Origin of the sequence: Pseudomonas brassicae (assembly GCF_010671725.1) — a bacterium.
GTDB lineage: Bacteria > Pseudomonadota > Gammaproteobacteria > Pseudomonadales > Pseudomonadaceae > Aquipseudomonas > Aquipseudomonas brassicae.
This window is the reverse complement of the sequence record NZ_JAAHBU010000128.1, coordinates 1-49849: the sequence shown is the minus strand read 5'-3', so window position 1 is coordinate 49849 and position 49849 is coordinate 1. Positions and strand designations below refer to the sequence as shown.

General features: G+C 61.8%; 42 protein-coding genes and 6 pseudogenes. 42 read left to right on the top strand and 6 right to left on the bottom strand.

The genetic code is table 11. The annotated features are described in order from the left end of the window. The 9 genes and pseudogenes from G3436_RS10700 to G3436_RS10660 all read left to right on the top strand — a co-directional run. The coding region (locus G3436_RS10700; protein ID WP_178116404.1) for a flagellar basal body P-ring protein FlgI at positions 1-435 on the top strand (435 nt) is incomplete at its 5' end. A 10-nt stretch (positions 436-445) separates the two neighbouring features. Further along, positions 446-1650, top strand: a pseudogene (gene flgJ, locus G3436_RS10695) (flagellar assembly peptidoglycan hydrolase FlgJ). 10 nt (positions 1651-1660) lie between these two features. Beyond that, positions 1661-3699: pseudogene (gene flgK, locus G3436_RS10690) on the top strand (flagellar hook-associated protein FlgK). A 13-nt stretch (positions 3700-3712) separates the two neighbouring features. Continuing rightward, a complete protein-coding gene (locus G3436_RS10685) occupies positions 3713-5281 on the top strand; it encodes a flagellar hook-associated protein 3 (protein ID WP_163944574.1) in 1569 nt (522 codons plus the stop codon). Positions 5282-5366: 85 nt separating this feature from the next. Next, positions 5367-8933, top strand: coding sequence for a glycosyltransferase (locus tag G3436_RS10680; protein ID WP_163944571.1), 3567 nt, complete (start codon positions 5367-5369; stop codon positions 8931-8933). Next, positions 8827-10452 carry a TIGR00180 family glycosyltransferase gene (locus tag G3436_RS10675; RefSeq protein ID WP_338001238.1) on the top strand — a complete coding sequence of 542 codons (1626 nt, stop codon included), beginning with the start codon at positions 8827-8829 and terminating at the stop codon, positions 10450-10452. The genes G3436_RS10680 and G3436_RS10675 overlap by 107 nt, the downstream gene beginning before the upstream one ends. Then, positions 10413-11534, top strand: coding sequence for a glycosyltransferase family 2 protein (locus tag G3436_RS10670; protein WP_243667099.1), 1122 nt, complete (start codon positions 10413-10415; stop codon positions 11532-11534). The genes G3436_RS10675 and G3436_RS10670 overlap by 40 nt, the downstream gene beginning before the upstream one ends. Further along, entirely contained in the window at positions 11521-12012 is a 492-nt protein-coding gene (locus G3436_RS10665; RefSeq protein WP_163944562.1) for a glycosyltransferase family 2 protein, read from the top strand. The genes G3436_RS10670 and G3436_RS10665 overlap by 14 nt, the downstream gene beginning before the upstream one ends. Positions 12013-12272: 260 nt before the next feature. Further along, the gene (locus G3436_RS10660) at positions 12273-13205 is read left to right on the top strand and encodes a ketoacyl-ACP synthase III (RefSeq protein WP_163944559.1); all 933 of its coding nucleotides are present in this window, start codon (positions 12273-12275) and stop codon (positions 13203-13205) included. A 60-nt stretch (positions 13206-13265) separates the two neighbouring features. Here the strand turns inward: G3436_RS10660 and G3436_RS10655 are convergent, their stop codons facing one another. The 5 genes and pseudogenes from G3436_RS10655 to G3436_RS10635 form a co-directional block, all read right to left on the bottom strand. Next, positions 13266-14540: an efflux RND transporter periplasmic adaptor subunit gene (locus tag G3436_RS10655; RefSeq protein ID WP_163944555.1), complete on the bottom strand. Its 1275-nt coding sequence runs from the start codon at positions 14538-14540 to the stop codon at positions 13266-13268. Then, on the bottom strand, positions 14533-16017 hold the full coding sequence (locus G3436_RS10650) for a TolC family protein (RefSeq protein ID WP_163944552.1): 1485 nt from the start codon (positions 16015-16017) through the stop codon (positions 14533-14535). Before G3436_RS10650 ends, G3436_RS10655 begins: the two co-directional genes overlap by 8 nt. Beyond that, positions 16010-17229, bottom strand: a pseudogene (locus tag G3436_RS28870) (ABC transporter permease). Before G3436_RS28870 ends, G3436_RS10650 begins: the two are co-directional and overlap by 8 nt. Beyond that, on the bottom strand, positions 17219-17866 hold the full coding sequence (locus tag G3436_RS10640; protein ID WP_163944579.1) for an ABC transporter ATP-binding protein: 648 nt from the start codon (positions 17864-17866) through the stop codon (positions 17219-17221). The pseudogene G3436_RS28870 and the gene G3436_RS10640 overlap by 11 nt, the downstream one beginning before the upstream one ends. A gap of 275 nt (positions 17867-18141) precedes the next feature. Further along, positions 18142-18564 (bottom strand): hypothetical protein, encoded by a 423-nt coding sequence (locus G3436_RS10635; protein WP_163944549.1) that lies wholly within the window; start codon positions 18562-18564, stop codon positions 18142-18144. Between the two features lie 385 nt (positions 18565-18949). On the opposite strand from G3436_RS10635, the gene G3436_RS10630 reads away from it, so the two are divergent. The 5 genes and pseudogenes from G3436_RS10630 (at position 18950) to fliT (ending at position 22545) form a co-directional block, all read left to right on the top strand. Beyond that, the gene (locus G3436_RS10630) at positions 18950-19798 is read left to right on the top strand and encodes a flagellin domain-containing protein (protein WP_163944576.1); all 849 of its coding nucleotides are present in this window, start codon (positions 18950-18952) and stop codon (positions 19796-19798) included. A gap of 72 nt (positions 19799-19870) precedes the next feature. Continuing rightward, positions 19871-20236 (top strand): flagellar protein FlaG, encoded by a 366-nt coding sequence (locus G3436_RS10625; protein WP_163944546.1) that lies wholly within the window; start codon positions 19871-19873, stop codon positions 20234-20236. Between the two features lie 73 nt (positions 20237-20309). Next, complete coding sequence (gene fliD, locus G3436_RS10620) at positions 20310-21713, top strand: flagellar filament capping protein FliD (RefSeq protein ID WP_163944543.1); 1404 nt, start codon at positions 20310-20312, stop codon at positions 21711-21713. Between the two features lie 131 nt (positions 21714-21844). Continuing rightward, a pseudogene (fliS, locus tag G3436_RS10615) lies at positions 21845-22239 on the top strand (flagellar export chaperone FliS). 9 nt (positions 22240-22248) lie between these two features. Beyond that, positions 22249-22545, top strand: coding sequence for a flagellar protein FliT (fliT, locus tag G3436_RS10610; protein WP_163944526.1), 297 nt, complete (start codon positions 22249-22251; stop codon positions 22543-22545). A gap of 62 nt (positions 22546-22607) precedes the next feature. On the opposite strand, the gene G3436_RS27540 is transcribed toward fliT, so the two are convergent. Continuing rightward, positions 22608-22847 carry a hypothetical protein gene (locus G3436_RS27540; RefSeq protein ID WP_243667103.1) on the bottom strand — a complete coding sequence of 80 codons (240 nt, stop codon included), beginning with the start codon at positions 22845-22847 and terminating at the stop codon, positions 22608-22610. Here G3436_RS27540 and fleQ point away from each other — a divergent pair. The 28 genes and pseudogenes from fleQ to G3436_RS10470 form a co-directional block, all read left to right on the top strand. Beyond that, positions 22734-24191: a transcriptional regulator FleQ gene (gene fleQ, locus G3436_RS10605; RefSeq protein WP_338001239.1), complete on the top strand. Its 1458-nt coding sequence runs from the start codon at positions 22734-22736 to the stop codon at positions 24189-24191. The two genes, G3436_RS27540 and fleQ, sit on opposite strands and share 114 nt — an antisense overlap. A gap of 204 nt (positions 24192-24395) precedes the next feature. Beyond that, positions 24396-25604 carry a sensor histidine kinase gene (locus G3436_RS10600; RefSeq protein ID WP_163944520.1) on the top strand — a complete coding sequence of 403 codons (1209 nt, stop codon included), beginning with the start codon at positions 24396-24398 and terminating at the stop codon, positions 25602-25604. Next, the gene (locus G3436_RS10595) at positions 25601-26986 is read left to right on the top strand and encodes a sigma-54-dependent transcriptional regulator (protein ID WP_163944516.1); all 1386 of its coding nucleotides are present in this window, start codon (positions 25601-25603) and stop codon (positions 26984-26986) included. Before G3436_RS10600 ends, G3436_RS10595 begins: the two co-directional genes overlap by 4 nt. A 117-nt stretch (positions 26987-27103) precedes the next feature. After that, the gene (gene fliE / locus G3436_RS10590) at positions 27104-27430 is read left to right on the top strand and encodes a flagellar hook-basal body complex protein FliE (protein WP_163944513.1); all 327 of its coding nucleotides are present in this window, start codon (positions 27104-27106) and stop codon (positions 27428-27430) included. A gap of 15 nt (positions 27431-27445) precedes the next feature. Beyond that, complete coding sequence (fliF, locus tag G3436_RS10585; RefSeq protein ID WP_163944511.1) at positions 27446-29224, top strand: flagellar basal-body MS-ring/collar protein FliF; 1779 nt, start codon at positions 27446-27448, stop codon at positions 29222-29224. Next, positions 29217-30236 (top strand): flagellar motor switch protein FliG, encoded by a 1020-nt coding sequence (gene fliG, locus G3436_RS10580; RefSeq protein ID WP_163944509.1) that lies wholly within the window; start codon positions 29217-29219, stop codon positions 30234-30236. Before fliF ends, fliG begins: the two co-directional genes overlap by 8 nt. Positions 30237-30339: 103 nt before the next feature. Beyond that, positions 30340-31098: a flagellar assembly protein FliH gene (gene fliH, locus G3436_RS10575; RefSeq protein WP_163944507.1), complete on the top strand. Its 759-nt coding sequence runs from the start codon at positions 30340-30342 to the stop codon at positions 31096-31098. After that, a pseudogene (gene fliI, locus G3436_RS10570) lies at positions 31088-32445 on the top strand (flagellar protein export ATPase FliI). The gene fliH and the pseudogene fliI overlap by 11 nt, the downstream one beginning before the upstream one ends. A gap of 6 nt (positions 32446-32451) precedes the next feature. Beyond that, positions 32452-32904: a flagellar export protein FliJ gene (fliJ, locus tag G3436_RS10565; protein ID WP_163944505.1), complete on the top strand. Its 453-nt coding sequence runs from the start codon at positions 32452-32454 to the stop codon at positions 32902-32904. Positions 32905-32995: 91 nt separating this feature from the next. Next, positions 32996-33301, top strand: coding sequence for an STAS domain-containing protein (locus G3436_RS10560; RefSeq protein WP_163944503.1), 306 nt, complete (start codon positions 32996-32998; stop codon positions 33299-33301). Continuing rightward, the gene (locus tag G3436_RS10555; RefSeq protein ID WP_163944499.1) at positions 33298-35013 is read left to right on the top strand and encodes an ATP-binding SpoIIE family protein phosphatase; all 1716 of its coding nucleotides are present in this window, start codon (positions 33298-33300) and stop codon (positions 35011-35013) included. Before G3436_RS10560 ends, G3436_RS10555 begins: the two co-directional genes overlap by 4 nt. A gap of 25 nt (positions 35014-35038) precedes the next feature. Then, positions 35039-35413, top strand: coding sequence for an Hpt domain-containing protein (locus tag G3436_RS10550; protein ID WP_163944495.1), 375 nt, complete (start codon positions 35039-35041; stop codon positions 35411-35413). A gap of 74 nt (positions 35414-35487) precedes the next feature. Then, positions 35488-36789 carry a flagellar hook-length control protein FliK gene (locus G3436_RS10545; RefSeq protein ID WP_163944492.1) on the top strand — a complete coding sequence of 434 codons (1302 nt, stop codon included), beginning with the start codon at positions 35488-35490 and terminating at the stop codon, positions 36787-36789. 129 nt (positions 36790-36918) lie between these two features. Further along, the gene (fliL, locus tag G3436_RS10540; protein WP_163944490.1) at positions 36919-37416 is read left to right on the top strand and encodes a flagellar basal body-associated protein FliL; all 498 of its coding nucleotides are present in this window, start codon (positions 36919-36921) and stop codon (positions 37414-37416) included. A 10-nt stretch (positions 37417-37426) separates the two neighbouring features. Further along, positions 37427-38395: a flagellar motor switch protein FliM gene (gene fliM / locus G3436_RS10535; protein ID WP_163944488.1), complete on the top strand. Its 969-nt coding sequence runs from the start codon at positions 37427-37429 to the stop codon at positions 38393-38395. A 48-nt stretch (positions 38396-38443) separates the two neighbouring features. Beyond that, a complete protein-coding gene (gene fliN / locus G3436_RS10530) occupies positions 38444-38908 on the top strand; it encodes a flagellar motor switch protein FliN (protein ID WP_163944486.1) in 465 nt (154 codons plus the stop codon). Then, positions 38909-39352, top strand: coding sequence for a flagellar biosynthetic protein FliO (gene fliO, locus G3436_RS10525; RefSeq protein ID WP_163944484.1), 444 nt, complete (start codon positions 38909-38911; stop codon positions 39350-39352). Further along, on the top strand, positions 39352-40104 hold the full coding sequence (gene fliP / locus G3436_RS10520; protein ID WP_163944482.1) for a flagellar type III secretion system pore protein FliP: 753 nt from the start codon (positions 39352-39354) through the stop codon (positions 40102-40104). The genes fliO and fliP overlap by 1 nt, the downstream gene beginning before the upstream one ends. An 18-nt stretch (positions 40105-40122) precedes the next feature. After that, the gene (gene fliQ / locus G3436_RS10515) at positions 40123-40392 is read left to right on the top strand and encodes a flagellar biosynthesis protein FliQ (RefSeq protein WP_163944478.1); all 270 of its coding nucleotides are present in this window, start codon (positions 40123-40125) and stop codon (positions 40390-40392) included. 7 nt (positions 40393-40399) lie between these two features. Continuing rightward, positions 40400-41176, top strand: a complete 777-nt coding sequence (gene fliR / locus G3436_RS10510) for a flagellar biosynthetic protein FliR (RefSeq protein WP_163944474.1) — start codon at positions 40400-40402, stop codon at positions 41174-41176. Positions 41177-41178: 2 nt separating this feature from the next. Next, positions 41179-42315: a flagellar biosynthesis protein FlhB gene (gene flhB, locus G3436_RS10505; protein WP_163944470.1), complete on the top strand. Its 1137-nt coding sequence runs from the start codon at positions 41179-41181 to the stop codon at positions 42313-42315. 150 nt (positions 42316-42465) lie between these two features. After that, positions 42466-44595 (top strand): flagellar biosynthesis protein FlhA, encoded by a 2130-nt coding sequence (gene flhA / locus G3436_RS10500; RefSeq protein ID WP_163944466.1) that lies wholly within the window; start codon positions 42466-42468, stop codon positions 44593-44595. An 11-nt stretch (positions 44596-44606) separates the two neighbouring features. After that, positions 44607-45917 (top strand): flagellar biosynthesis GTPase FlhF, encoded by a 1311-nt coding sequence (gene flhF, locus G3436_RS10495; RefSeq protein WP_163944463.1) that lies wholly within the window; start codon positions 44607-44609, stop codon positions 45915-45917. 119 nt (positions 45918-46036) lie between these two features. Next, positions 46037-46870: a flagellar synthesis regulator FleN gene (fleN, locus tag G3436_RS10490; protein ID WP_054915624.1), complete on the top strand. Its 834-nt coding sequence runs from the start codon at positions 46037-46039 to the stop codon at positions 46868-46870. Continuing rightward, the gene (gene fliA / locus G3436_RS10485; RefSeq protein WP_163944460.1) at positions 46867-47607 is read left to right on the top strand and encodes an RNA polymerase sigma factor FliA; all 741 of its coding nucleotides are present in this window, start codon (positions 46867-46869) and stop codon (positions 47605-47607) included. Before fleN ends, fliA begins: the two co-directional genes overlap by 4 nt. Positions 47608-47712: 105 nt before the next feature. Beyond that, positions 47713-48086 (top strand): annotated as a pseudogene (locus tag G3436_RS10480) (chemotaxis response regulator CheY). Between the two features lie 19 nt (positions 48087-48105). Further along, positions 48106-48894, top strand: coding sequence for a protein phosphatase CheZ (locus G3436_RS10475; RefSeq protein ID WP_163944457.1), 789 nt, complete (start codon positions 48106-48108; stop codon positions 48892-48894). A gap of 12 nt (positions 48895-48906) precedes the next feature. After that, on the top strand, positions 48907-49849 hold a 943-nt coding region (locus G3436_RS10470; RefSeq protein WP_178116403.1), incomplete at its 3' end, for an Hpt domain-containing protein.

The window sequence follows — 49849 nt, the reverse complement described above, 5'->3', positions numbered from 1 at the left end:
GTGCGGGTCACTGCGCCGCTCGACCCCAGCCAGCGCGTCGACTACCTGTCGATCCTCGAGAACCTGGAGATCGACCCGGGCCAGGCGGTGGCCAAGGTCATCATCAACTCGCGTACCGGCACCATCGTGATCGGCCAGAACGTCAAGGTGTCGCCCGCGGCGGTCACCCACGGCAGCCTGACGGTGACCATCACCGAAGACCCGATAGTCAGCCAGCCCGGCCCGTTCTCCAATGGCGAGACGGCCGTGGTGCCGCGTTCGCGGGTCAACGCCGAGCAGGAAGCCAAGCCGATGTTCAAGTTTGGCCCCGGCACCACGCTTGACGAGATCGTGCGTGCGGTCAACCAGGTGGGCGCGGCCCCCGGTGACCTGATGGCGATCCTCGAAGCCCTGAAACAGGCCGGCGCCCTGCAAGCCGACCTGATCGTGATCTGAGGGGCTGGCCATGGATATGCCTAAAAGCGGCATCAGCGCCGCCGACAGTGGCGCTTACACCGACCTCAATCGCCTCAATTCGCTCAAGGTCGGCGATCGCGACAGTGACGCCAACCTGCGCAAGGTGGCGCAGGAGTTCGAGTCGTTGTTCCTCAACGAGATGCTCAAGTCGATGCGTTCGGCCAGCGATGTGCTGGCCAAGGACAACCCGCTCAACACCGAAACCACCAAGCAGTATCAACAGATGTATGACCAGCAACTGGCGGTGAGCATGTCCCGCGAGGGCGGCGGCATCGGTCTGCAGGACGTGTTGATGCGCCAGCTGTCCAAGCAGAAGGCCAGCAACGCCACGGCCAGCGCCAGCAGCCCGTTCCCGCGGGTCGATATTCAGCAGCGCAGCCTGTGGGCGGCCAAGGTCGCCGACCCGGCCCGTGACGCCACCGCGACCACGCAACGCAACGACATGGCGGCCCTCAATTCGCGGCGCCTGGCCCTGCCGGGCAAGCTTACCGACCGCCTGCTGGCGGGTATCGTACCGGCCGCTGGGGGCAATGCAGCCACCACCAACACGGCAGCCTTGCCCCAGCGCACCACGGCCGCGACCGATGCGCTGGTCAAGGGTGACTGGGCGCGGCGCAAACCTTCGCTGCGCCGGGCGCCATGCGTATCTATGGGCGTGCCGTGGCGCAGCCACCGCTGGCGCCGGCCAAACGTGCCTTCGACTCCAGTGACGAGTTTGTCAGCACCATGCTGCCGATGGCCGAGCAGGCCGCCAAGCGCATCGGTATCGACCCACGCTACCTGGTGGCCCAGGCCGCCCTGGAGACCGGCTGGGGCAAGTCGGTCATGCGTCAGGCCGATGGCAGCAGCAGCCATAACCTGTTCGGCATCAAGGCCACTGGCAACTGGCAGGGTGACCAGGCGCGCGCGATCACCAGCGAATTTCGCGACGGTCGTTTCGTCAAGGAAACGGCAGCGTTCCGTTCCTACGATTCGTACCAGGACAGCTTCCACGACCTGGTCAGCCTGCTGCAAAACAATGCGCGCTATAAAGATGCGGTAAATGCGGCCGATAAGCCTGAACAGTTTGTGCGAGAACTGCAGAAGGCCGGGTACGCAACTGACCCGGACTACGCCAGCAAGATCTCGCAGATCGCAAAACAGATGAAGTCGTACGAGAGCTACGCGGCTGTCGCTACTACAACGAAACTATAAGGTTTGAATTATGGCGAGTTTGATCAATATCGGCTTATCCGGTGCCAGCGCTGCCCAATCGGGCATGCACACCACGGGTAACAACATCGCTAACGTCGATACCGCTGGTTACTCGCGCCAGCAGAATATTCAGAACTCCAAGGCCTCGATCCGGGAAGGCCACGTGTTCATCGGCACTGGCACCACGCTGGCCGACGTACGCCGTGTGTACAACAATTTTCTGGAAAACCAGCTGCGTACCACCAACTCGCTGAACAGCGAGGCCAACGCCTACCTCGACCAGATCACCCCCACCGACAAACTGCTGTCGGACAAGGACACCGGCATCACCGGCGCCCTGCAGAGCTTCTTTACCGCGATGCAAACTTCGGCGGCCAAGCCGTCCGAAGACGCCTCTCGACAGTTGCTGCTGACCAGCGCCCAGGCACTGAGCAAGCGTTTCAACACGATTGCCGCGCAGTTGAACCAGCAGAACTCCAATATCAACGGCAACTTGTCGTCGATGGCCACCCAGGTCAATAACCTGACGGCCACCATCGCCAGTTTCAATGACCAGATTTCCCGCGTGTCGGCGGTGCAGGGCAGCCCTAACGAGCTGCTCGACAAGCGCAACGAAGCGGTGCGTCAGCTGAGCGAACTGGTGGGCGTGGATGTGGTCGAGCGTGAGGGCAACCTTGACGTCTACCTCAAAAATGGCCAGTCACTGGTGCTTGGCAAAACCACCAATACCCTGGACACCGTCGTCAGCCCTACCGATCCGACCCGTTCCAATCTGGTGCTCAACCGCGGTACCACAAAAATCGATATCACCAACAGCATCAGCGGTGGTGAGATCGGTGGCCTGTTGAGCTACCGTACCGAGACGCTTGATCCTGCACTGAACGAGCTCGGTCGTATCGCCCTGGTCGTTGCAGACCAGATCAACAGCCAGATGGCCCAGGGTATCGACAAGAACGGTAACTTTGGTGCGTCCATCTTCAACGACATCAACAGTGCCGCGCTGATCAGTCAGCGCAGCATCGCCAAGGCGGGTAACAACCCACTCACCGGCAATCTGGATGTGACCATCGCAGACAGCGGCAAGCTGAGCACCAGCGATTACCAGATCACGTTCAGCGACAACAACAACTACACGATCAAGAAGCTGCCTGAAGGCACCGATATGGGCGCCTTCAAGCTGGACCAGACACCACCTCCGGTGATCGATGGTTTCACGCTGAACATGAACGGTGGCCTGCCCAGCACAGGTGATTCGTTCAAGATCACGCCCACGCGCGTGCCGCTGCGAGTATTGATACGGTCCTGACCGATCCCAAGCGTATTGCACTCGCGGCACCGCTTTCTGCCACCAGTGGTTCGGGCAACCAGGGCACCGGCATCATCGGGCAGCCAACGTTGACCACGCAGCTCGATATCTACGATGCGACGCAGCGGCTCGAACTCGAGACCGGCCTCAAGTATTCGACCCCGGTCAAGCTGGTGTTTGGCGATGCGAGCGTCACCCCGCAGACTTATACGGTGCACAACGCGAAGGGCGATCCGATTGGCGGCGGCACCATCATTCCCGGGCAGGAAAACAAGCTGCAGATCAATGTGCCGATGGTCGACTCGCTTGGCGCGCCGATTGGTTCGCCGCAGAAGACGTTCAGCTTCGAGATGAGTGTCACCGGTGCCCCCAAGGAAGGTGACAACTACACCATAAGCCTGACCGGTGCCGGCTCGGCCGATAACCGCAACGCGCAGTCGGTGATCGACCTGCAAACCAAGCAGACAGTGGGCATGGATGCGAACGGCAAAGGCGTGAGCATCAACGATGCCTACGGCAAGCTGGTCGAAAACGTGGGTGGCAAGACCGCCCAGGCCAAGCTCGACAGCGATGCCACCGGTGCGCTGCAGAAGTCGGCGATTGCCGCCAGTTCCGCGGTGTCGGGGGTTGACCTCGACGAAGAGACCGGCAACCTGATCAAGTTCCAGCAGTACTACACGGCCTCGTCGCAGATCATCAAGATCGCCCAGGAAATTTTCAGCACGCTGATCAACAGCCTTTAAGGAGACGTAGACCGTGCGCATTTCTACCGCCCAGTTCTACCAGACCAGTACCTCGAACTATCAGCGCAACTTCGCCAAGGCCGTCGAGTCGCAGCAGCAGTCCAGCGACATGCTGCGCGTGCGCACGGCCGCCGACGATCCGGTGGGGGCGGCGCGCCTGCTGCAATTGGAGCAGCAGAAGGGGCTGATCGATCAGTACAGCGGCAATATCACCAACGTGCGCAACAGCCTCAGTACCTCCGAAGCTACGCTCAACAGTGTCACCAACGTGCTGGCACGCGTAAAGGAACTGGCGATCGGGTCCGGCAACCCCGGCATGACCGACAACGACCGCAAGGCAAATGCCCAGGAGCTGGCTCAGCTCGAAGAGCAGCTGTTCAGCCTGATGAACAGCCGTGACGAGAACGGCAAGTACATTTTCGCCGGCTCGCGTGGCGATACCCAGCCGTTCGAGCGCAATGCCGATGGCACCTACAGCTACAAGGGTGATCAGGGCACGACCAACCTGCAGGTGGGTGATGCACTCATCGTGGCAGCCAATGAAAGTGGCTACAGCGTGTTCGAGCAGGCGCTCAACACCAGTCGCAGCCAGACCTCCACGCCGGTTCCGGATGATGGCCGCATCAACCTGTCGAACGGTCAGGTGGGCGCCAACTCGGCCTACAACGATCGATTCCGCAGCGGCGAGCCGTATGTGATCGAGTTCACCAGCAGCACCCAGTTCAAGATCCTCTCGAACAACGGGACAGGCCCTGACGTAACGCTGGAAGCCACCAACGGTGGCAAGTTCGACCCTAAAAGCCTCAATGGCATGGTGTCGTTCCGTGGTGTCGACTTGCGCCTGGGTATCACCTTCCAGCCGGGCGATGAGGCCGATTACGATGCTGCGATCGCCGGCCACAAGATCACGCTGAGCTCCAAGCCTGACAGCATTGACGGTACGCGCAGCGCCGGCAATCCGTCCGATGCGCAGATCAGCAATGTGCAGATCGGCGACAAGGCTGCCTATGACGCCGCCTTCCCCGGTGGTGGTGCGATCATCAAGTTCAAGACCGGCACCACGTACGACGTCTATGCACAGCCGATGACGGCAGACAGCCGTCCAGTGGGCAGTGGCGATACCACCGTCAGCCCGTCGCGGGTGATGGGCGTCGACTTCACGTTCGCTGGTGTGCCACAGGCGGGCGACCAGTTCTCGGTGCAAGTCAACAACCACCAGAACCAGAACGTGCTCGATACCATCCAGGCGTTTCGCAAGGCGTTGCTGACACCGGTGGACAGCGATCCGGCGGCCAGGAAAGCGTTCCAGGCATCGCTCGATTCGGCCATCGCCAACCTTGCCAGTGGCTCGGACAAGGTCTCGGAAGCCATCAGCTCGATCGGTGGACGCGGTGCCGCACTGGACGTCCAGGCGGAAACCAACGAGGCACTGCAGGCGGCCAACACGGTGACGCAGAGCTCGATCCGTGATGCCGATGCGGCAGAAGTACTGATTCGTCTGAACCTGCAGCAGAACATGTTGCAAGCCTCGCAACTGGCGTTCAGCAAGCTTGCCGGACTGGGCTTGTTCAACCGCCTCTGAGTGCGCTCCGCGCACGTTTAGTCCCATGATTTCAGGGCGCCGCGCCAGCTAATGGCCGGCGCCCTTTGTTCAAGAGCCTTGCACCGTGACCACAGTTCCGCTCGTCAGTATTGTCATTCCAGCCTTCAGCCCCCGTTTTTTTGCCAGTGCCCTGCAGAGCGCTCTGGGGCAGTCCCATGCGCAGCTGGAGGTGGTGGTTTGCGATGACAGCACCGATGGCGAGATTAAGGCCATCGTTGATTCATTTGATGGCCAGGAACGTGCACGCGTGCGGTATCAACGCAACCCTCACCAGTTGGGGTTCCAGCGCAACCTGGTGCAGGGGTTGGCACTGGCCAGTGGCGAGTACGTCAAAGTCCTGTGCGACGATGATCGTCTCTTCAGCGACTGTATCGCGCAGCAGGCGCAGGTGCTTTGCGAGCAAGCCGATGTGAGCCTGGTGCTGGCGCATCGGCTGTTGAGTGACGCCGATAACTTCATCTTGCCGATGCGCCTGCAGAACCTGCGCATTGCCATGTTCGACAGTCTGTACCAGGGCGATGACATGCTGTCGATCCTGGATGGTCGGCCCATCAGCTTTCTGGGCAACTTTGCGGCGGCATTGATGCGTACCGCGGATGCTCGGCAATGGCTGGATGCGCTGACCCAGGAAGGCGAGGGCTTTACTGCGCTGCTCGATCAGGCGCTGTTCATCTGCCTGCTGCGTCGCGGCAATATGGTCATGCTCAACAGCAGCCTGGCGGTGGAACGCCTGCATCCCGACCGCCTGAGCAAGCAGCCTGCGGTGCGTGAGCTGGCCAAGACCGAGTGGCGGTGGCTGATGCAGATGCTTTCATCGCGTACCGGCGAACATGCCCCGGCCCATGGTTGGGTGCGTTATGTGGCGTTGACCCAGGCGCACGAGTTGCCTCGCCAATGGCAGGAGGTGTGCCTGGTGCGGGTGCTCGGTAATTGGCAAACGCGCTTGCAGGGGCGTGTGGGCAGCGACTGCGAAAGCTATGCCCAGTTCTATCGGCAGTGGCTCGACTGTCGGCGGTTCAGCGATAGTCAGTTGCGCCTGATGCCCCAGACCATCGCCGCGTGGCCCCGGCAGCCGCGTGTCTTGCCGGTGATTCTGGATGAGCATAACGATCCGGCGGGGGTGCAACTGACACTGGACAGTCTTGCGCAGCAGCAGTATGCGGCGGCCCCGATCACATTGTTGTCAGATGGCCCCGCGCTACCTGGCGCCAGCATTATCCCGTTGGCCTTGCAGTCGTCATGGGTCGATTCGCTCAATGGGCTGATCGCGCAGGCCGCTGAGGGCGACTGGGTCTATCTTTTGCGGGCGGGTGACGTGCTCGGTGCCTCGGCGCTGCTGGTGCTGGCCGAGCGCATCGCGGTGCTGCCAGGGGTGGCATGTATCTACAGTGATGAAGGTGCACTGCTGGAAGGCGAGTCGACCGAGCCGGTGTTCAAGCCGGCGTTCAACCTGGACCTGATGCGTGCTTACCCGTATGTCGGGCGTGCGCTGGCCTTCGACTGTCAGGTCGCGTCCGACCTGGGCGGGTTCGATGTGGCGTTCGACGAACTGGCCCCCCATGACCTGCTGTGGCGTGTGGTGGAATCGGCAGGGCTACAGGCGGTCGAGCACATCGCGGAAGTTCAGTTGGAGTCGACGCTAAGCTTTGCGCAGTGGCTGTCGCTGCCGCAGGTCGTCGAGCACAACGCAACGGTGGTGGCTGCGCACCTTCGACGGCTTGGTGTGGAGCATCGCATTCGCCACGATGAGCTGGCCTTGCTCAACCGTATCGATTACCCGTTGGCGTGCGCACCGCTGGTGTCCGTCATCATTCTGGCAGGTGCTGATCTTCTGGCACTTCAAACCTGCATTCAGGGATTGCTGGAGCGTACCGTCTACGCACCTTACGAGGTACTGATCGTCGCAAGCGACACTGGCACTGGCGATATGCGCACCTGGCTTGACGCCATGGGGCAGGTGGCCGGCGGGTTGTTGCGTGTCCTGTACCCCAGCGGCGCCACGTGCGCAGCGCAATTGCTCAATGTTGCCGGCGATCAAGCCCGTGGCGAATACCTGCTGTTGCTTTCGCCAGCCTCGCAAATCGTCGCTGGCGACTGGTTGGCGGAGCTGGTCAATCATGCGGCCCGGCCCGAGGTGGGGCTTGTGGGTGCCAAGGTGCTCGATCCCCAGGGCAAGATCGTGCATGCCGGTCGGGTACTGGGTGTCGGTAACGGGGTCGGTGATGTGATGCCCGGCGAGCCCGGGTATGGCCGAGGCTACATGCAACGGTTGCAGGTGGCGCAGAACTGGAGTGCCCTGAGCGCTGACTGCCTGATGGTGCGCAAGTCGCTCTACGACAATCTGGGCGGGATGGACGAGGCGATGTTCGACGGCAATCTGGCCCAAGCGGACCTTTGCCTGCGTGCATCGACGCAAGGCTACCTGCTCGTGTGGACGCCATACTCGACGGTGGTGCGAGCGCCGGTGGCCGTGCGCATGGCATCTGAAACCCAGCAGCGCAAGCAGCAGGAAGACTTCTATCTGCGCTGGTTGCCCAAGGTCGTCAATGATCCGGCATACAACCCCAATCTGAGCCTGGCCAGTGCCTCCTTTGCCCTGGAACCAAGTGTTCGGGGCAGTTGGAATCCATTGTGTTCGCGCTCGCTGCCTGCTGTGCTCGGTTTGCCCGTCAATTCCTCGGCCGTCGGGCACTATCGAGTGATCCAGCCATTTCTGGAGCTTGAAGCGGCAGGGCGGGTGGTGGGGCGTGTCAGCCACGAGTCGCCGTCAGTGGTCGAGCTGGCGCGCATGGACCCGGATGTACTGATTCTGCAGCTGCGCCATACCGAAGACTCGGTCAATGACATTGTGCGGCTCAAGACCTTCAGCAATGCCCGGCGTATCTTCGAGATGGATGACTATGTACTCCAGGCCCCCGTCAAGAACACCCATGCACGCAACAAACCCAAGGATACCGAGGCGCAGTTGCGTCGCGGCATCGCCAATTGCGACCGGGTGGTGGTGACTACCCAGGCGCTGGCCAACATGCTGAGCGGCATGCATCAGGACATTCGGGTGGTACCCAACATGCTCGCGGCGCACCTGTGGGACGGGCTGCGCGGCCAGCGCGCGACCTCCGCCAAGCCGCGCGTAGGCTGGGGCGGCGGTACCAGCCACACGGGTGATCTGGAAATCATTGCCGAGGTGGTGCGCGAACTGGCTGACGAAGTCGAGTGGGTGTTCTTCGGTATGTGTCCGGACAAGCTGCGACCTTACATCCACGAATTTCATCCGGTGATCGGCCTGGATCAGTATCCGGCCAAGCTGGCCAGCCTCAATCTCGACCTGGCGCTTGCACCGCTCGAGTTTCATGTCTTCAACGACTGCAAGAGCAACTTGCGGCTGCTGGAGTACGGTGCCTGTGGTTACCCGGTCGTGTGCACCGACACCGAAGCCTACCGCAGTGACCTGCCGTGTACGCGGGTTTACAGCAACAGTACGCAAGAATGGTTGACGGCAATCCGCATGCACCTGGCCGACCCCGATGCCAGTTACCGTATGGGCGATGCACTGCGTGAGGCGGTGCTGCGCGATTACGTGTTGCGTGCCGACAACCTGCAGCATTGGGTCTGGGGGTGGCTGGCGGACTGATGCTCCGCGCGGTGGTGCCATTGCGCCACCGCTGCCTTTGCGCCTGCCGTTGGCGCAGTTCCTGCACACAGTGCGCTTATTGCCAAAAAAACGCCCCAGGCGGCACATTTTTCCATCGGCACGTGGTGCCGTACAGGTGAACTCACACATGCAAGACCGTCAGCCCCAAGTCCCCGTTTCACTGGCTAATCACTTGACCCTGGTGGTGCTCACACACAATCGCCCCGACTACCTGCGACGCACGTTGCGCTACTACAGTGACCTGGCCTGTTCGCTGATTGTCGTCGACACCTCGGCGCAACCTGCCAGCGAGGTCCGGGCACAGTTTCCAGCCGTGGCTTATCACCACGCACCGCCGTTGGCGGGGCAATGTGACGGGGAAAAACTGCGTCAGGCAGTGGAGCAGGTTACAACGCCCTACATGGTGCTTGTGCCCGACAGCGACTTCCTGCTGTTCGATGGCCTGGCCCAGAGCCTGGCGTTCCTGGAGCAGAATGCCGAGTACGGGTTGTGCCATGGCTACACCTTGATGCAATCGCCAGTCGGCGCGCAGACCAAGTATTACGTACGCGACCGCAAGGGGCCTGAGGATTGCTCGCAGGCCACTGCCGCAGAGCGCCTTGGTGCGTTTGCCGAACATTTCATCCCGACGCTGCATGCCGTATGCCGTACCGAACTGGTGCGCAGCTGGTCTGCGGCTGCGGCGACGCTGGGAGGCGACGGGCTCGAACTGGCGCATGGGTTGTTCATGCTGGGCAAGGCCAGGGCGCGGCTGTTGCCGGTAGCCTTCCGAGTTGCCGAGCTCGATCGCAGCCAGACTCAGCCTTATGGTGCATTGGGCGAGCGCCTGGCAGGGCAGGACGGCGCCGCTGAGCCTGTACGCGAACTGTGTGTGGCCGCGCTTGCCGATTTGCCAGAGGCATTCGAGGAGGACGCGCGATCAAGTCGCGTCGAGCTGCTCGAACGTACGCTGGATGGCATTGCACAATGTTTGCGTGAGCAGCGTTCGATGGCCTTCAGGGAAATCCTGCGGTGTAACTGGTCCGCTTCGCATTTGCGCCCTGAATGGCATTTTCAGCCCACCCAGTTTGTTGCATTGCCCTTCTACACGACGGCATTCTTCGATGCCCTGGAAGCCATCGAGTGGCGGGTTCAGTTCCAGCCATGCTCGCCACTGCAGCGCAAACAGCTGGAGTCGACGCTGCTTGCACAGGCCGAACTGCTCGCGCGCCTGCCATTCATTCCCGCCGATCAGCTTCAGGCGCAATTGTTCGATAGCCTGGACGCCTACCCTTTCAATGCACAACTGGTGGCTGCGCTTGAGCAATGCCTTGTCAGCGCGGGGCTCAGTGAGCAGGCACAGCGCTATGCGCAGTGGCGTCAGCGATTGCAAGGGGCTGACGACGTATTCGGCAACAGTCAGTCGGGTCGTTTGCATGCAGTGCTCCACGAGCAGGGCGCAGCAGCCCTGAGCAGCAGTTGCAGGCGTTGCAGGATGCAGGTGGTGGTCCGCTGCTGAGAATTGTGCTGCTGGACCTGGACGGTGATATCGAGCGCCTGCAAGTCTCGCTCGACAGTCTGTTCGAAGGGCACTACAAGCGCTTCCGTCTGGTGGTGTTGACCACTGTGCAGCCACCGGTTGCCACATCGCTGCACGATCGTGTGCATTTTCTGCAGGTGCAGGAAAGCAGCTGGCATCAGCCGCTGATGCAACTGCTTGAGGCAACCGAGTGGAACTGGGTCATGCTGGCACGCAGTGGCGTGCAATTTGCGCCAAACGGCTTGCTGCAGGTTGCACATGATCTGCAACAGGTTTCCGGTTGCCGTGCCGTGTATGGCGATGAGTTGCAGAAGCTCGCCGATGGCACGCTCGACTCGTGGCTGCGCCCATCATTCAATCTCGACCTGTTGCTGTCGCAGCCTCGCATGATGGCTGGGCACTGGCTGATCGAGCGTGACGCGTTCTTCCAGGTCGGTGGCTATAGCGGCCAGTTCCCGCAGGCGGTGGAATTCGACCTGATCATGCGCCTGATCGAGCAGGGCGGCATGCAGGGTATTGGTCATATCGACACGCCGTTGCTCACTGCCCAGCCGGACGAAGTTGAGTTCAATCGCGATGAAATTGGGGTATTGCGTCGCCATCTGGTCAACCGCGGGTTCAATAACGCCGTGGTGCTGCAGTCGCGGCCACGCGTCTATCACCTGCGTTATGGTCATGCCGAGCGACCACTGGTGTCGATCCTGATCCCTACCAAGGATCAGTTGCCGATGGTTCAACGCTGTGTCGAAACCCTGCTTGAGCGTACGCGCTACAGCAACTATGAAATCCTGCTGGTCGACAACCAGAGCGAAACGCCCGAAGCCTTGCAGTGGCTGCAGGGCCTGGAGTCGATGGCGAACCCGAAACTGCGGGTGTTGCGCTATCCGCACCCGTTCAACTATTCGGCCATCAACAACCTGGCCGCAGAGCAGGCGCGTGGCGAATACCTGGTGCTGCTGAACAACGACACCGCAATCACCGAGGGTGACTGGCTGGACGAACTGCTCAATCACGCGCAACGTCCGGAAGTCGGGATCGTCGGCGCGATTGCTGCACGCTGATGGCACATTGCAGCATGCGGGCGTGGTACTCGGGTTGCGTGGGCCTGCCGAGCATCCGTTCATCGGCTCTCAGCCCACGGCCAGCAGCTACATGAATCGTACCCACTGCGACCAGAACTACAGTGCGGTAACAGCCGCCTGCCTGATGATCCGTACTTCACTCTACAAGGCGGTGGGCGGGCTTGATGAGGTGGCGTTCAAAGTCTCCTACAACGATGTCGACCTGTGTCTGAAGGTGGGCGCACTCGGCTACCTTGTGGTGTGGACGCCGCATGCGACGTTGTTGCACGAAGGCAGTGTCAGCCAGCGTCAAGTCGACCCGGCGACCCAGGCACAGAAACAACAGCGTTTCCTGGCCGAGCAGCGTGCCATGTGTGACAAGTGGCAGGCGCTTATCGATGCTGACCCGGCCTACAGTCGACATTTGTCGCGGCACGGGCGAGGGTTCACGGTTGCAGGTGCCGCTGCGGTACGCTGATCGCCCCCTCTGAAGGCACTTGACCTCTCTGCAACAGCGGCTCGCGCCTGGCGCTATCGCCACTGTTGCAGATGACGGAGCGCTGCAAAATATGCGATTGTGAGCGCTTGGCGTGACCTGCAAGTCATAAAGTGCATCTGTAAGTGTACTGCAGGCAAACGCTGCCGGCATTGCGCCCGCCGTGTGTGGTGACGTCTGTGCAATCGATGCCCACGTTCATGCGAGCGGTGAATAGAGCAGCTAATTTTTGGGAAGCCAGAATGATTGGCATTAAAAGCATTGCGAGCTACGTGCCCGCACAGGGCCTGGACAACTATGCCCAAGGCGCCAAGTTTGCCAAGGATGAAGAATTCATCCTAGGAAAGATCGGATCGGCGTTTCTCCCGCGCAAGGCTGACGAGCAGGAAACTTCCGACCTGTGTGTCGAGGCAGCCAATGTGCTGTTCGCCAGCAACCCGCAACTGTCCCGCGATGCCATCGACGCGCTGATTGTCGTCACCCAGAACGGTGATGAAGAAGGCCTGCCGCACACTGCCGCGATCGTGCAGCACAAGCTCGGGCTGCCCACTCACGTGGCGGCGTTCGACATCTCCCTGGGATGCTCTGGCTATGTGTACGGCATCTACGCTCTCAAAGGCTTCATGGAGGCGGCGGGGCTGAAAAACGGTCTGCTTATTACGGCTGACCCGTACTCGAAGATCGTCGACCCTGAAGACCGCAACACCACCATGCTGTTCGGTGATGCCGCCACGGCCACCTGGATGGGCGAGGATGCTGCCTGGACCCTGGGCAAGGCCAAGTTCGGTACCGATGGTGCTGGCGCACCGCATTTGAAGGTCAGTGATGGCGTGTTCTTCATGAACGGTCGTCAGGTCTTCAACTTCGCGTTACTCAAGGTGCCTGCTCATCTGCATGAGTTGCTGGGTGAATCGAGCCTGCAGCCTGGCGATATCGATGCCTTCTGCATTCACCAAGGCAGTGCCGCAATTGTCGATGCAGTGGCGCGCCGTTTTGAGGATGACCCGAGCAAGTTCATCAAGGACATGCTGGAAACCGGCAATACCGTGTCCAGCAGTATTCCGCTGCTGCTGGAAAAGCACGTTCTGGGCTCGGACTTCAAGCGTGTGGCCTTGAGTGGTTTCGGCGTGGGGCTGTCTTGGGGCTCTGCGATCATCCAGCGCGCCGGACAGTAGGCGCGCGGGGCAAGCAAACGCCGCAGCACAGTCTGCGGCGTTTTTTTTGTGCGGGCGTATCTACCGCTCTACGAAGCCGGCCTCCAGGCCATGCACTTCAACGCCTGTGGCGACTGCCTGACCCACGGTCACTGGCACCTCGCGTGCCGGCTGTTGCAGTGTCGGGCGAAAGCGCACCACCGTCTGGCCCGCAGCGTCACGGCGTAGCGCACTGGGCGGTACCGCGATTGCTTGCGCGTTTCGATAGGTGATGACTGCCAGTCGGGCGCTCATGCCCAGGCGAATGCGTTGACGTTGCTGTGGATCAGGCACGTCGATGGCTACCAGCACATCGTAGGTCGCCCCGGCCCCTGGTGTATCAGCGGCATGTCCCTGTACACCGATGGCTTCGATGCGCCCCGACAGGGTAAGCCCTGCAAATCCATCTCCGCTCACGCTGACCTGCTGGCCCAGGCCAAGCTGATGCAGGTCGACCTCATCGACCTGTGCACTGGCCTGCAACTGCTCGTGATTGACCAGTTCGTACAGCGGTGTGCCCTGCGTTACCCGGGCGCCTACCTGGACCTTTACGGTGGCGGCTTCGTTGCTGCGCGTGGCGGGGCGAATGGCTACGCCGGCAAACGGTGCGACAATTTCCCGCATCGAGTGCATGTGCGACAGCGACTGATGGCGAGCCTGGGCATTGGCAAGTTCCATATCGGCAATTTCGCGGTACTCGCCGCGGCCTTTTGCCTCGGTCTCGGCCAGCTCCGATCTGGCTGCCTGCAGGTCTAGACGCTGCATTTTCAATTGCTGTTGCAGTGCATCCACCTCCATCCGGGCGACGATGCCGCGGGCCAGCAGGGCACGGGTATCGGCCAGCTTGGACTCGGTATCGCTGAGGCTGAGCTGGGCAGTGCTCAGCGTGCGCCGGCCTCTTGCTACCTCCGGGCCGTGCGCCCAGTTCTGCAGTTCCTGAACGGTGCGTCGGGCCTTGAGCAGGTCGGCAAGGGCCTGGCGCAGTTCTATATCCAGTTGTGTGGTATCCAGCGTGAGCAAGCGCTGAGCGCGTTCCACCTGTTGTCCCGGCGTGACATTCAGTTCTTTGATAACGCCATCGAAGGGGGCAGCAAGGGTCATATGGCTGCTTGCTTCGATACGTCCGACCAGGCCCAGCTGGTTTTCCAGCAGTTGTGGCACAACCGCAACCCAGTTGCCGTCGGCAGTCGATAGCTGCTCGGCGTCAGCGTGCATCATGCGTACCAGCGTCAGGATGCCTAATAGCAGCGCAAGGGCCAGTGCGCCCCAGAGCGTGTAGGTATACCGTTGCGGCGGCTTTGGCGTGGCCTCAGTCATTCAAGGTGATATCCCAGCTGGTCAGTGTCGTACCCAGGGTGTCGTCCAGTTGCGCCTGGGCATTGAGGTAGGCGATCAGTGCATTGAGGCGTGCGCTTTCGGCATCGCGCAGGTCGGCTTCGAAGCTGAGCACCTGAAAGTTGCTGGAACGCCCGACGGTCAGTTTTTCGCGCTCGATCTCCAGTTTGCGCCTGGACAGGTCGCGGGCGCGCTGGGCTATTTCGTACTGACGCCAGCGCGTACCGATGTTGCGTACCGCGTTGCCGACATCCCGCTCGAGCAGTTGGCGAGCCTCGGCCAGGCGCACATCCTGGTTCTTTACCTCGACCTGTGCGCGCACTTCGGCCTGGCGGGTGGACAGGTCACCAATGGGGATCTCGACCTGCAGTCCTACATAGCTTTCCCAGGTGCGCGAGCGGTTCTGCACGCCGCTGTTCCAGGTGCGATCACGAACCTGGTTGGCACCACTGGTCAATGACACATCCCACAGGCGATCGTTGTGAGCGACCAGCAGGTTGATGCGCGCTTGCTCGACGGCGATCAACTGGTTCAGATAACTCGGCTGCAAGGCTTGCGCCTGTAGCAGCGCGTCGTTGGTATCCACCTCGATGCGCTGGGCCTGAAGCTGGTCGGTGGCCTGCACCCGCGCCCGCAGGTCCAAGGCCAGCAGGCGCAGCAGTTCCAGCCGGCTGCTGTCGAGTTGATTGGCAGCTTCCTCGGTTGCCAGTTCCTGAGTCGCCACATCGGCCTCGGTCTGGACGATCTCGAATGCCGCCATGCGCCCGGCTGAAATCATCGCGCGGTTGACCTCCAGCAGTCGCTGCGTGCGTGCCAATGCGTCGTGTGCGATCTGCAACTGTTCCTGGGCGCGCAGCAACTCGTGGTACGCACTGATGATTTGCGTGATGCTTTGGGAGACGCTGCTTTTGAGTGCGAGGCGGTTGGACTGCTCGCTCAGGCGCGCCAGGCTCACCGGCGCGGTGGTGACGTCACGGCCGGCACCGCGTAACAGCGGTTGAATCACGCTGATGCTCGCGCCGTCGTTGCGGTTGCGCCCGGCGGTGTTGGCGATGGTCGCGCGATTGTTCCAGTCCAGGCTGACACGGGTGCCATAAGGTGTCAGCAGGGTGGTTCTGGGGCTGATTTCACCTTGACGGTAGTGATCGTCCTGATTGCGTGCCGCCAGGTAGCGGCTGCTCAGCAGCAGTTTGGGGGTGAAGCGGTCTTCGGCCACGCGCAGGTCGAACTTTTGCGCGATTCGATCCAGGTAGGCGCTACGAATCGTGCGGTTACTACGCAGGCCCAGATAAATGGCATCGCTCAGGCTCAAGTCGATAACCTGCTGATTGAGCGTGATCGCTGCGGTGCCGGGGCGTGTCGCCTGAGACGGTTTGAGCGCAACATCCGCTGCGCTGGCAGTCGTGGCCAGTACCAGCGAGGCGCCGGCCAGCAAGCGCCGCAGAGCCTGTTCAATCATCGCGCAGGGCCTCCACGGGCTGGAGCCGGGCGGCGGCAAGCGCAGGGTGCAGGCCGAAGAACATGCCGATCAGCAGCGAGCTGACAATTCCCAGTGGCAGTGACGGTGCACTCAGTGAGAACGTCCAGCCCGAGACCCATACGAAGGCGTACCCGGCCAGCAGTCCGGCAGCCGCGCCCGCCAGCGCCCCGGTTATGCTCAATACTGCAGCTTCCAGCAGGAACAGCCAGGCAATGTCTTGCGGGCGTGCCCCAAGCGCCATGCGCACGCCGATTTCCCGACGTCGTTCGCTTACGTTCATCAACATCACGTTCATTACGCCCACTCCGCCGACCAGCAGAGAGATGCCGCCAAGGCCAGCCAGCAGATATGAAAAGGTCCTGGCCTGGCTGGCCAGGCCATCCAGCAACTGTTGCGGGATCTGCACCTCCACGTCTCGGCCAGGCGCCAGTGGTGCGAGGTGGCTGCTCAGTGCTCGGGCTGTCTGTGTCAGCCGCTGGGGGTCTTTCGCCCGGGCATGATGCTGCTGGTCTGTGGCATAGGGTCGAGTCGGCGCATGCCATCGATCGCAAGCACGATGGCATCGTCCACGGTCACCGGGAGCAGCGGATTGGCGCCGGCAGGCGCCAGCACACCGACCACCTCGAAAAAATAGTTGCCCAGTTGAATCAGGTTGCCCAGCGTGACGGGGCGGCCCTCGCGACCCAGGACGCGCGCAGTGTTGGCGCCGAGCACCGCATAGGTCGTATGCCCGTCGTAAGGCGACAGGAAACGCCCCTGGTGCAACGACAGGCCGAGGGCCGGTGCGAGGTCGCTGGTGCTGCCCACAACCGTGACGCTCTCGGCGTGCCCGGCAAATCGCGCCGTCGTCGAGTAGAGCGAAAGAGGGGCTGCGTGCAGCAGGTCGGGGATCGACGCCATCAGTGCGGTGCTGTCCAGCGGGGGCGCGGCCCTCCCCGAATGGGGCTGCGATGCCGGCGTGAAGCGCACGACCAGTATGTCGCTACCCAGGCCGCGAAACATGCTGACGGCCTCGTTGGCTGCGTTATGCCCGATGTTCAGCAGGGCGACCACCGCAGCGCAGCCTACGGCGATTCCCAGCAGCGCCAGCCAGGCGCGTCGCCCCAGGCGCCGCAGGCTGTCCAGCGGCTCGAGGAAGGTCTGGCCAACACTTAACCCGTAGCGCCCGCTTGCAGCGGTGTCATGCGTCATGCGCAGACAATTCTGTAAGGGTCCCATCTTGTACGCGAATACAGCGCTGCAGGGTGGCGGCCAGTGACGGGTCGTGGGTGACGATGACGAGCGTGACCTGCTGTTCACGGTTGAGCTTGAGCAGCAACTGGAGGATATCCCTGGCCGTGGCACCGTCGAGGTTCCCGGTCGGTTCGTCGGCAAGAATCAGGGAGGGTTTGCCGATCAGCGCGCGGGCAATGGCCACGCGCTGGCGCTGGCCACCAGACAGGTCTGCCGGGCGATATTCGAGCCGGTCGGCCAGGCCTACCTCGGTCAAGCCCTGCACGGCCGCGCGTCGTGCCGCCTGGCGTGAGCTGCCTCGGTACATCAAGGGCAGGGCGACGTTGTCCAGTGCGCTCAGGCGCGGCAACAGGTTGAAACTCTGGAAAACGAAGCCGATGCTGCGGTTTCGCACCTGGGCGCGTTCGGCTGCGCTGGCGCTTGCCATGTCGCGGCCGTCTATCCAGAGCCGGCCGGCGCTTGGGCGGTCAAGCAACCCCAGCAGGTTGAGCAAGGTGCTCTTGCCTGAACCCGAGGTGCCAAGAATCGCGCAGCTCTCTGCGCGCCGAATCGCCAGCGATACATTGCTCAACACCGGTTGCAGGCGATTGCCCATGGGGTATGAACGTGCGATACCGTCCAGTTCGATCAAGAACTCGTTGTCCCTCACTACCAGCCTCTTTTTCTCATGAGGTGCCCTTACAGTGGGCAATATCAGCCTGTCGGCGATGCGCGATAATGCCGATGGGGCAAGGTGTGGGCAAGGCGTCGTGCAAGCAGATAACCAAAATGCCCCGAATCAGTGGATGCGGGGCATTCGTCACGACGTGACACCGAAGGTGAAGGGGTCACGCGCCGGTATCAACGGCCTTGTAGCGGTGTGGCGTGGTATCAGGTCCCCGGGATGGTGAACAGGGTGATACGACCCTCCATGCGCCAGTTGCGCAGTTCGGTGGTGCCGGTGTTGACGATGCGGTAGCGGTACTCACCTTTCTCGCTAGGGTAGAACGAGCGGTTCACGCTCGAAGCACCGTTGCTCACGGTCGAAGAGACGATTTTCCATGACCCTCTGACGTTCTGCTCGATGTAGTGAGTCAGTACGGTGGTGGGCTTGTTGCCAGACAGGTCCTGGAAGGTGAATGTCTGTGGGCCCAGGCAAGAGACATTGAAAGGGCCGTAGACGTTGGTCTGTTGCCCGCTCGTCAGCATGCCGCCGCTGCTGGAAACGTTCAAGTTTGCGCAGGCCGCCAGGGCGTTCTGCCCAAAGGCCATCGTGGCTGCAAGCGCCAGAAATGCGCAGGGTTTTTTCAGCATATCCATGCTTCCTGATCAATGAAGGGTGTTGTGCCCGTTCGGCCAGTAGGTCCGAACTGGCATAAACATGTTCATACAAGAAAACCGATGATGTCAAATTGATATCGTTTTGATTCTTATTGTACTCAGGGGGCCGTGCGCTGAGAAATGTGGGGCTGACGACGTTTGAAGCGTTGCGTGCAACGCCAGGTGAGGGCGCGGCAGTGCGTTTTTTCTGACGTCAAGGCCCCGTGTTTGTTGGGGTGGCAGGGTGCCATTAAAAAATTTCCCAAAAACCGCTAAAGCAACTTGCATCACCGACGATAACCATTACGAAGGTTCTCTAGGCCACACCCGGCGGTTGCCAGGGCCGGAAGCCGCAATACCCACAAACGAGGAATTCGTCATGGCATTAACCGTAAACACCAACGTCGCTTCGCTGAACGTTCAGAAAAACCTGGGCCGAGCTTCCGACGCTCTGAGCACCTCGATGACTCGTCTGTCTTCCGGCCTGAAAATCAACAGCGCAAAAGACGACGCCGCTGGCCTGCAGATCGCTACCCGCATGACCTCGCAAATCCGTGGTCAGACCATGGCTATCAAAAACGCCAACGACGGTATCTCGATCGCCCAGACCGCTGAAGGCGCGATGGATGAGCAGACCAACCTGCTGCAGCGTATGCGTGAACTGGCTGTTCAGGCTCGAAACGGTAACAATACCGAGGAGAACCGGACTGCACTGAACAACGAATTCGCCAAGATGTCGGACGAAATCGACCGTATCGCCAAATCCACCCAGTTGAACGGCAAGAACCTGCTGGACGGCTCGGCTGGCGAACTGACCTTCCAGGTCGGCTCCAACACTGGCGCCAACAACCAGATCACCATCGACCTGACCACTGCTGTCGACGCTGCTACCCTGAGCGTTGGTTCGGGTACCATCGCCATCACTGGTGCTGACACCGACATCGAAGCCAACTTCACTGCCGCTGTCGATGCAATCGATGCTGCAATCGCTGCAATCACCAGCAACCGTGCAGAGCTGGGTGCCGCTCAGAACCGTCTGACCAGCACCATCTCCAACCTGCAGAACATCAACGAGAACGCCAGCGCCGCTCTGGGTCGTGTACAAGACACCGACTTCGCTGCCGAGACTGCTCAGCTGACCAAGCAGCAAACTCTGCAACAAGCGTCGACTTCGGTTCTGGCCCAGGCCAACCAACTGCCATCCGCCGTACTGAAACTGCTTCAGTAATCGGTTGATGGTAACTGGCGGGGGAGTGCACCAGTGGTGCTCCCCCGCCTTTTGCATTGAGAGGTGGTTGGCATGGATATGAGCGTAAAGCTGAGCCTGTCTTACCCGGCCGCGAAACCGGTCGAACAGCCCACCGAACGCCCGACGGTCAAGCCCGTTGAGGTCGTCGAGGCGACCGCACCGTCCAAGGCGTCACGCGATGACGGAATGTCCGAAGTCGAGAAGGTGAAAAGCGCTGTCCAGGAGATCGAGAAATTCCTGGCCTCGTCGCGACGTAACCTTGAGTTTTCCACGGACGAAGAGTCCGGCAGAATTGTAGTAAGAGTCATCGCCAGCGAGAGTGGTGAGTTGATCCGCCAGCTTCCATCGGAAGAGGCGTTGAAGATCGCTCACAGCCTGAGTGATGTGAACAGCCTGCTGTTCGATGCCAAGGTCTGAGATTGGGGTGTAGGCAGCACGTTCGCTAGTCTTGTCGGGCTAGGGGGCAGGGCGCAATCAGGAGGGAATGCAGATGGCAAGTCCGATTTTACCCAGTACCGGTCTAGGTTCCGGGGTCAACATCAACAAGATTGTCGAGACGTTGGTTGAGGCCGATACCGGTGCCAAGGCTAACCAGATCAAGCGCCAGACGGCCAACAACACGGCCATGCTGTCTGGTGTTTCATCGCTCAAGGGCGCCCTGTCCGCTTATCAGGCGGCCATGAAGAAGCTCAACAATCCGGATGCGCCAGCGTTCAATGCTTACACTGCAACCTCCAACAACGACACCTCCATCAAGGCCACGTCCAACAACACGGCGGTGCCGGGATCTTATCGTGTCGTGGTCGACAGCCTGGCGACCTCGTCCAAAGTCGCCAGCCAGAAATTTGTCGGCGGTGCGACTAGCACTATTCCACCAGGCGATCTGACCATCGAGCAAGGTGGTGAGGTGTATACCGTCACCATCGGCGATGACGCGACCCTGCAGTCGGTTCGTGACAGCATCAACGAGAAGTTGAGCGACAAGGGTATCAGCGCCAACATCATCAACGGTGAGGGTGGTGCACGTCTGGTATTCAGTTCGACCGCCACCGGTGAAAACACGGATATTTCTGTTGACGGCATTGACGAGCTGAAAATCGACGGCAAGTCAGCAATGGTCGGTGATGGCGCAGGCTTCATCGAGGCGAAGGCAGCAAACGCCTCGCTGACGATTGACGGCGTAAAAGTTTCCAGCAAGACCAATACGGTCGAAAACGCCATCAGTGGCATAACCCTGGACTTGTTGAAGCTCGATGGTGCCAGTGCTAGCGCAACCATTACGGTGGGGGCGAACAAGGACGGGCTTAAAGCCTCGATTCAGGCGTATGTCGATGCCTACAACACTCTCGTCAAGACGGTCAACAATCTGACCGCGGTCACCAAGGACGAGAACGACAACAACGTTCTGGGCCCTCTCTCTGGCGATGCCACGACCCGCTCCATGTTGGCGGACCTGCGTACCCAGTTGTCTACTGTAGGGTCCGGGGATCGGCTGACTACCTTGAGCCAGCTGGGGATCAACACCGTTCGCGAAAATGGCACGCTGGAGTTCAATTCCACCAAGTTCGATGCGGCAATGAAGGACAAGAATCTCGGTCCTGAGGTTCAGGAGCTGTTCACGGGGACCAATGGTGTCTTCGAGCGGATGAACAAGGCCGTCGAACCCTACATCAGCTCGGGTGGTATTCTCGATCAGCGCAACGCCAGCCTGGGCAAGTTGCAGAAGCAACTGAGTGATCAGCAATTGGCGCTTGATCGTCGAATCACCACATTGACCGCATCGCTGAGCAAGCGCTATGTGGCGATGGACACGCTGGTAGGCAAGCTTGAGGCCCAGCGCAAAAACATCACCTCGATGTTCTCGGCGCTTGAGGCTCAGCAGAAAAACTCCTGATACAGCCTTTGCCAGAAGCCCGGCAGTACCCTTATAGGGGCTCCGGGCTTTTCGCTTTGCAGCGCTAAAGTTTTTTGACGCGCAGGCGATACAGGCGGTATATGAACCATTTAGTTGTTACGAGGTAGAACATGAATCCTATGTTGGCCCTTCGGCAATACCAGAAAGTCAACGGTGTGGCCCAGACCTCCGAGGCCAGCCCGCACCGCCTGGTACAGATGCTGATGCAAGGTGCCTGGACCGTATTGCCCAGGCCAAGGGCGCTATCGCACGCAACGATGTTGCGCAGAAGGGTATCCTGATCAGCAAGGCCATCGGCATCATCGGTGGCCTGCGCGAGGGTCTGGATCTGGAGAATCAGCCTACCGCCGTGGCTGACATCGATGCGCTTTACGCCTACATGAGCAAGCGCCTGGTCGAGGCCAACGTGCAGAACGACCCAGAGATCCTCAATGAGGTCGCACGCCTGCTGATTACCGTGAAGGAAGGTTGGGATGCGATCGGTGATCAGGCTGTCGACGCCTAGGAGAACACCATGAGTGCCGTGCTCGAGCGTATCGAACAAACCCGTGAGGCCTTGCTTGGGGCGCTGGCCAGTCGCGACTGGGAGACCATCACCGAGCTCGACCTGAGCTGCCGCGTTTGCGTCGAGGACGTATTGGCCGAGGCGACGGCCAACGAGCAGGGCGTGCGCAGTAGCCTGGAAGAATTGCTCGACGTTTACCGCCAACTAATTGATGTTGCAAGCGGTGAGCGTCAAACAATAGTCGACGAGATGACACAGATCCGCCAAGCGAAAAACGCCGCAAAGGTATACCATCTGTTCAGCTGACGCTGGACGGTTCGAAAAAGCAGTGCGCCATAAATTTGACTGTGTACGGTTTTTTGACTTAACTAGTGGCTGTATTCTAATTTCAGACGTCCGAACACTGACCGTTCAGTCGGAATGATGTCGAGCATGCCCTTGATGGGTGTCGAGTTGACTAGGGAAGTTGCTATTGCATGTGGCGTGAAACCAAAATTCTCCTGATCGATGACGATAACGCTCGCCGCCGAGACCTGGCGGTGGTGTTGAATTTTCTCGGCGAAGAAAATCTGCCCTGCTCGAGCCTGGATTGGCAGCAGGTTGTGCAATCGTTGTCATCCAGTCGTGAAGTGCTCTGTGTCCTGATCGGGACCGTGAATGCTCCGGCAAGTCTGTTGGGCTTGCTTAAGACCGTGGCTGCCTGGGATGAGTTCCTTCCGGTGCTGCTTTTGGGTGAAATTTCTTCCCTTGAGCTGCCGGATGACCTGCGTCGCCGGGTGCTGTCCAACCTGGAGATGCCGCCCAGCTACAGCAAGCTGCTCGACTCGCTGCACCGTGCGCAGGTGTACCGCGAGATGTACGACCAGGCGCGCGAGCGTGGCCGTCAGCGCGAACCCAACCTGTTCCGCAGCCTGGTCGGTACCAGCCGTGCCATCCAGCATGTGCGCCAGATGATGCAGCAGGTGGCCGATACCGACGCCAGTGTGCTGATTCTCGGTGAGTCGGGTACCGGCAAAGAGGTGGTTGCGCGCAACCTGCATTACCATTCCAAGCGCCGCGAAGCGCCGTTCGTGCCGGTCAACTGCGGGGCGATCCCGGCCGAGTTGCTCGAAAGTGAACTGTTCGGGCACGAGAAGGGCGCGTTCACCGGTGCAATCACCAGCCGTGCCGGGCGCTTCGAGCTGGCCAACGGCGGTACGCTGTTCCTCGACGAAATCGGCGACATGCCGCTGCCGATGCAGGTCAAGTTGCTGCGCGTATTGCAGGAGCGTACCTTCGAGCGCGTGGGCAGCAACAAGACCCAGAGCGTCGATGTACGCATCATCGCCGCCACCCACAAGAACCTCGAAAGCATGATCGAGGTGGGTACCTTCCGCGAAGACCTGTATTACCGCCTTAACGTATTCCCCATCGAGATGGCTCCCCTGCGCGAGCGCGTCGAGGACATCCCGCTGCTGATGAACGAGCTGATCTCGCGCATGGAACACGAAAAGCGCGGTTCGATCCGCTTCAATTCGGCGGCAATCATGTCGCTGTGCCGGCATGGCTGGCCGGGTAACGTGCGTGAACTGGCCAACCTGGTGGAGCGTATGGCGATCATGCACCCCTACGGTGTGATCGGCGTGTCCGAGTTGCCGAAGAAATTCCGCTATGTGGATGACGAAGACGAGCAGTTGGTCGACAGTCTGCGCTCCGACCTTGAAGAGCGCGTCGCCATCAATGGCCACACCCCGAGTTTCAATAACCATGCCATGCTCCCGCCCGAGGGGCTTGACCTCAAGGACTACCTGGGCAGCCTGGAGCAGGGCCTTATCCAGCAGGCGCTGGATGATGCCAACGGTATCGTGGCGCGCGCCGCAGAGCGCCTGCGCATTCGCCGCACCACCCTGGTGGAAAAGATGCGCAAGTACGGCATGAGCCGTCGCGACGGAGATGAACAGGCGGAGGATTGACGCCTGCTGGCGCTCGGCAGGTTTCAGTGCAGGCCTGCCGGGCGCTATATCCTTGTTTTTTGCAGGGCTGTAACGCCTGCCCCAGCTGGCTTTTGCCTTGCCCTCGAGGTTTGCCTGGATCGCGCTCGAAAGTATCCGGCACGTCTATTGCTATAACGCTGGCAACATACCGTTTTATGACGGTGAGCCACGCGAGAGAGCACCATGCCCCACGCCGCCCACACCCCCGTCGCCGAGCCTCGGCACTCCGATGCCGTCGAGCTGCAAGGCCGGCAAGGCCTGGAACAGGCATTTGCCCTGTTCGACCAGGTGTCGACGCAGCTCAGTCAGTCCTACAATCTGCTTGAGGCCCGGGTTACCGAGCTCAAGGGCGAATTGGCGGTGGTCAGCGCACAGCGCATGGCAGAGCTGGCCGAGAAGGAGCGGCTGGCCAATCGGTTGCAGAACCTGCTGGCACTGCTGCCGGGCGGGGTCATCGTGATCGATGGCCAGGGCAAGGTGCGCGAGGCCAACCCGGCCGCCTGCGAGCTGCTCGGTACCCCGCTGCTGGGTGAGCTGTGGCGCCATGTGATCGCCCGCAGCTTCGCGCCGCGTGAAGATGACGGCCATGAAGTGTCGTTGCGTGATGGTCGTCGACTGTCGATCGCCACGCGCTCGCTGGATGCCGAGCCGGGGCAGTTGGTGCTGTTGACCGACCTTACCGAAACCCGCCACCTGCAGAGTCAGTTGGCGCGTCATGAGCGCCTGTCGACCCTTGGGCGCATGGTTGCTTCGCTTGCCCACCAAATTCGTACGCCGCTGTCGGCGGCCTTGCTGTACGCCAGTCACCTGGCCGAACAGCGCTTGCCGCTGGAAACCCAGCAACGCTTTGCTGGCAGCCTCAAGGAGCGTCTGCATGAACTGGAGCACCAGGTGCGTGACATGCTGGTATTTGCGCGTGGCGAGTTGCCGCTGACCGATCGCGTCACGCCCAAGGCCTTGTTTCAGGCCTTGCAGCAAGCCGCGCAGGTTCATGTGCAAGGCCATGCGATACGCTGGCAGTGCGACAGCCACCTGGGCGAGTTGCTGTGCAATCGCGATACGCTGGTGGGGGCGCTGCTCAATCTGATCGAGAATGCCCTGCAGGCTGCGCCAGAGTGTGCACGCCTCAAGGTGCACCTGTACCGGCGTGAGCAAAGCCTGCGCCTGTGCATCAGTGATGCCGGGCCGGGTATCGAACCCGCCTTGCTGGCGCGCCTGGGTGAGCCCTTCCTGACCACCAAGGCCACCGGTACCGGGTTGGGCCTGGCTGTGGTCATGGCGGTTGCACGTGCGCACCAGGGGCGCGTGCAGTTGCGCTCGCGTGTCGGGCGCGGCACCTGTGTGCTGGTGACCTTGCCGCTGATCGATGCGCTCGCGCAGGCCGGCGCATGAGTGCGATCAAGGTTCTGCTGGTCGAGGACGACCGTGCGCTGCGTCAGGCGCTGGCCGACACCCTTGAACTGGGCGGCTTCGCCTACCAGGCGGTGGGCTCGGCCGAAGAGGCGCTTGACGCCGCCGGGCGTCAGGGTTTCAGCCTGGTGGTCAGTGATGTGAACATGCCGGGCATGGACGGTCACCAGTTGCTCGCCGCGCTGCGCGCGCGCCAGCCGCAGTTGCCGGTGCTGCTGATGACTGCGCATGCGGCGGTGGAACGGGCCGTGGAGGCGATGCGCCAGGGCGCGGCGGACTACCTGGTCAAGCCTTTCGAGCCGCGGGCGCTGCTGGACCTGGTGGCGCGGCATGCGCTGGGGGTGGCCAGTGGTGCCGATGCCGACGGTCCGGTGGCGCGCGAGCCTGCCAGTGCGCAATTGCTTGAGTTGGCCGCACGGGTGGCGCGCAGCGATTCCACGGTGCTGATTTCTGGCGAGTCGGGCACGGGCAAGGAGGTGCTGGCGCGTTACATCCACCAGCAGTCCCTGCGCGCCAGCCAGCCGTTTGTGGCGATCAACTGCGCGGCGATTCCCGACAACATGCTCGAGGCGACCCTGTTCGGGCACGAAAAAGGTTCTTTCACCGGCGCAATTGCTGCACAGGCGGGCAAGTTCGAGCAGGCCGACGGCGGCACGCTGTTGCTCGACGAGATTTCCGAGATGCCGCTCGGGCTGCAGGCCAAGCTGCTGCGCGTGCTACAGGAGCGGGAGGTGGAGCGTGTGGGTGGGCGCAAGCCGATCGCGCTGGACATTCGCGTAGTCGCCACCACCAACCGCGACCTTGCCGGTGAAGTGGCCGCGGGGCGTTTTCGCGAAGACCTGTACTATCGGTTGTCGGTGTTCCCGCTGGCCTGGCGACCGTTGCGCGAGCGCAGCGCCGATATTCTGCCGCTGGCCGAACGCTTGCTGGCGCGCCACGTCAATAAAATGAAGCATGCGCCGGTACGGCTGTCGGCGCAGGCGCAGGCGTGCCTGACCGGCTACCCCTGGCCGGGCAACGTGCGGGAGCTGGACAACGCCATCCAGCGGGCGCTGATCCTGCAGCAGGGGGGGGTCATCGAAGCGGCGGATTTCTGCCTGGCCGGTGTGCTGCCCCTGCAGGTCCCGCGTGTCGTCGAGCCGGCGCTGCCCGCTGGCGAAGCCGCAGAGCCTGCCGGTCTGGGCGATGATTTGCGCCGGCATGAGTTCCAGATGATCATCGACACCTTGCGTGCCGAGCGTGGCCGGCGCAAGGAGGCTGCCGAGCGTCTTGGCATCAGTCCGCGTACCTTGCGCTACAAGCTGGCGCAGATGCGCGATGCCGGGCTGGACGTCGAGGCGAGTCTTTACGCCAGCGGTCTCTGAGCCGCCGTTGTTCGGTTTTTTGTTGGGCAACAGGGTAGAGCTGGCACTCTTGTTGCTAAGTTCTGCCTGTCCGCTGCGTAGTGTCAAAAAAATGCGGGTCGCCGGAGAAGAGAGTCCATGAGCCAAGGTGTTGAATTTAATCGATTGATGTTGGACATGCGGGCCATGCAGATGGACGCCATGTCGATGTCGAAGGCTGCCCCTGCGCCAGAGCTTGGCCAGAGTGGTTTTGCCGACATGCTTGGCCAGGCCATCAACAAGGTCAGCGATACCCAGCAGGCCTCGAGTCAGCTGGCCAACGCCTTCGAGATCGGCAAGAGCGGCGTCGACCTCACCGACGTGATGATCGCCTCGCAGAAGGCCAGTGTGTCGTTCCAGGCCTTGACCCAGGTGCGCAACAAACTGGTTCAGGCGTATCAAGACATCATGCAGATGCCGGTATAAGGGCGAGATTGAGTCATGGCCGAAGCAGTCGTCGATAACGTGCCCGCCAAAGGTAGCCTGGCCCCCAAGCCGCCGCTGTTCGGCATGTCCTTTCTGGAAAACATTGCGCAGATGCCGATGCTGCGTCAGGTCGGCCTGCTGGTCGGGTTGGCGGCAAGCGTGGCGATCGGTTTTGCCGTGGTGCTCTGGTCGCAGCAGCCCGATTACCGTCCGCTGTACGCAAGCCTCGCGGGCATGGACACCAAGCAGGTCATGGATACCCTGGCCGCTGCCGATATCCCCTACAACGTCGAGCCCAACTCCGGTGCCTTGCTGGTCAAGTCCGAAGACCTTTCCCGTGCACGCCTGAAACTCGCCGCCGCGGGTGTGGCGCCGGGTGACGGCAATGTCGGCTTCGAGATTCTCGACAAGGAGCAGGGCCTGGGTACCAGCCAGTTCATGGAAGCCACGCGTTATCGTCGCGGCCTGGAAGGCGAACTGGCACGTACCATCTCCAGCCTCAACAATGTCAAGGGTGCCCGCGTGCACCTGGCCATTCCGAAAAGCTCGGTGTTCGTGCGTGACGAACGCAAGCCAAGCGCCTCGGTACTGGTCGAACTGTATTCCGGCCGTTCGCTCGAGCCAGGTCAGGTGATGGCGATCGTCAATCTGGTGGCGGCCAGCGTCCCGGAGCTGAACAAGGGCCAGGTCACCGTCGTCGACCAGAAGGGCAACCTGCTCTCCGACCAGGGCGAGAACTCCGAGCTGAGCATGGCCGGCAAGCAGTTCGACTACAGCCGCCGCATGGAAGGCATGCTCACCCAGCGTGTGCACAATATCCTGCTGCCGGTGCTCGGCAACGATCGCTACAAGGCTGAAGTATCGGCCGACGTCGACTTCAGTGCGGTCGAATCCACCTCCGAGCAATTCAACCCTGACCAGCCTGCCTTGCGCAGCGAGCAGTCGGTCAACGAACAGCGCTCCAGCAGCATGGGCCCGCAAGGCGTGCCTGGTGCTCTGAGTAACCAGCCGCCCGGCCCGGCTACTGCGCCACAGCAAACCGGCCAGGCCCAGGCGGCGGCCGGCATGATTCAGCCAGGCCAGCCCCTGCTGGATGCCAATGGCCAGCAGATCATGGACCCGGCGACTGGCCAGCCCATGCTGGCGCCGTACCCGGCCGACAAGCGCGAGCAATCGACCAAGAACTTCGAACTGGACCGTTCGATCAGCCATACCCGTCAGCAACAGGGCCGCCTGAGCCGTCTGTCGGTGGCGGTAGTGGTAGATGACCAGGTCAAGCTGGATGCTGCAACGGGTGAGTCTACGCGTGCGCCGTGGGGTGCCGAAGACCTGGCCCGCTTCACCCGTCTGGTGCAGGACGCGGTAGGCTTCGATGCCAGTCGCGGAGACAGCGTCAGTGTGATCAACGTGCCGTTTGCTGCCGACCGTGGCGAAGTGTTCACCGAGATCCCGTTCTATCAGCAGCCGTGGTTCTGGGACATCATCAAGCAAGTGCTGGGTGTGGTGTTCATCCTGGTGCTGGTATTCGGCGTGTTGCGCCCGGTACTCAACAACATCACTGGCAACGGCAGGCAGGGCGCCGGTGCCGATGGCGACATGGAACTGGGCGGCATGCTCGGTCTGGATGGCGATCTGGCCAACGACCGCGTGAGCCTGGGTGGTCCGCAGAGCATTCTGTTGCCCAGCCCTAGTGAGGGCTACGACGCTCAACTGAACGCAATCAAGAGCCTGGTGGCCGAAGACCCGGGTCGTGTGGCTCAGGTCGTGAAAGAGTGGATCAACGCCGATGAGTGACAATCGAGCCCTTACCGCCAAACTGACCCGTGTCGACAAGGCAGCCATCCTGCTATTGTCGCTGGGTGAAACCGACGCGGCGCAAGTGTTGCGCCACATGGGCCCCAAGGAAGTGCAGCGGGTCGGCGTAGCCATGGCGCAGATGGGCAACGTCCATCGCGAACAGGTCGAGCAGGTGATGAGCGAGTTCGTCGAGATCGTCGGCGACCAGACCAGCCTGGGCGTCGGTTCCGACGGCTACATTCGCAAGATGCTGACTGCCGCCCTGGGCGAAGACAAGGCCAACGGCCTGATCGACCGCATCCTGCTGGGTGGCAACACCAGCGGCCTCGACAGCCTCAAGTGGATGGAACCGCGTGCGGTGGCGGACGTGATCCGTTACGAGCACCCGCAGATCCAGGCGATCGTGGTGGCCTACCTCGACCCCGATCAGGCAGGCGAGGTGCTGGGCAATTTCGACCATAAGGTGCGCCTGGACATCATCCTGCGCGTCTCCTCGCTCAATACCGTGCAACCGGCCGCGCTCAAGGAACTGAACCAGATCCTCGAGAAGCAGTTCTCGGGCAACTCCAACGCGGCACGTACCACCCTGGGTGGCATCAAGCGCGCAGCCGACATCATGAACTTCCTCGACAGTTCGGTCGAAGGCCAGTTGATGGACGCGATTCGCGACGTCGACGGCGAGCTGTCCGAGCAGATCGAAGACCTCATGTTCGTGTTCAACAACCTGGCCGACGTCGACGACCGCGGTATCCAGGCACTGTTGCGCGAAGTCTCTTCGGACGTGCTGGTGGTATCGCTCAAGGGCGCCGACGAGAAGGTCAAGGACAAGGTCTTCAAGAACATGTCCAAGCGCGCGTCCGAGCTGCTGCGCGACGACCTGGAGGCCAAAGGGCCGGTGCGCGTCAGCGACGTGGAAACGGCGCAGAAGGAAATCCTCACCATTGCCCGCCGTATGGCCGAGGCCGGCGAGATCGTGCTCGGCGGCAAGGGTGCCGAAGAAATGATCTAGTGCCTGTGCGCCGGCAACCCGGGCTCCCCTGCAGGAGCCCGGGTTGCCGACGCATGCCGCACAGGCTATTTGCCGGTACCTACCTAATTGAACGCGTGGAATCATGTCGACTACCGAGCACTTGAGTGAACTGATCCCCGCCTGCGACGTCGAGGGCTTCGATCGCTGGGCGTTGCCCAGCTTCGACCCGGAGCCCGAGCCGGTCCCGGAGCCTGAGCCCGAAATCATCGAGGAGGTCGAGGAGGTGCCGCTGGAGGAAGTCCAGCCGCTGACCCTCGAAGAGCTCGAAAGTATCCGCCAGGAAGCCTACAACGAAGGCTTTGCCACCGGCGAGCGCGAAGGTTTTCACAGCACCCAGCTCAAGGTCCGCCAGGAAGCCGAAGAGGCGCTTAGTGTCAAGCTGGCAAGCCTTGAGCAACTGATGGGTAACCTGCTCGAACCAATTGCCGAGCAGGACAACCAGATCGAGAAGGCACTGGTACACCTGGTCAGCCGCATCACGCGGGAAGTGATCGGGCGTGAACTGAAAACCGATTCCAGCCAGATCACCCACGTGCTGCGCGAAGCGCTCAAGCTGCTGCCGATGGGCGCTGAAAATATTCGTATCCATGTCAATCCGCAAGACTTCACGCTGGCCAAGGCCTTGCGCGAGCGCCACGAGGAAAACTGGCGCTTGCTCGAAGACGAGGCGCTGCAGCCAGGGGGGTGCCGTATCGAAACCCTGCACAGCCGTATCGATGCCACCGTTGAGACCCGCATCGAGAAGGCCATGGCGCAACTGTTCGACCAGTTGCACGACCAGGGCCTGCATCCTGCCGCGCCTGACCTGCATGTCGAGCTGGATGGCCCCGATGCGCCTTGATCGCACCAGTTTCGGCAAGCGCTGAGTGGCTACGCCGATGCCGTGAGCCTGCCAGCACAGCCGGTGGTGGAAGGGCGCCTGCTACGCATGGTCGGCCTTACCCTCGAGGCCGAGGGCCTGCGCGCTGCCGTGGGCAGCCGCTGCCTGGTGATCAATGACGACAGCTATCACCCGGTGCAGGTCGAAGCCGAGGTCATGGGGTTTTCCGGTGACCGCGTGTTTCTCATGCCGGTGGGCAGCGTGGCCGGCATCGCCCCCGGCGCGCGCGTAGTGCCACTGGCCGAAAGTGGTCGTTTGCCCATGGGCATGAGCATGCTCGGTCGCGTGCTTGACGGCGCTGGGCGCGCACTGGACGGCAAGGGCGGGATGAAGGCCGAGGACTGGGTGCCTATGGATGGCCCGACCATCAACCCGCTCAACCGTGACCCCATCAGCCAGCCGCTGGATGTCGGCATTCGCAGCATCAATGGCTTGTTGACGGTCGGGCGCGGTCAGCGCCTGGGCCTGTTTGCCGGTACCGGGGTGGGCAAGAGTGTGCTGCTGGGCATGATGACCCGCTTCACTGAAGCCGACATCATCGTGGTGGGCCTGATCGGTGAACGGGGGCGTGAGGTGAAGGAGTTCATCGAGCACATTCTCGGGGCCGAAGGCATCAAGCGTTCAGTGGTGGTTGCATCGCCTGCCGATGATGCACCGCTGATGCGTCTGCGCGCCGCCATGTATTGCACGCGCATCGCCGAGTACTTTCGCGACAAGGGTAAGAACGTCCTGCTGCTGATGGATTCGCTGACCCGTTTCGCCCAGGCCCAGCGTGAAATCGCCCTGGCCATTGGCGAGCCGCCGGCCACCAAGGGCTACCCGCCGTCGGTGTTTGCCAAGCTGCCCAAGCTGGTGGAGCGTGCGGGTAACGGCGAAGCCGGAGGGGGGTCGATCACCGCGTTCTATACCGTCCTGTCCGAAGGCGATGACCAGCAGGATCCGATCGCCGACTCGGCGCGGGGCGTGCTGGACGGTCACATCGTGCTGTCGCGGCGCCTGGCCGAAGAAGGCCATTACCCGGCCATCGACATCGAAGCGTCCATCAGCCGGGTCATGCCGCAGGTGGTCAGCCCTGAACAGATGACCCAGGCCCAGCAGTTCAAGCAATTGTGGTCGCGACTGTCGCAAAGCCGTGACCTGATCAGCGTGGGCGCCTACGTCGCCGGTGGCGATCGCGAAACCGACCTTGCGATTGCCTTGCAGCCCAAGCTCGTGCAGTTCCTGCGGCAGGGGTTGAATGAAAATGTCAGCCACGAGCAGAGTCGCGAACAGTTGGCCGGCGTGTTCGCGCCTGCGCCGGCAGGCTGATAGGCCATGGCTCAACCGAGTCGCGCGGCACGCCTGGTGCCGGTGGTGGAAATGGCCGAAGAGGCCGAGCGCAAGGCCGTGCAGCGCCTTGGGCAGTTCCAGCAGCAGGTGAGCATGGCCGAGACCAAATTGCGCGAACTCGACCAGTTTCGCAGCGAGTACCAGAACCAGTGGATGGAAAAGGGCGGGCAAGGCGTCTCCGGTAGCTGGCTCATGGGTTATCAGCGCTTTCTCAGCCAACTGGACACGGCCGTCGCCCAACAGCAGCAGAGCCTGGTGTGGCACCAGACCAACCTCAACAATGCGCGGGCCAACTGGCAGCAGGCCTACGCACGTGTCGAGGGTTTGCGCAAGCTGGTACAGCGCTACATCGATGAGGCCCGGGTGCTTGAAGACAAGCGCGAGCAGAAGCTGCTCGACGAGTTGTCCCAGCGCTTGCCACGGCACGACCGCTTTTAGCGCAAGCGTTGGTCGGCACGGGTTGCCGAGGGGCGGGCGGGCTGCTAAACCTGTTGAGTCTGCAATCGCCATTATCGAAGGAATCGCACACATGGCAGTGAATTCCGAGCTCTCCCAGGATGGGAAGCGGCTGACAATTTGGGTCAAGGGTCGATTCGACTTCGGCAAGCATCAGGAATTTCGCAATTCCTACGAGAGCAGGCCTCATCCCCCACAGTCGGTAGTGGTGGACCTCAAGGAGGCGACGTACCTGGACAGCTCGGCCCTGGGCATGCTGCTGTTGCTGCGTGACCACGTCGGCGGTGATGACTCGCAGATCGAGGTGGTCAACACCAGCTCGGACGTTCGCAAGATCCTCGCCATCTCCAATTTCGACAAGCTGTTCGATATCCGTTGAGCGCGCTCGCGGATGGCCTGCAGCCATTGAGTGTGCTGATTGCCGAGGACGGCGCCGCCGACCGTCTGTTGCTGGCCGGTATCGTGCGCAGGCAGGGGCACTCGGTGATCACCGCCGAGAACGGGGCGCAGGCCGTGGCCCTGTTCGCCGAGCAGCGTCCGCAACTGGTGCTGCTGGATGCCCTGATGCCGGTGATGGACGGTTTCGAAGCGGCGCGCCAGATCAAGGCGATGGCTGGCGAGTCCCTCGTACCGATCATCTTCCTGACTTCCCTGAGTGAAGACGAAGCCCTGGTGCGTTGCCTTGAGGCGGGGGGTGACGACTTTCTGGCCAAGCCTTACCAGCCGATTATCCTGGCCGCCAAAATCAAGGCGATGGACCGCCTGAGGCGCCTGCAGGCTACCGTGCTGGAGCAGCGCGACGAAATTGCGCGTCACCATGGTCACCTACTCAACGAGCAGCGTGTGGCCAAGGCAGTGTTCGACCAGGTGGCGCACGCGGGCTGCCTGAGTGCGCCAAATATCCGCTACCTGCAATCCCCTTATGCGCTGTTCAATGGCGACCTGCTGCTGGCCGCGTTCACGCCAACGGGCGAGATGCACGTGCTGCTCGGTGACTTTACCGGCCACGGGCTGCCGGCGGCGGTCGGCGCCATGCCGTTGGCGGAGGTGTTCTACGGCATGACCGCCAAGGGCTACGGCCTGGCCGAAACCCTTCGCGAGATGAATGCCAAGCTCAAGCGCATCCTGCCGGTCGACATGTTTTGCTGCGCCATGATGCTCAACCTGAGTTTCGAGCGCCGCCTGGTCGAGGTGTGGAACGGTGGCATGCCCGATGGCTACCTGCTGCCCGCGGCGGGCGGCGAGCCGCTGCCGCTGGTGTCCCGACACTTGCCGCTGGGGGTGTTGGCGCCCGAGCGCTTCGATGAGCACACCGAGGTACTGCCGCTGGCGTTGGGCGACCGCCTGTTCCTGTTGTCCGATGGCGTGGTGGATACCTGCAATGAAGACGAGCAGTTGTTCGGTGTGGAGCGCCTCAAGCTGGTGTTTGCGCGTAACCGGCTGCCTGAGCGCCTGTTCGAGGATGTTCTACAGGCGCTGGAGGATTTTCGCGGCCAATCCCGCGACGATGTCAGCATGCTGGATATTCTTGTCGTCGCCCCGCAGGTGCTGGCCCCGGCGCCGATGATCTATTCCGACAGTGGGCAGTCGAGCCCGCTGGACTGGTCCATGTCGTTCGAGTTTCGAGCGCAGACACTCAAACGCTTCAACCCCTTGCCTTACCTGGTGCAAGTGCTGCAGGAGGTGCATGGCTTGCGGGCGCAAAGCGGCGCGTTGCATACAGTGCTCAATGAGCTGTATTCCAACGCGCTGGAGCACGGCGTGCTGGGCCTGGACTCAGGCCTCAAGCGCGACGCGCAGGGATTTGCCGCCTATTATCAGGAGCGCAACCAGCGCTTGCAGGCGTTGCAGGCAGGTTACATTCGCTTGCATCTGCACGTGGAACCCTTGCCCGAAGGTGGGCGTCTGGTTATTGAGATCGAAGACAGTGGCAGGGGGTTCGACCTGGGCAAGGTGCTGGCACGGCCGTTGCTGGAGCAACGCTTGTGCGGGCGCGGGCTGAGCCTGATCCGCCGTTTGAGCAGGCATGCCGAATGGGCCGACGAGGGGCGCCGCGCCCGCGTGGAGTTTGCCTGGGAGGCTCTGGCATAATTCAACTTGATCAAGGAGTGAACAAGTGTCCGATCAACAGATTGACGACAAGGTGCTGGGCGAGTTGCGTGAGGTCATGGGTGACCAGTACGTCGCGCTGCTCGACACTTTCCTTGACGATTGCGAGAAGCGCATGGCGCAGCTCAAAAGCGCCAATGATGCCAAGGATGCCGAGGGGCTGTGCTATGCGGCCCACAGCTTCAAGGGCAGTTGCAGCAACATGGGTGCCGCGACCCTGGCGGAGTTGTGTCGGCAGTTGGAGGAGCGCATCAAGGTGCGGCCTCTGTTGGGTGTCGAAGATCTGATCGGTCAGATAGCCCGCGAGTACCACCACATGCGCCTGGCCTATGAACGGGAGCGCCAGCGCGTGGCGCTTGAAAACGCCGGTCATCACGTCTAGGGGTAAAACTGGCGCGACTTTTGCTGTGTCTTCGCTATTCGAGTTCGTTTGCATCTGTAGCGGAGACCCTTTCCATGCCCGTCGCTTCAAACCCACTGCTGCAGCCAGCCGCCGTCGCCAAGCCCTCGCGAGCGCCTGGCACTGCGCCGGACAAAGTGCCGCAGGCCGCCAACGACAAGGCTTCGGGCTTTTCCAAGGTGTATGCCGAACAATCCCGTGACAAGCCGTCGGCCAAGGTCGAGGTGCCGGCTGGTGACAAGGCGGCTGACCCGGCAACTGCCGGCAAACCGGCGACGCAGGATGAGCGCAAGGTTGCCGACAGCGGCAATGATTTGCCTGATGACCGTGTCGATGGCGAGCAGGTCGAGGCAGCCACCGATGAGCCGCAACTGCTCGACTCCAGCCTTGTTGCGGGTCAGGTTACTGACGCGCAAGGTGGTGCCCAACTGATCCAGGCGCAGGCCGAGGCCGTGGCGCCGGTTGTGCAGGCGGCCGCAGCGCAGTTGCAGGTCCAGGCACAGGCGCCTGCGGTGGTGGCACAGCCCGAGCCGCAGGCGCCGGCCTTCGATCCCGAGGGCGATGTGCTGCAAGACCTGCCGGTGTTGCGTCTGGCCCTGGAGCAGAGTGCCCAGGCGCAAGGTACGACTTCGGCACACGCCAGCAAGGCTGCCTCAGCGCAGCCCGAAGCGGCGCAGGCACAGCCGGCCGTCAATACCCTGGCGGCCATGCTCGACCCGCGCCAGGCCGATCCGGGGGCGGGTGAGCCGGGCGAAAAAGCCTTCGGCGGGCTGCTCGAGGATGGCCTCAAGGACCTCAAGGGGGCTTCCAGTGATACCCGCGTCGATGATTTCGCCGATCGCCTCAGTGCGTTGACCCAGGCGGCAACCCCCAAGACCGCCAATGCGGTACCGGTGGTCACACCCTTGAACCAGCCTTTGGCAATGCAGCAGAACGGCTGGACCGAGGGGTTGGTCAATCGCGTGATGTACCTGTCCAGCCAGAACCTCAAGTCAGCCGAGATCAAGCTTGAGCCGGCCGAGCTGGGGCGTCTGGATATCCGTGTGCACATGGCGCCGGAGCAGCAGGCGCAGATCACCTTCACCAGTGGCAACGTGGTGGTGCGCGAAGCGCTCGAAAACCAGGCCAGCCGGCTCAAGGAAATGTTCGCCCAGCAGGGCCTCGGGCAGCCCGACGTGAACGTCGCGGACCAGTCGCGCGGCCAGCAGCAGGGTTCACAGGAACAGGCGTCCGGGCTCAGTGGCGTGGCGGCGCGGCGCAATGCGGCCGGTGGTGCCGAGGCTGACCCCGAGGCCGGCGCTACGCCTGTCGAACAGCAGGTGGTGGTCGGCTCCAGTGCCGTCGATTTCTACGCCTGACCCTCCCTGTGATACCTCACCCTTCGCCGGCCTTGCGGCGAAGGGGCGGGCGTTGTGCAAATCTGGCATAACACTTGCTCCACCCCTCGCCATGTGGAACAAACCTCTTGTGAGTGACGGATTATTGGCATGGCGAAGAGCGACGCAGTGAAAGACCCCGCCGTAAAAGGCAAACTCAAGCTGATCCTGCTGCTGGTGGCGGCATTGCTGCTGGCCATTGGCTTGTCTGTGGGCGCCACCTGGTTCTTCCTGCACAAGGCCGACAGCAAGCCGGAAGTCGACCCGGCCACCGTCAGCAACGTGAAACCGGTGGCGATCTACGAGCCGCTGGCCCCCGCGTTCGTGGTCAACTTCAACCAGAATGGCCGTCAGCGCTACATGCAGGTGAGTATCACCATGCAGGGCCGTGACCAGGCTGCGCTGGATGCGCTGAAGGTGCATATGCCGGTGATCCGCAACAACCTGGTCATGCTGTTCTCCGGGCAGCCGTTCGACGCGCTGTCGACGCCGGTCGGCCAGGAAATGCTGCGCCAGAAGGCCACCGCCAGTGTTCAGGAAGTAGCCCAGAAGGAAGTCGGCAAGCTGGTCATCGACCAGTTGCTCTTCACCAATTTCGTATTGCAGTAGGGAGCCCAAGATGGCCATGCAGGACCTGCTGTCCCAGGATGAAATCGATGCCCTGCTGCACGGCGTCGATGATGGTCTGGTGCAAACCGATAGCGGCGCCGAACCCGGCAGCATCAAAAGCTATGACCTGACCAGTCAGGATCGGATCGTGCGCGGGCGCATGCCGACCCTCGAAATGATCAACGAGCGTTTTGCCCGCTACACCCGCGTGAGCATGTTCAACCTGCTGCGTCGCTCCGCCGACGTGGCGGTGGGCGGGGTACAGGTGATGAAGTTCGGTGAGTACGTGCACTCGCTGTACGTGCCCACCAGCCTCAACCTGGTGAAGATCAAGCCGCTGCGTGGCACGTCGCTGTTCATCCTCGACGCCAAGCTGGTGTTCAAGCTGGTGGACAACTTCTTCGGCGGTGACGGTCGTCACGCCAAGATCGAGGGTCGCGAGTTCACGCCCACCGAACTGCGCGTGGTGCGCATGGTGCTGGACCAGTGCTTCGTCGATCTCAAGGAGGCCTGGCAGGCGATCATGCCGGTCAACTTCGAGTACATCAATTCCGAGGTCAACCCGGCCATGGCCAACATTGTCGGGCCGAGTGAGGCGGTGGTGGTGTCGACCTTCCATATCGAACTCGATGGCGGTGGCGGCGACCTGCACGTGACCATGCCGTACTCGATGATCGAGCCGGTACGTGAAATGCTCGACGCGGGCTTCCAGTCCGACCTCGACGACCAGGATGAACGCTGGATCAAGGCGCTGCGCGAAGACGTGCTGGATGTCAGTGTGCCGATCAGCGCCACGGTTGCGCGTCGTGAACTGCGCCTGCGCGACATCCTGCACATGCAGCCTGGCGACGTGATTCCGGTGGAGCTGCCTGAAGAACTGGTGCTGCGCGCCAACGGCGTGCCGTCATTCAAGGCCAAGTTGGGCTCGCACAAGGGCACGCTGGCATTGCAAGTAACCGAGCCGATCGAGCGCCGCTGATCGGCGCCCTGGCTTTAACTCCGAATTGATTGCCCCGTCGAGGACAAGATGGCTGACGAAAACGATATCACTTCCCTGGAAGAACAGGCCCTGGCCGACGAGTGGGCCGCTGCCCTGACCGAAACCGGCGACGCCGGCCAGTCTGACATCGATGCGCTGATGGCTGGCGATGCGGGTGCGGGCGGTGCCAATCGACTGCCGATGGAAGAGTTCGGCAGTTCGCCGCGCAACAATGAGCAGGTGACCCTGGACGGCCCCAACCTGGACGTGATCCTGGACATTCCGGTGAGCATTTCCATGGAAGTGGGCAGCACCGAGATCAACATCCGCAACCTGCTGCAGCTCAACCAGGGGTCGGTCATCGAGCTTGATCGCCTGGCCGGCGAACCGCTGGATGTACTGGTCAACGGCACCCTGATTGCGCATGGCGAAGTGGTTGTGGTCAACGAGAAGTTCGGCATTCGCCTGACCGACGTGATCAGCCCGAGCGAACGCATCAAGAAGCTGCGCTGAGTGAAGCGTTTTCTGCGCACGGGGCTGGCCGGGGTCAGCCTGTTGTGGCTCGACCTGGCGCTGGCGGTGCAGCCCGCCGCACCAGCCGCGGCTGGTGGCCCCAGCGTCAGCGGGCAACTGACCCAGTTGGTGCTGGGACTGTTGCTGGTGCTGGGGCTGATCTTTTTCCTCGCCTGGTTGCTGCGTCGGGTGCAGAGTGCCGCGCCGCGCGGCCAGCAGGTCATCGAGATCGTCGGCAGCCGGGTGGTTGGGCCGCGGGATCGGCTGCTGCTGGTGCAGGTCGGCAACGAACAGATACTGATCGGGCATACGCCGGGCACGCTGACCGCGTTGCACGTGCTGAGCGAGCCGGTAAAGGTGCCGGTTGCGAACCGCGCACCCGCGCCCGAATTCGCCCAGCGCCTGATGGAGCTGTTGGGCAAGGATCATAAGGACAAGTCGTGATGGGCGCACTGCGCATGATGTTGACGCTGCTGCTGATGTTTGCAGCGCCACTGGCCCTGGCCGCCGATCCGTTGTCGATCCCGGCGATTACCTTGTCCAGCGGGGCAGACGGGCAGCAGGAGTACTCGGTCAGTCTGCAGATTCTGCTGATCATGACCGCGCTGAGCTTCATCCCGGCGTTCGTCATCCTGATGACCAGCTTCACGCGGATCATCATCGTGTTCTCGATCCTGCGTCAGGCCCTGGGCTTGCAGCAGACTCCTTCGAACCAGATCCTGACCGGCATGGCGCTGTTTCTGACCATGTTCATCATGGCGCCGGTGTTCGATCGGGTGAACAAGGATGCGTTGCAGCCGTACCTGGCCGAAACCCTCACGGCACAGCAGGCGATCGCCAAGGCTGAAGTGCCGATCAAGGACTTCATGCTGGCGCAGACCCGTGAGAGTGACCTGGACCTGTTCATGCGCCTGTCCAAGCGCACCGACATCGCCAGCCCGGATGAGGCACCGCTGACCATCGTGGTGCCGGCATTCGTCACTTCCGAGCTCAAGACCGCCTTCCAGATCGGTTTCATGATCTTCATTCCGTTCCTGATCATCGACCTGGTGGTGGCCAGCGTGCTGATGGCGATGGGTATGATGATGCTGTCGCCGTTGATCATCTCCCTGCCGTTCAAGATCATGCTGTTCGTACTGGTAGATGGCTGGGCCCTGATCATGGGCACCCTGGCTGGCAGTTTCGGTGGCGTCTAGCGCGCCGAGGAGAACAACATGACCCCAGAAGTTGCTGTCGACCTGTTTCGTGATGCGTTGTGGCTGACCACCCTGATCGTGGCCGTGCTGGTGGTGCCCAGCCTGCTGGTGGGCCTGATGGTGGCGATGTTCCAGGCCGCCACGCAGATCAACGAGCAGACCCTGAGCTTCCTGCCGCGGCTGCTGGTGATGCTGATCACGCTGATCGTCGCCGGGCCGTGGCTGGTACAGAAGTTCATGGAATACATTCTGTCGTTGTATGGCAGCATTCCGCAGTTGATTGGCTGAGCTGGCGATGCTCGAGCTGACCGATGCGCAGATCGCCACCTGGGTGGCGAGTTTCATCCTGCCGTTGTTTCGCATTGCCGCCGTGCTGATGACCATGCCCATCTTCGGGACCAAGATGGTGCCTGCGCGTATCCGCCTGTATTTCGCCGTGGCTATCACCGTGGTGGTGGTGCCGGGCCTGCCGCCGATACCGGAAGTCAACCCGCTGTCGCTCAGTGGCCTGCTGCTGATTGCCGAGCAGATCATCATCGGCGCACTCTTCGGTTTGTCCCTGCAGTTGTTCTTCCAGGTGTTCGTGATCGCCGGGCAGGTCATTGCGATCCAGATGGGCATGGCGTTCGCCTCCATGGTCGACCCGGTCAACGGGGTCAACGTGGCGGTGGTCAGCCAGTTCCTGAGCATGCTGGTGACACTGCTGTTCCTGTCGATGAACGGTCACCTGGTGGTGTTCGAGGTGGTGACCGAAAGCTTCACTGCCTTGCCGGTGGGGGGCGGGCTGCTGGTCAATCATTTCTGGGACCTCGCCGGGCGCCTGAGCTGGGTGCTGGGTGCCGCGTTGCTGCTGGTGCTGCCGGCGATCACCGCGTTGCTGGTGGTCAACATCGCGTTTGGCGTGATGACCCGGGCGGCGCCGCAGTTGAACATCTTCTCCATCGGTTTCCCGCTGACCCTGGTGTTCGGGCTCGGGATTTTCTGGGTCGGCCTGGCCGACATTCTTTCCCATTACCAGGCGCTGGCCTCCGAGGCCCTGCAGTGGCTGCGTGAGCTGGCGCGGGCGAGCTGAGCATGGCAGAGAGCGAAAGCGGTCAGGACAAGACAGAAGACCCCACGGACAAAAAGAAAAAGGACGCCCGCGAGAAGGGTGAGATCGCACGTTCCAAAGAGCTCAACACGGTGGTCGTGACCTTGGCCGGGGCGGGCGCACTGCTGGTGTTCGGGGGTGGGTTGGCCGAGGTGCTGATGGACCTCATGCGCATCAACTTCACCCTGTCGCGCGAGGTTCTGGTCGACGAGCGCTCGATGGGGGCGTTTCTGCTGGCATCGGGCAAGATGGCGCTGATGGCGGTGCAGCCGGTGTTGCTGGTGGCGTTGATCGTGGCGTTCATCGGGCCGATCTCACTGGGCGGCTGGCTGTTCGCTGGTGGCACCCTGGCACCCAAGTTCAGTCGGATGAACCCAATGGCCGGGATCAAGCGCATGTTTTCCCTGCATGCGCTGACCGAGCTGCTCAAGGCCTTGGCGAAGTTCTTCGTGATTTTGATCGTGGCGCTGGTGGTGTTGTCGTCTGATCGTGACGATTTGCTGGCGATTGCCAACGAGCCGCTGGAGCAGGCGATCATTCACAGTGTGCAGGTGGTGGGCTGGAGTGCGCTGTGGATGGCGGCGGGGTTGCTGCTGATCGCGCTGGTGGACGTACCGCTGCAGTTGTACCAGTCGCACAAGAAACTGTTGATGACCAAGCAGGAAGTGCGTGACGAGTACAAGAACAGCGAAGGCAAGCCGGAGGTCAAGCAGCGCATCCGCCAATTGCAGCGCGAGATGTCGCAGCGGCGCATGATGGCGGCGATTCCGGATGCCGACGTGATCATCACCAACCCGACCCACTATGCGGTGGCGCTCAAGTACGACCCCGAAAAAGGCAATGCGCCGATGTTGCTGGCCAAGGGGACCGACTTCCTGGCCTTGAAGATTCGCGAAATCGCCAATGCCCACAACATCCAGGTGCTGGAATCGCCGGAGCTGGCGCGTTCGATCTTCTACTCTACCGAGCTCGAAGAAGAGATCCCGGCCGGCCTGTACCTGGCGGTCGCGCAGGTACTCGCCTACGTCTACCAGATTCGTCAGCACCGCGCGGGCAAGGGCAAGGCGCCGGAGCCGCTCAAGGACCTGCCGATCCCGCCGGACCTGCGTCGCGATTCCTGATCGCCCGGCCGCCTTCGCCGCTGGCCCCTCGTTGCAGTGGCCGGCCTTGTCGGCGAACACTTCCCTGCGTATCCAAAGTTGGAAAGCTTCTTGCAATAGCAGCGCCAAGCGCCCGCATGGCGTCAAAAGTTTGCTTGAAGAGGAATACCGGTGGATCGCTCTCAGTTAATCAACAGCGCCCGTAGCAACCTGTCCGGGCTCGGCCGGGGCAACCTGGGGGTGCCGCTGCTGCTGCTGATTATGTTGGCAATGATGATGTTGCCGATCCCGCCGTTCCTGCTCGACGTGTTCTTCACTTTCAACATCGCCCTGTCGATCGTGGTCCTGCTGGTGTGCGTGTACGCCTTGCGGCCGCTGGACTTCGCTGTGTTCCCGACCATCCTGCTGGTGGCCACGCTGCTGCGCCTGGCGTTGAACGTGGCCTCCACACGTGTGGTGATGCTCCACGGTCATGATGGCCACGAGGCTGCGGGCAAGGTGATCCAGGCCTTTGGCGAGGTGGTGATCGGCGGCAACTACGTGGTGGGTATCGTGGTCTTCGCGATCCTCATGATCATCAACTTCGTGGTGGTCACCAAGGGTGCCGGGCGTATCTCCGAAGTGAGTGCCCGCTTCACCCTCGACGCCATGCCCGGCAAGCAGATGGCCATCGACGCCGACCTCAATGCCGGCCTGATCGACCAGGCCCAGGCCAAGGCGCGCCGTAGCGAAGTGGCCCAGGAAGCCGAGTTCTACGGCTCCATGGACGGTGCCAGCAAGTTCGTGCGCGGTGACGCCATTGCCGGCCTGCTGATCCTGTTCATCAACCTGATCGGCGGCATGGCCGTAGGTATCTTCCAGCACGGCATGACCTTTGGTGATGCCGGCCGGGTCTACGCGCTGCTGACCATCGGTGACGGTTTGGTGGCGCAATTGCCATCACTGCTGCTGTCCACGGCGGCCGCGATCATGGTGACGCGTGCCTCGGGCTCCGAGGAGATGGGCAAGCAGATCAACCGGCAGATGTTCGATTCGCCCAAGGCGCTGGCGGTGTCTGGCGGCATCATGATCGTGATGGGCCTGGTGCCCGGCATGCCGCACGTGGCGTTTCTCAGCCTGGGCCTGCTGGCCGCAGGTGGCGCCTATCTGGTGTGGCGCAAGCAGCATCAGGTCAAGGTCAAGGCGCAGCAGGAAGTGCAGCGCCAGCAGGACCTGCTGCCGTCGCCGCAGCGTGCCCAGGAAACCAAGGAGCTGGGCTGGGACGACGTCACCCCGATCGACATGATCGGCCTCGAAGTGGGCTATCGGCTGATCCCGCTGGTCGATCGCAACCAGGGTGGGCAGTTGCTGGCGCGGATCAAGGGGGTGCGCAAGAAGCTCTCCCAGGACCTGGGCTTTCTGATGCCCACCGTGCACATTCGCGACAACCTGGACCTGGCGCCCAGTGCGTACCGCCTGACCCTGATGGGCGTGATCCTGGCTGAAGCCGAGATCTATCCTGATCGGGAGCTTGCAATCAACCCGGGCCAGGTGTTCGGCAACCTCAACGGCATTGCCGCCAAAGACCCGGCCTTCGGCCTGGAGGCGGTGTGGATCGATGTTGCCCAGCGCAGCCAGGCGCAATCGCTCGGCTACACCGTGGTAGACGCCAGCACGGTGGTTGCGACCCACCTCAACCAGATTCTCTACAAGCACTGCCACGAATTGATCGGCCACGAAGAGGTCCAGCAGCTGCTGCAGGTGCTGGCCAAGGGCTCGCCCAAGCTTGCCGAAGAGCTGGTGCCAGGCGTGCTGCCGCTGTCGGGGCTGCTCAAGGTACTGCAGGCGCTGCTCGCCGAGCAGGTGCCCGTGCGCGACATTCGCACCATTGCCGAAGCCATCGCCAACAATGCCGCCAAGAGTCAAGATACCGCCGCGTTGGTGGCGTCCGTGCGTGTCGGATTATGCCGCGCAATCGTGCAAAGCATTGTAGGAACTGAGTCCGAGCTGCCTGTGATCACCCTTGAGCCAAGGTTGGAACAGATTTTGCTCAATAGTTTGCAAAGGGCCGGGCAGGGTCAGGAAGATGGTGTTCTTCTTGAGCCGAGCATGGCTGAAAAGCTTCAGCGTTCGTTGATCGAGGCTGCCCAGCGTCAGGAGATGCAAGGGCAACCTGCAATCCTGCTGGTTGCAGGACCGGTTCGGCAGATGCTGTCGCGTTTTGGTCGCCTGGCTGTACCGAATTTGCATGTTTTGGCGTATCAGGAAATACCTGACAACAAGCAAGTTACCATCGTTGCCACAGTAGGCCCCAACGGCTGAGGTAGTGGGATATGCAAGTTAAGCGTTTTTTCGCAGCCGATATGCGTCAGGCCATGAAGCTGGTTCGTGATGAGCTGGGGGCCGAAGCCGCCATCATCGGCAACCGACGGATTGCTGGCGGTGTCGAGCTGACGGCTGCGCTGGACTACAAGCTGTCCGCGCTGGCGCCACGGGTGCCCAACGTCGAGCTGGAAGACGAGCTGCGCAAGACCCAGTCGCGTATCGTCACCGCGCAGGCCGAGCTGAGCAGCCGCGTCGAAGGCGAGGAGGGCAACCGTCAGTTGTTCGCCGGGCTGCCATTGACCGCTTCCGAGCCGTTGGTCGAGCCGCCACTCGAGGTGCCGTTGCGCCCTCAGGCCGCCGCCCCGGCGCCGGTCGACCAGCGTCTGTTCGACTCCATGCGCTCTGAACTGTCGGGCCTGCGCGAGCTGCTCGAAGTACAGCTCGGTTCGCTGGCCTGGACTCAGCTGCAAGGCAGCAAGCCGCATCAGGCCAATCTCTGGCGGCGTCTGCAGCGCATCGGCGTGGCAGGCCCGCTGGCGCGCGAAGTGCTCGACCTCACCGCCGACATCGAAGAGCCCCGTCAGGCCTGGCGCATGTTGCTGGCACACCTGGCGCGGATGATCCAGGTGCCGGAGATCGAGCCGATCGAAGAAGGCGGCGTGATCGCCATGGTCGGCCCGGCCGGCATGGGCAAGACCACCACCCTGGCCAAGCTTGCGGCGCGTTATGTGCTCAAGTACGGCGCGCAGAACATCGCGCTGGTGAGCATGGACAGTTTCCGCATCGGTGCCCAGGAGCAACTCAAGACCCTGGGGCGCATCCTCAATGTGTCGGTGACCCATGTCGACCCTGGGCAGTCGCTGGCCCAGGCGCTCGACCCGTTGTTGCGCAAGCGCGTGGTGCTGATCGATACCGCCGGCCTGCAGGCCAGCGACCCGGCGTTGCGCATGCAGCTCGAAACCCTGGCCGGGCGCGGTATCCAGGCCAAGAATTACCTGGTGCTGGCCACGACCAGCCAGAAGCAGGTGCTCACCGCTGCCTACCACAGCTACAAGCGCTGCGGCCTGGCCGGTTGCATCCTGACCAAACTCGATGAAACCGCCAGCCTTGGTGAAGTACTGAGCCTGGCCATCAGTCACGAATTGCCGGTGGCGTATCTCACCGATGGGCCACGCATTCCTGACGATCTGCACCTGCCGCGCCGACACCAACTGGTGAGTCGCGCAGTGAGTGTGCAAATGCAGGACGATCCGAGCGAAGAGGCCATGGCCGACATGTTCGCCGATCTGTACCACAGTGACGGCAAGCGTGTCGGCTGAGGTAAATATGTATCCGTTGCAAAGTACCTACATCAATGGTCTGCCAGGCATTTTTCAGGTGTTGAAAGCGCAGCCAGTCATGTGGCCTCGGTCTAAGTAAGACAAGGTAAAGAACAAACATGGGCAGCATGCATCCCGTACAGGTGATCGCCGTGACCGGCGGCAAAGGTGGCGTCGGCAAGACCAACGTGTCAGTGAACTTGTCATTGGCGCTGGCTGAGCTTGGCCGTCGAGTCATGCTGCTGGACGCCGATCTGGGCCTGGCCAATGTCGACGTTCTGCTCGGCCTGACCCCCAAACGCACCCTGGCCGATGTCATCGAGGGGCGTTGCGAGTTGCGCGACGTGCTGCTGCCCGGGCCGGGCGGGGTACGTATCGTGCCTGCCGCGTCTGGCACGCAGAGCATGGTGCACCTGGCCCCCGCGCAGCATGCCGGGTTGATCCAGGCGTTCAGCGAGATCGGCGACAACCTCGATGTGCTGGTGATCGACACGGCTGCGGGTATCGGTGACTCGGTCGTCAGCTTCGTTCGCGCGGCCCAGGAAGTGTTGCTGGTGGTGTGCGACGAGCCTACCTCGATCACCGATGCCTATGCGCTGATCAAGTTGCTCAACCGTGACTACGGCATGAACCGCTTCCGTGTGCTGGCGAACATGGCACAAAGCCCCCAGGAAGGCCGCAATCTGTTCGCGAAGTTGACCAAGGTCACGGATCGCTTCCTTGATGTCGCCCTACAATACGTCGGTGCTGTGCCCTACGACGAATGTGTCCGCAAGGCCGTGCAGAAGCAGCGAGCTGTCTACGAAGCCTTTCCGCGTTCCAAGTGCGCGCTGGCGTTCAAGGCCATTGCTCAGAAGGTCGATAGCTGGCCGCTGCCTGCCAACCCACGCGGGCACCTGGAGTTCTTCGTCGAGCGGTTGGTGCAACCGACCAGTGCGGGACCAGTGCTATGAGTGCGAGCGGGTATCGGATGTACAGCAAGGCTTCGCGTGACGCGCAATATGAACTGATCGAGCGTTACGCGCCGTTGGTCAAGCGCATCGCCTACCACCTGTTGGCACGTCTGCCGGCCAGTGTGCAGGTGGAAGACCTGATTCAGGCCGGCATGATTGGCCTGCTCGAAGTGTCCAACAAGTACGACGCGAGCAAGGGTGCCAGTTTCGAGACCTACGCTGGCATTCGCATCCGCGGCGCGATGCTTGACGAGGTGCGCAAGGGTGACTGGGCACCGCGTTCGGTCCACCGCAATACCCGCATGGTCAGTGACGCGATTCGTGCAATTGAAGCAAAAACCGGTCGTGACGCTAAAGATCACGAGGTTGCTGCCGAACTTCAATTGAGTCTCGATGATTATTACGGGATTTTGAACGATACCTTGGGCAGCCGCCTGTTCAGTTTCGACGACCTTTTGCAGGACGGCGAACATGAAGGGCTGCACGAGGACGGTGCCAGTGCCCAGCTCGAGCCTTCGCGCGATCTGGAAGACGAGCGTTTTCAGGCAGCCCTGGCGGATGCAATCGCCAACCTGCCCGAGCGCGAGCGTCTGGTGTTGGCGCTGTACTACGACGAAGAGCTGAACCTCAAGGAAATCGGCGAGGTGCTGGGGGTCAGCGAGTCGCGTGTCAGCCAGTTGCACAGCCAATGCGCGGCACGTTTGCGTGGTCGCCTGGTGGAATGGCGGGCGCGTTGAGCAGCCGTTCGATGCAGTCGTGAAAATGTAGTGCCCGAATTGATTGAATGCGCGTTCAGCGCTGAACGCGTTAAAGACTGCTTGGAGGTCTAATTGAACAAAGACATGAAAATCCTCATCGTCGACGATTTTTCGACGATGCGGCGGATCATCAAGAACTTGCTGCGTGATCTGGGCTTCACCAATACATCGGAAGCCGACGATGGCACCACGGCGTGCCGATGCTCGAAAGTGGCCACTTCGATTTCCTGGTGACCGACTGGAACATGCCCGGCATGTCCGGTATCGATTTGCTGCGCAAAGTGCGCGCCGATGAACGCCTCAAGCACCTGCCGGTGCTGATGGTGACTGCCGAAGCCAAACGCGAACAGATCATCGAAGCGGCCCAGGCCGGCGTCAACGGCTATGTGGTCAAGCCGTTCACCGCCCAGGTGCTGAAAGAAAAGATCGAAAAGATCTTCGAGCGCGTCAATAGCTGAGGTACGCCACGGGGGCGCTATGGAGCAAAAAAAATCATCTTTGGACGACTTCGAGTCGACACTGAAGAAACATGCCCAGGAGCTGGTCAGCAGCCTTGAAAAAGGCCGGTTCGGCGACGCGGTGCAACTGATCCATCAGCTGAACCAGACCCGTGATCTTGGCCTGTATCAGGAAGTGGGCAAGCTGACCCGCGAGCTGCACAGTGCGATCGTCAGCTTCCAGATCGACCCGCACATGCCGCAGGCCGAGGAAGTCTCGCAGATTACCGACGCCACCGAGCGCCTGTCATACGTGGTCAGGCTCACCGAGGGCGCTGCCAACCGCACCATGGACCTGGTCGAGGAAAGCACGCCGGTACTTAACGAGCTGAGCGCCGAAGCCGCCAGCCTGAGCAGTGACTGGCAGCGTTTCATGCGACGTGAAGTGGCGGCACCGGAGTTTCGCGAGCTGGCCAAGCGCGTCGACAGTTTTCTGACGCACAGCGCCGAAGGCAACCGCAAGGTCGCCGGGCACCTCAACGATATTCTTCTGGCTCAGGACTACCAAGACCTGACCGGCCAGGTGATCAAGCGCGTCACGGCACTGGTCACCGAAGTAGAAAGCAATCTTCTCAAGCTCGTGCTGATGGCGAGTCAGGTCGACCGGTTTGCCGGTATCGAACATGACCATGACCAGATGCGAGCTGAAAAAGATCAAGAAAAACATCCGACTCGGGGTGAAGGTCCACAGATTCATGCCGATAAACGTGAAGACGTTGTGTCCGGTCAGGACGATGTCGACGATCTGTTGTCCAGCCTGGGTTTTTAGGGAGCACGTTTAATGAGCTTCGGCGCCGATGAAGAAATCCTTCAGGATTTCCTGGTAGAAGCCGGCGAAATTCTTGAGCAACTGTCCGAGCAACTGGTCGAGCTGGAAAGCCGTCCGGATGATGCCGACCTGCTCAATGCAATTTTTCGCGGTTTTCACACTGTAAAAGGGGGCGCCGGCTTCCTCCAGCTCAATGAGCTGGTGGAGTGCTGCCACATCGCCGAGAACGTCTTCGATATCCTGCGCAAAGGCGAGCGGCGTGTAGATGCCGAGCTGATGGATGTGGTCCTCGAAGCGTTGGACACCGTCAACAGCATGTTCGGCCAGGTGCGTGAACGTACCGACATCACGGCTGCCACTCCGGAACTGCTGGCAGCCCTGGCGCGCCTGGCAGAGCCTGCCGGCGCCGATGAAGTGGCACCTGTCGCGGTGGCGGCAGAGCCTGAGCCGGTGGCCGAAGCCGATTCGGGTGACATCACCGACAGCGAGTTCGAGCAACTGCTCGATTCGCTCAACGCGGCCAAGGCTGAAGCCGAAGCCCCCGCGCCGGTGGCCGCAGAAGCGGCCAGCAGCGACGAAATCACCGACGCCGAGTTCGAGTCGCTGCTGGACCAGTTGCACGGTAAGGGCCAGTTCGCCCCGGACAGCGTTGGCGCCGTGGCATCTGCCCCGGCTGCGGTGGCTGCAAGCGGCGCGGCGCCTGCCAGTGGCGACATCACCGACGACGAATTCGAAGCCTTGCTGGACCAGTTGCATGGCAAGGGCACCTTCGCGGCCGACGCGCTGCCAGCGGCGGCTGCACCTGTCGCAGCCGCTGCAAGCGGTGATCACATCTCTGAACACGAGTTCGAAGCGCTGCTCGACGAGTTGCACGGCAAGGGCAAGTTCGCGCCGGAGGTTGGCAGCGATGCCAGCGCTGCGCCTGCGGCTGCCGCGCGGCCAAGCCGGTCGCCAA

Excerpts from the sequence above, each read along its gene's own strand:
- fliD (WP_163944543.1), top strand. The coding sequence starts at position 20,310 with ATGGCAAGTCCGATTTTACCCAGTACCGGTCTAGGTTCCGGGGTCAAC.
- G3436_RS10630 (WP_163944576.1), top strand. The coding sequence starts at position 18,950 with ATGGCATTAACCGTAAACACCAACGTCGCTTCGCTGAACGTTCAGAAA.
- G3436_RS10545 (WP_163944492.1), top strand. The coding sequence starts at position 35,488 with ATGCCCGTCGCTTCAAACCCACTGCTGCAGCCAGCCGCCGTCGCCAAG.
- G3436_RS10660 (WP_163944559.1), top strand. The coding sequence starts at position 12,273 with ATGATTGGCATTAAAAGCATTGCGAGCTACGTGCCCGCACAGGGCCTG.
- G3436_RS10675 (WP_338001238.1), top strand. The coding sequence starts at position 8,827 with ATGCCAGTTACCGTATGGGCGATGCACTGCGTGAGGCGGTGCTGCGCG.
- fliR (WP_163944474.1), top strand. The coding sequence starts at position 40,400 with ATGCTCGAGCTGACCGATGCGCAGATCGCCACCTGGGTGGCGAGTTTC.
- fliE (WP_163944513.1), top strand. The coding sequence starts at position 27,104 with ATGAGCCAAGGTGTTGAATTTAATCGATTGATGTTGGACATGCGGGCC.
- G3436_RS10475 (WP_163944457.1), top strand. The coding sequence starts at position 48,106 with ATGGAGCAAAAAAAATCATCTTTGGACGACTTCGAGTCGACACTGAAG.
- fliF (WP_163944511.1), top strand. The coding sequence starts at position 27,446 with ATGGCCGAAGCAGTCGTCGATAACGTGCCCGCCAAAGGTAGCCTGGCC.
- G3436_RS10560 (WP_163944503.1), top strand. The coding sequence starts at position 32,996 with ATGGCAGTGAATTCCGAGCTCTCCCAGGATGGGAAGCGGCTGACAATT.
- G3436_RS10595 (WP_163944516.1), top strand. The coding sequence starts at position 25,601 with ATGAGTGCGATCAAGGTTCTGCTGGTCGAGGACGACCGTGCGCTGCGT.
- G3436_RS10655 (WP_163944555.1), bottom strand. The coding sequence starts at position 14,540 with ATGACTGAGGCCACGCCAAAGCCGCCGCAACGGTATACCTACACGCTC.
- G3436_RS10650 (WP_163944552.1), bottom strand. The coding sequence starts at position 16,017 with ATGATTGAACAGGCTCTGCGGCGCTTGCTGGCCGGCGCCTCGCTGGTA.
- flhF (WP_163944463.1), top strand. The coding sequence starts at position 44,607 with ATGCAAGTTAAGCGTTTTTTCGCAGCCGATATGCGTCAGGCCATGAAG.
- fliP (WP_163944482.1), top strand. The coding sequence starts at position 39,352 with ATGGGCGCACTGCGCATGATGTTGACGCTGCTGCTGATGTTTGCAGCG.
- fliT (WP_163944526.1), top strand. The coding sequence starts at position 22,249 with ATGAGTGCCGTGCTCGAGCGTATCGAACAAACCCGTGAGGCCTTGCTT.
- fliJ (WP_163944505.1), top strand. The coding sequence starts at position 32,452 with ATGGCTCAACCGAGTCGCGCGGCACGCCTGGTGCCGGTGGTGGAAATG.
- G3436_RS10640 (WP_163944579.1), bottom strand. The coding sequence starts at position 17,866 with ATGGGCAATCGCCTGCAACCGGTGTTGAGCAATGTATCGCTGGCGATT.
- G3436_RS10600 (WP_163944520.1), top strand. The coding sequence starts at position 24,396 with ATGCCCCACGCCGCCCACACCCCCGTCGCCGAGCCTCGGCACTCCGAT.
- fliA (WP_163944460.1), top strand. The coding sequence starts at position 46,867 with ATGAGTGCGAGCGGGTATCGGATGTACAGCAAGGCTTCGCGTGACGCG.
- fliL (WP_163944490.1), top strand. The coding sequence starts at position 36,919 with ATGGCGAAGAGCGACGCAGTGAAAGACCCCGCCGTAAAAGGCAAACTC.
- G3436_RS10635 (WP_163944549.1), bottom strand. The coding sequence starts at position 18,564 with ATGCTGAAAAAACCCTGCGCATTTCTGGCGCTTGCAGCCACGATGGCC.
- fliG (WP_163944509.1), top strand. The coding sequence starts at position 29,217 with ATGAGTGACAATCGAGCCCTTACCGCCAAACTGACCCGTGTCGACAAG.
- fliH (WP_163944507.1), top strand. The coding sequence starts at position 30,340 with ATGTCGACTACCGAGCACTTGAGTGAACTGATCCCCGCCTGCGACGTC.
- G3436_RS10625 (WP_163944546.1), top strand. The coding sequence starts at position 19,871 with ATGGATATGAGCGTAAAGCTGAGCCTGTCTTACCCGGCCGCGAAACCG.
- flhB (WP_163944470.1), top strand. The coding sequence starts at position 41,179 with ATGGCAGAGAGCGAAAGCGGTCAGGACAAGACAGAAGACCCCACGGAC.
- fliN (WP_163944486.1), top strand. The coding sequence starts at position 38,444 with ATGGCTGACGAAAACGATATCACTTCCCTGGAAGAACAGGCCCTGGCC.
- fliM (WP_163944488.1), top strand. The coding sequence starts at position 37,427 with ATGGCCATGCAGGACCTGCTGTCCCAGGATGAAATCGATGCCCTGCTG.
- fliQ (WP_163944478.1), top strand. The coding sequence starts at position 40,123 with ATGACCCCAGAAGTTGCTGTCGACCTGTTTCGTGATGCGTTGTGGCTG.
- fleN (WP_054915624.1), top strand. The coding sequence starts at position 46,037 with ATGGGCAGCATGCATCCCGTACAGGTGATCGCCGTGACCGGCGGCAAA.